Source organism: Sphingomonas qomolangmaensis (assembly GCF_024496245.1).
In the GTDB taxonomy this organism is placed as follows: Bacteria; Pseudomonadota; Alphaproteobacteria; order Sphingomonadales; family Sphingomonadaceae; genus Sphingomonas; species Sphingomonas qomolangmaensis.
Genome location: NZ_CP101740.1, coordinates 1,688,919 through 1,746,589, shown reverse-complemented (window position 1 = coordinate 1,746,589; position 57,671 = coordinate 1,688,919). Strand labels below are relative to the sequence as shown.

Below are 57,671 nucleotides of genomic sequence, written 5' to 3'. Positions count from 1 at the left end.
TTCACCAGCAGCGGCAGGTCGTAGCCGACCATCCAGTCCTCGGGCGTGATGTCGACGCCGGCATGGCGCGCCATCGCCATGATGTGCGGCTGCGCGTTCGACGATCCACCGATCGCGGTGGTCAGCGCGATCGCGTTGAGGAACGCCTGGCGGGTGAGGATCGACGAGGGGCGGATGTCTTCATACGCCATCTCGACCGCGCGGACGCCGGTTTCATAGGCGATCTGCCCGCGCTCGCGATAGGGGGCGGGAATCGCCGCGCAGCCGGGGAGCGACAGCCCCAGCCCTTCGGCGATCGCGTTCATCGTCGATGCGGTGCCCATCGTGTTGCAATGCCCAGCCGACGGGGCCGATGCGGTGGCGGCATCGAGGAATTCGTCCTCGGTGATCTCGCCCGCGCCCAGCTTGCGGCGGCTGCGCCAGATGACCGTACCCGAACCCACCAGCTCGCCGTCATGCCACCCATCGAGCATCGGCCCGCCCGACAGCACGATCGCGGGAATGTCGACCGTCGAGGCCGCCATCACCTGCGCCGGCGTCGTCTTGTCGCACCCGGTGGTGAGCACCACCGCGTCGATCGGATAGCCGTTGAGAATCTCGACCAGCCCGAGATAGGCCAGGTTGCGATCGAGCGCCGCGGTGGGGCGGCGGCAGTTTTCGAAGATCGGATGGAGCGGAAACTCCATCGCGATCCCGCCGGCATCGCGGATCCCGTCGCGCACGCGCTTGGCGAGCTCGACATGGATCCGGTTGCACGGCGCGAGGTCCGACCCCGATTGCGCGATGCCGATGATCGGCCGGCCCGAGCGCAGCTCCTGCGGCGTGATGCCGTAGTTCATGAAGCGCTCGAGATAGAGCGCCGCCATGTCGCTGCGCCCGGGGGCGGCAAACCATTCGCGCGATCGGAAAGGACGGACCGGAGTGCGCATCAGCCTTCCATATTCTCGAGCTCGACGCCGCGCGTTTCGTGCACCGCACGCATCACGAAGAAGTACGAGATCGCCGCGCTGATCGCGAAGAAGCTGTAGGTGACGACCAGGCCGATATTGGCGGCTGCCCAGGGGAAGCTGACCGAGATCGCGAAGTTGGCGAGCCACTGCGCAAGCCCGGCGAAGGCCAGCGCCGAACCGCGGATCTGGTTCGGGAACATCTCGCCCAGCATCACCCACATCACCGGGCCCCAGCTGACGTTGAAGAAGATGACGTACAGATTGGCGGCGATGAGCGCGATGATGCCCCAATTGCCCGGCAGGCCGACGCTGCCGTCAGCGGCGGTCACCGAGTTCGAGAAGGCGAAGGCGACGGTGCCGAGCGTAACGGTCATGCCCGCCGAACCGATCAACAGCAGCGGCTTGCGCCCCACCTTGTCGATCACCAGCACGGTGACGAGGCAGGCGAGGATCGAGAGCGTTCCCGACACGATGTTGATCAGCAGCGCGTCGCTTTCCGAGAAGCCGACCGACTGCCACAGGACCGCGCCATAATAGAACACGACGTTGATGCCGACGAGCTGCTGGAAGATCGCGAGGCCGATGCCGACATAGACGATCGGACGCACCTTGCCGGTGGTCTTGCTGATCAGGTCCGACAGGCGCGGACGATGCTGGTCCGAGCTCAGCGAATCGCGAATCTCGACGACCTTGCGCGACCCTTCGTCGCGGCCGAGCAGCTTGACCAGCACCGCTTCGGCCTCGGCCTCGCGGCCCTTGGCCATCAGGTAGCGCGGGCTTTCGGGGATCGTCAGCAGCGCGAGGAAATATACCAGCGCGGGGATCGCCTGCAGCCAGAACATCCAGCGCCATGCTTCATAGCCATACCAGAATTCGGCGGTCGATCCGCCGGCGACCGACGCCAGCGCCCAGTTGGCGACGAACGCGCCGGTGAGGCCGGTGATGATCATGATCTGCTGGATCGAGGCCAGCCGGCCGCGGATCGCGGCGGGGGTGACTTCGGAGATATAGGCAGGCGACAGCACCGATGCCGCGCCGACGCCGAGGCCGCCGATGATGCGCGCCAGGATGAACCAGCCCGACGAACCCGCGGCGCCCGCGAGCAGCGCGCTGACGAGGAACAGCACCGCCGAGATCATCATGACCTTGCGGCGACCCATGACGTCGGCCAGCCGGCCGGCGCCGAAGGCACCCGCGGCGCAGCCGATCAGGATCGCGCCGACGTTGAACCCGGTACCGAGCGCCGACAGGTCGAACGCTGCCTCGAGCCCGTCCTGCGTGCCGTTGATGACGCCGCTGTCATAGCCGAACATGAAGCCACCGATCGTCGCCACCGCAACGATGGCGCCGATGAACCCTATATTCGCGCGATTGCCTGCTGCCCCGTCCATGCCTGCTCCTGAAATCGTGCGCTCGCTGCGCCTCGTGTGTTAGCGGTAACCAAAGAGCGCAAATGCCCGCCGATTGCAAGCGACTGTTAGCCGCGCCAATTCCCCGCGCCAAGCCTTTCCGCAAGCGACCCCGCGGGGCGGGCGTTCAGCGCTTGGCCGGCGGCGGCGCGGTCGATTCGCGCAGGACCAGCTCGTGCGGCAGGATGTGTTCGAGCGTGTCGTCGCCCGCTACCCCGCCGCGGGTGCGCAAGCGGTTCAGCAGCATCGTCACCGCCATTTCGGCCATCCGCGCGATCGGCTGGCGGACGGTGGTCAGCTCGGGCCAGATGTTGGTGGCGAGCGCGGTATCGTCGAATCCGGCGATGCTGAGGTCGCGCGGCACCTGCAGCCCCAAGCGGTGCGCGACGCCCACCGCGGCGGCGGCCATGTCGTCGTTGCTTGCGAAGATCGCGGTCGGGCGTGGCTGGCGCGCCAGGATCGATTCGGCGGCGGTCATCCCCGATCGGAAGGTGAAGAAGCCCTGTTCGACCTGCATCGCCGCGGGATCGAGGCCCGCGCGTTCGAGCGCCCAGGCGAAGCCGCGATAGCGCTCGGCGCTGGCGACCTGGTTGGGATGGCCGCGGATGAAGGCGATGTCGGTGTGGCCAAGGTCGAGCAGATGCTGCGTCACCGCGACCGCGCCGTCGAAATCGTTGATCCGAACACTCAAGCTGCCCGAACTGGGGCGTCCCATCGCGACCGAGACCGCGGGAATGCCCGCGGCCTCGAGCTCGGCACGGACCGCCGCCGATTCGGACAGCGGCGGCGGCAGGATCACGCCCTGCACCTGGGTACTGGCGAAGATGCGGGTCGCTTCGGCCTGTTCCTCGGCGCTGTCGCCCTCGCACGGTTCGAGCACCAGATGGCAGCCCGCGCGGCGCGCGCCCGCCAATGCACCGATCAGGAACTGGCTGAGATAGGCCGCCGAAGGGTTCGAATAAAGCAGCCCGATCTGCGTCGCATCGCCCGCCGCCAGCGTCCGCGCCGCGGCGTTAGGTCTATATTGCAGCTTGTCGATCGTCTCGAGCACCGCGACGCGCGTGCTCTCGCGGACATTGGTGCCGCCATTGACGACGCGCGAGACCGTCATCGCCGAAACCCCGGCCTCCCGCGCCACGTCCTGAACCGTGATTCCGCCTTGCCCCCGCCGTGTCGATCGCATCGTCTCTCCCCAGTCGCAGGGTTATTGCGCCTTTCGCGACTTGGCAAATCGCCGCCGGCATTGACGCCAAACTTGCGCTTCGCCTATCCGTGATAGCGCTATCACAAACGACAGGATCGCCTTCTACGCGATCGGCGGTGTAAATGGGAGAGTTGCGTCATGGATAATCGAGCGACGAAGCGCGCGGGTCGCCGGCTGGCGATCGCCACGCTGGTGCTGGGCACCGCCACCGCCGCGATCCAGGCACCGCAGCTCGCCGCGCAAACGCGGGCCCCCGCCGATGCGCCGCTGTACAAGGACGCGCGCCAGCCGATCCCTGCGCGGGTCGAGGACCTGCTCAAGCGGATGACGCTCGAGGAAAAGGTCGCGCAGATGGTGACGATCTGGGAGGGCAAGGCCAAGATCCAGACCGCGACCGGGGTGTTTTCGCCCGAGATCGCGGCGAAGTCCTTCCCCAACGGCATCGGCCAGATCGCGCGTCCCTATGACCGGCGCGGCGTGAAGGTCGCGGCGCAGGGCGGCGCGGGTGCCGCCGGTGCCGCCGCGGGGGCCAGCAACCGCAGCCCCGCCGAAACCGCGGCCTATGTGAATGCTGCGCAGCGTTGGGCGGTCGAACAGACCCGGCTGGGAATCCCGATGATCTTCCACGAAGAGGCGTTGCATGGCTATGTCGCGCCGGGCGCCACCAGCTTCCCGCAGTCGATCGGGCTAGCCAGCAGCTTCGACCCCGCCTTGGTCGAGCGCATCTTCGGCGTCGCGGCGCGCGAGATGCGCGCGGTCGGCGCGCAGCTGGCGCTGGCACCCGTGGTCGATGTCGCGCGCGATCCGCGCTGGGGGCGGATCGAGGAAACCTATGGCGAGGACCCGCATCTGGTGAGCGAGATGGGGCTCGCGGCGATCCGCGGATTCCAGGGGACGACGCTGCCGCTGGCGCCCAGCAAGGTGTTCGTGACGCTCAAGCACATGACCGGGCACGGCCAGCCCGAGGGCGGCACCAACATCGCGCCTGCCAATATTTCCGAGCGCACGCTGCGCGAGAATTTCTTCCCGCCGTTCGAGCGCGCGGTGAAGGAATTGCCGGTGATGTCGGTGATGGCGTCGTATAACGAGATCGACGGCATCCCCAGCCACGGCAACAAATGGCTGCTGGGCGACGTGCTGCGCAAGGAATGGGGGTTCCAGGGGCTGGTGGTCAGCGACTATTTCGCGATCCGCGAGATGGTGACCCGGCACAAGATGTTCAGCGACATCGGCGATGCCGCGGCACGCGCGCTCGATGCCGGGGTCGATATCGAAACCCCCGATGGCGAAGGCTTCACCAAGCTTCCCGAATTGCTCAAGGCGGGCAAGGTCACGCAGGAGCAGATCGACACCGCGGTCCGCCGTATCCTGACGATGAAGTTCCAGGCGGGGCTGTTCGAGAATCCCTATGTCGACGCCAATGCGGCGGCGGCGAAGGTCAACACCCCCGACGCGGTGGCGCTGGCGCGCGAGGCGGCGCAGCGCGCGATGGTGCTGCTGAAGAACGACAAGGGCGTGCTGCCGCTCGACGCGACCAAGATCAAGCGGATGGCGGTGATCGGCACCCATGCCAACGACACGCCGCTGGGCGGCTATTCGGAGGTGCCGGCCAAGGTGGTGAGCGTCCTCGACGGGATGCGCGCCGAAGGGCAGGGCAAGTTCGCGGTCGATTATGCCGAGGGGGTTCGGCTGACCAAGAGCCGCTCCTGGTCGGCCGATGCGGTCGATCTGGTCGAGCCCGAAGTGAACGCCAAGCTCGCCGACGAGGCGGTCGCGACCGCGCGCAATGCCGACGTGATCGTCATGGTGCTCGGCGACAACGAGCAATTGAGCCGCGAGGCCTGGGCCGACGCCCATCTCGGCGACCGGACCTCGCTCGACCTGATCGGGCCGCAGAACGAGCTCGCGCGGCGGATCTTCGCGCTCGGCAAGCCGGTGGTGGTGTTGCTGCTCAACGGGCGGCCGCTGTCGACCAACTATCTGTCCGAGGCCGCGCCCGCGCTGATCGAGGGCTGGTATATGGGCGAGCAGACCGGTGCCGCCGCCGCCGACGTGATCTTCGGGCGGGTCAATCCGGGCGGCAAGCTGCCGGTGTCGATAGCGCGCAATGTCGGCCAGCTGCCCAATTTCTACAACTACAAGCCATCGGCGCGGCGCGGCTATCTGTTGGACACCACCAAGCCGCTATACCCGTTCGGCTATGGCCTCAGCTATACCAGCTTCACCGTCGGCGCGCCCAGGATCGTGACGCCGCGGATCGGCGCCGGCGACACCGCGCGGGTCGAGGTCGAGGTGCAGAATACCGGGCGCCGGACCGGCGACGAGGTCGTCCAGCTCTATGTCCGCGACGACGAGGCGAGCGTTACCCGGCCGGTGCAGGAGCTCAAGGGCTTTCAGCGGGTAACGTTGAAAGCCGGAGAGCGGAGGACGGTGCGGTTCGAGCTAAAGCCCGCCGACCTCGCAATCTGGAACCAGCAGATGGAGCGCGAAGTAGAGCCGGGGACCTTCACGATCTCGGCGGGGCCGAACTCGGTCGATCTGAAGAGCGCGAAGCTTACGGTGCGGTAGTCGCGACCCACACCAACGGCGCGTTCCAGTTGATCGCGACTTCGTTCATCGTGAACGCGCCGATATCGTCGACCCAGCAGCGCTGCGGCGCGCATTTGCCCTTGAGCTTTTCGGCAACCGGATCGCCCATATTGCTGTTGTTGGGGCCACCCGACAGCGCGCCCGGCGGCGGGCCGGGATAGGCGGGGTCGGCCTGGCGCGCCCAGAAGCGGTGGTGCGGGTTCTGGAGCGCGCGCTCGCCATGGCCGCTGACATAGGACGTCCCCATCGGGTTGCGCCCGAGGATGTAATCGAGCGCATCGCCCGCCGCCGCGCCGAAGCGCGCCTCGCCGGCCCAGCGCTGCGCCATCCGCAGCAGCATCGCGCGGCTGAGCAAATTGCTGGTCGATCCCCAGACATAGCGTTCGCTGGCGAAGGGGATGCGATAGGCGACGTCGCGGCGTTCGCGTTCGAACCGGTCGGCGGCCTCGACGATCAGCGCGCGCGAACGGTCGCGCCGCTGCCAATCGCTGCCGATCGCGAGGGTCGCATGGCCGAGTGCCGCGACCGACGCCCAGCTCGGCTCGCCGCCGAGCCGGCCGGCGTGCGGCGATGCATCGACCGCGGCGGCGAAGCGCGGATCGCCGGTGGTCGCGTAGAGTTCGGCGGCGGCCCAAAAGGATTCGTCGGACACGTCGCGATCGCCATAGCCGCCCGAACCGGTGAAATCGCCGACCGCGAACAGCTGTGGATTACGCTGCGCGGCCGCCCAGGCGGCGGTCGCGGCGTCGAGGCATTTTTTGGCGAACGCCGGGTCGATCGTTCGCCAGATCCGCGCCGCCTGCGCCGCGACCGCGGCAAGGTTGAGCGTCGCTGCGGTGCTCGGCGGGTAGAGGCGGCGGGTTACGGGATCGCGATCGGGGCGCATCGGGATGCTGGTCCAGCGCTCGTCGGCGACCTTGTGATGCGCCATCCCGCCGGCATCGACCGCGGTAAAGGTCAGCGGCTTTGCAGGGTCGTTCTGGCCGACGGGCAATTGCATCGTCTTGCCCCGCGGCACCTGCATCGCCAGCAGGAACCCGACTTCGTAGCGCGCTTCGTCGAGCAGGTCGGAAACGCGGTTGCCCGCTTCGGGCATCGACTGCGCGCCATCGGGGAAGGCGGCGCCGCCGGTCCATTCGTGCAGGTTGAGCAGCGTCCAGGTCGCGATGCCGCCATTGACGACATATTTTCCGTGATCGCCCGCGTCATACCAGCCGCCGGTGACGTCGAGCGTGTGTTCGCAGCCGGGCCAGACATTCCCGCGCTGGTCCTTGCCCGCGAAGCAGGTGACCCGCTCGCCGACATGCGCGGCGGGGCGTGCCCATTGCGCGCCGCCGGCATGGCGCGCGAGGATCGGCGTGCCCGCACGCTGGTGGTAGAAGAAGGCGAGCGCATCGCTGGCGAGTACGCGATAGGGCTGCGGCGCGACCGAGAAAGCCGCGCTGGCGGCCTCACCGATGCGGATGCGGTAGCCCTTGCCGGGATCGGTCAGCGCCGACAGGTCGATCGCCTGCTGGTGCCCGCCGGCGCGCGGGTCGGCGGGCAAGGGCGTGGTCTTGCCCGACAACATGGTCTTGCCCGCGGCGTCCTCGATCCGCCAGTCGCGCGGCGCCGCATCGGGCGTCCGCGCGATCGCCAGCTTGGGCGCGTCGGGGGCGAAGCCGACCTGGTTGACGTCGATCGCGAGCTCGCCCTGCGCTGCGAGCAGCAGCAGGGCGGCCTTCACCGCTTGGCTCCGGTGGTGGCATAGGGGCCGAACACCGCGCCGACGAAGCCGCCCGCGGTCTTGGTGCTCAGCATCTTACCGTCGCGGCCCTCGGCGAGAATCTGCCATTCGCCGGGCTTGGCGGCGTAGGCGAAGTCGTAGCGGTCGCCGCGCGCGGTGATCTTGAGTTCGACCGGGTGGCCGGGGGTGCCGGTGAAGGGAACGCTGGCGATCGTCTTGCCCGCTTTGGGATCGGCGTCGCCCGCGCGCTGGTCGAGCCGCAGCACCTGCTTGCCCCCCTCGCGCGCGACCACCAGCGCGTACCAATAATCATCGCTCTGCAGCGCGACGAGCCCGGCCGCTTCGCCGTCACGCGTCGGCGCGAAGCGGACGACGGTGGTCGCGGTGGCGTCGCGATGCTGCTGGCGCCGCGCCAGGAACGAGGGGTTGGCGTTGTCGCCCAGCGTCTCGGGCCGCGCGCGCAGGTGAAGCGCGCCGCCTTCCAGCCGGTGCCATTGTTCGCGCGGGTTGCGCATCATCATCCATTGCGGCCCGAGCTTGGCGGCATCGAACTGTTCGAGCACGCCGAACGCGCCGTTGGTCGGCAATGCTGGCTTGGGCTGCGGCGGCAGCGCGGGGCGGGCGTGGGTGTAGGGCAGGACTTCGCCGGGCTTGGTGATGCTCGGCCAGCCGTTTTCCCAGGTCACCGGCATCAGGAAGGTTTCGCGCCCGGTATTGTAGAAATCGCCCTCATAGGGACGCACCGCCAGAAAGGTCGCCCACCAGTCGCCGTTGGGCAGCTGGACCAGATCGGCATGGCCCGCCGAGGTGATCGGGTTGGCGCGATCGGCGGGAAGCCCGCGCTGAGTCAGGAACGGGTTGGCGGGGTTGGGGGTGAAGGGGCCATCGGGGCTGCGGCTGCGCAGCACGACCTGGCTATGCGCCTCCGCGGTGCCGCCCTCGGCGCAGGTGAGGTAATACCAGCCGTCCTTCTGGATCAGATGCGGCCCTTCGATCCAGATCGGGTTCTTCGACGGGTCGACGCCGCCATCGACCAGCATCTTGCGCGGGCCGAAGGTCTTGTTGGTCTTGGCATCGAAGCGCTGGATCCAGATCGCGCGATGCCCCTGATAGCGGGGTTCGCCGATCGGCGGGCCGTTGTTGAGGATCCACGCGGTGCCGTCGTCCTCGAAGAACAACGACGGATCGATCGCGCCTTCGAGGTCGGGCAGCCAGACCGGATCGCTCCACGGCCCCTTGGGGTCGGTCGCGGTCACCAGGAAGTTGCCGCCGCAATCGACGCAGGTGTTCAGGATGTAGAAAATCCCGTCGCGATGCTCGATCGCGGGGGCGAAGACGCCGCGCGACAGGCCGAGCTGCTTGAAATCGAGCTGATCGGGGCGGTCGATCGCGTTGCCGATTTGCGTCCAGTTGACCAGATCGCGGCTGTGCCAGATCGGAATCCCGGGGAAATAGCTGAAGGTCGAGGTGACCAGATAATAATCTTCGCCGACGCGGGTGATGCTGGGATCGGGGTAGAAGCCCTGCAGGATCGGGTTGCGATAGTCGCCGGGACCGGGGCGGACGACGCTGTCGATCGGATCGCTGCCGCGATAGTCGAACCAGTCGAAGCTGGCGGTGCCGGGCGCCTGCTGCGCAACGCCGGGTGCGGTGGTGGCCAGCAGCATTGCCGCGAACATGGGGGCAATCGATCGCATCAGTCTCTCCCTGTCGGCTCTTGGTGGCCGTTGATAGCGCTACCGTGTCGAAGGGGGGCGGCGCTAGGGGGAAAAGGAAAAATCGACGGCTGCCGTTCGGGATTGCGGACCGTTGCGCCGGCTCGCGCCGTATCATGCTGCGCAACAAAGTTGCCTGGGCGCCCCGTGGCTCCTTGATTGACAATGGGCGCAGGCGGGGCATGATATCGCTATCAACCCGGCGGAAATCGGCCTTCCCACCCGCCGGTGCGAGCGCAGCATAAGGATCGCAGCATCCAGACCGATCCCGCGCGATCCCGCCACCGACCTTTACGCCCTGCCAGAGCGAGGACCCCATGAAAACCAACGTACCGATCGACCGCCGCACCTTGCTTGGGGGCGGCCTCGCCGCCGCGGGTACCGCCTTGCTGCCCCCCGTCGCGTTCGCGCAGGCCGAGGGCGAGGGGCTGCACGCGATCGCCAAGGCGCGGAACCTTCGCTTCGGTTCGGCCTTTGCGTGGAGCCGGCCGGGTGCCGACGCCGGATCGTTCGCCAACCCCGCTTTTGCCGCGCTGCTGCAGCGCGATTGCGGCGTGCTGGTGCCCGAAAACGAGCTGAAGTGGCAGCGCACGCGCCCCTCCGCCACCGCGTTCGACTTTGACCGGCTCGATCCGATGATCGCCTATGCCAAGGCGGCGGGCATGCCGGTGCGCGGGCATACGCTGTTGTGGCATTACAGCCGCTGGTTCCCGAAATGGCTCAACGACTATGACTTCGGCAGCAAGCCCGCCGCGGAGGCGGAGCGGCTGCTGGCGGCGCACATCGATACCGTCGCCGCGCGCTACGGCACCGCGATCTACAGCTATGACGTGGTCAACGAAGCGGTCGATCCCGATACCGGCGGTATGCGCGAGACATCGCTGTCGAAGGCGATGGGCGGAGCAGACCATGTGCTTGACCATGCCTTCCGCACCGCGCGCGCCGCGGCGCCGCACGCCGAGCTGGTGTATAACGACTATATGAGCTGGGAGGCGGGCAACGAGAAGCACCGCAGCGGCGTGCTGCGGATGCTCGAAGGGCTGCGCAAGCGCGGCACCCCGGTCGATACGCTGGGGGTGCAGTCGCATATCGGCATTTCCAAGCCGACGTCGTCGATCGCGGCGCTGGTGGGGCAGCTGACCCCGGCGTGGCGCACGTTCCTGAACGAGGTCACCGGCATGGGCTATCGGCTGAGCATCACCGAGTTCGACGTGCGCGACCGCGGGCTGCCTGCCGACATCGCGACGCGCGACCGCGCGGTTGCTGATTTCGCGGGCGCCTATCTCGACCTGATGCTGTCCTATCCGCAGCTCACCGACATTCTCGCCTGGGGAATGAGCGACAAATATAGCTGGCTGCGCAGCTTCGAGCCGCGCCCCGACAAGGAGATCACGCGCGGCCTGCCCTATGATGTCGCGTTCGAGCCCAAGCCGCTGCGCGCGGCGATCGCACGATCGCTCCGCAACGCGCCGATGCGCCCCGCTGCGCCGGAGCGCGCGGCATGATGCGCGGTTGGCTGATCGCGCTGTGCCTGGTCTTCGCGGTGCCGCAAGCGCAGGCGGGCGACCGCGACTGGGTGTCGAGCTGGGCGACCGCGGTGATGCCGATGGAAGGCGACAATGCGCTGCCGCCGGGCGAGGCGGGGCCGGTGACGATCCGCCAGACGATGCGGCTGTCGGTCGGCGGCACGCGGATCAGGCTGCGGGTATCGAACCGGCATGGCCGCCAGCCGCTGCGCGTCGACGGCGTCCGCGTGGCGCTGGCCAGCGCGGCGGGGGCGGCGAGCGGTACCCCGGGCACCGAGCGGGTCGCGACCTTCGCGGGCGAGCGCGCTTTCACCGTTCCCGCGGGGGCCGACTATTGGTCCGACCCGGTCGCGCTAGCGGTCAAGCCGCTGGCGCATGTAGCGGTTGCGATCGACCTCGCCGAACGGCCCGAACTGGCGACCGGGCATCCCGGTGCGCGCACGACGACGCATATCGGCAAAGCTGCCGATGCCGTGAAGGTCGTGCGCTGGTATCATCTGTCGGGAATCGACGTCGATTCCCCCGGCTCCTCGGCGATCGCGCTGCTCGGCGATTCGATCACCGACGGCTATGGCGTGGTGCCCGACAGCGACGGGCGCTGGACCGATTATCTTGCGCAGCGGCTCGCGGCGGATCCGGCGACGCGCGACCTGGCAATCGCCAATTTCGGGATCGGCGGCAATCGGCTGCTGCTCGACGGGCTTGGCCCCAATGCGATGGCGCGGCTCGACCGCGACGTGCTGCTGCTGCCGGGGGTGGAGCAAGTGGTGGTGATGATCGGGGTCAACGACCTCGGCACGCTGACGCGCGAACAGCCGGTGTCGGAAGCCGAGCACCGCCAGTTGGTCGCGCGGATGATCGCGGGCTATCGCCAGATCGCGACGCGCGCGCGGGCGGCGGGGGTGCGGGTGATCGGCGCGACGATCATGCCCTATGGCGGCTCGGAATATTACCACCCCGACCGGCTGAACGAAGCCGATCGCCAGGCGCTCAACGCCTTCATTCGCGCGCCTGGCAATTTCGACGCGGTAATCGATATGGACGCGGCGATGCGCGACCCCGCCAAGCCGACGCATCTGCGCAAGGCTTTGGATTCGGGGGACGGGCTGCATCCGTCAAACGCCGGCTATCGCGCGATGGCGGCGGCGGTGCCGCTGGCGGTGTTCGAAGACGCCGCCCGCTGAAACGGAGCGGGGCGGGGGCAGGTGCCGCCGCTCCGCATGACGCGCGCGATACGCGGCGCTTGCCACTTCTACCCGACCCGACATGCTGAACTTGTCGAAGCGCCGTTCTTTCTCCCGCAAGCGTTTCGCCTGCGGTGCGAAGTGCGGTGCTTCGACAGGTCCGGCACGAACGGGGAAGGGATTCGGTTCTTGCTCGCCCCCTCCGTCCCAAACGCACAAAAAAAGTGGCCGCCACGAACGTGACGACCACCAAGGGGGAGGAAACAAATCGGGTCGAGGCGCTTAGAAGCGGCCGCGAATACCCACGAGCACGGTGCGGCCCGGGTTATATTCGTTGAAGGTCGCATTCTCGTACTGGAAGTACGAACCCTGCGCCTGCTTCGTGATGTTGATCACGTTGACGACCAGCGTCGGCAGATAGTCGTTACCCAGGATCTTGCCGAGATCGACATTGCCCGAGAAATCGAGCTGCCCATAGTCGCGACCGATGATCGCGGCGGCAGGGAGGCCGTTCTGGTTCAGACCCGAGTTCACCGACCCTTCATTGTAGGTGTAGGTCAGCCGCGTCGAGAGGCCGTTGCCCTCGTAATAGCCGGTCGCGGTATAGGTGGTCGGGGCGACGCCGAGCGCCACTGCGGGCACCTGGCCTTCGCCGCGCTGGTCGATCAGCGTCAGGTTGCCCTGGAAGCCGAAGCCGCGGACGCCGATATACTGCGTCAGGAAGTCGAGCGGCTGGGTGAGCTGGAACTCGAGCCCGTTGACCTTGAGCTTGCCGTCGGCGTTGACCTGCTGCTGGAGCTGGATCGGCACCTGCTCGGGCGCGATGCCCGATGGGCGTGCGCGATCGAGCAGCGCTTGCTGCTGCGCCTGCGTCAGCGAAGCAAAGGTGATACCGAACGGTGCCAACGTCGAGAACGGCACGGTGTTGATGCCGTTGACCGTGAAACCAGTGATCGACTTGCGGAACGCTGCGAACGCGATGACGCCTTCACCGCCGGTATAATATTCGAACCCGAGGTCGATATTGTCCGAGATGTAGGGGTTGAGCGCGTTGTTGCCGAGCGTGCCGACGTCGGCCGAAGGCTGGACGAACGAAGCGCCGGGCAGCAGCTGGTTGGGGTCGGGCCGCGTCATCGTGCGCGAGATCGAGCCGCGAGCGACCGCCTGGCGGCCGAAGTTGAACGCCACGCTCGCCGACGGCAGGAAGTTCGAATACAGCCGGTCGGTCTGCGCGAAGTTGACGATCGTCGGATAGCACGAACCGTCGAGCGCGAAGGTCGGGCTGACCCCAGGGCAAGTGACGCCACTACGCACGTTGAGCGGGTTCGGCAAGGTCGTGCGACCGCCGACCAGCTGTTCGGTGCGTACGTAGCGCATGCCACCGTTCAGCCGGAGCGTATTCTCGGTCCCGACATCGAAGATGCCGTTCATCTCGATGAAGGTGCCCGTCACCTTTTCACGGATCAGGCCGCCATTCGCGCCGCTGCTGCCCGAGCCGGTCTCGGTCGCGCCGGCCAGCAGTTCATCATAGCCGGTATCCTGCTTGAACTTGTCCCAGTCGACGGTGATGAACCCGTTGCTGCCCGGCAGCAGATAGCTGGGGACCCCCGCGGTGGGGATGAGCGACCCGCCGTAATTGAGTGGCGCGCCGCCCGCGGTGGCGCCGGTGCCGTAGCCCGGATAGGTCGGATAGCCTGCCGGCGCGGTGGTGCCGGGCTGATTGGCGCCGTCGCACGGCGGCTGACGGTTTGGCCCCGGCAGCACGACGCTGGGGTTGTTGCCGCAAATCGCCGCCTGCCACGGATTGGTGTTGTCGAACGGCGTGATCCGGCGGCTGATGTCGTCATACGCCGCGCCGACGCGGACGCTGAAGCGCTGTTCGTCGCCGAACAACAGGCTACCGCGGATACCCTTGGTCTCGGTCTCGCGCTCTTCGCCGTTCAGATTGACGCGACCGCCACCGTTCCAGCCGAAGCTGTTCGGGTTGTTGAGGTCGATATTGCTCTGGATATCGGGGATGCCGCCATTGTTGGTGTAGTTCACCGTCAGGCCGCTGCTCGGCGGGGTGATGACCAGCACCGTCGGGCTCTCGCGGCGGAAGTCGCTCCGCGTGTAATTGGCCTGCAGATCACCCTTGATGTAATCGTTGATGATGAAATCGATGCCGGGGTTGACGCCCCAATAGTCCTGCGTGTCCTTGTACGGACGATATTCCAGGAAGAATTGCGAATTCGCGTAGGTGCCGCCGGTCACGGTGCAGCCGACGCTGCAATCGCTGTTGTCGTAGGTGGTGTTGAGCGGAATGGCCGCACCGTTGCGAACCACCCAGTTCATCGACGTCCGCGTCATGTCGGTTTCCCGCTGCGCATACATGCCGTCGACATAGAAATGCAGCGCGTCGCTGGGGCGCCATTCGAGCGACACCAGGCCGTTGTAGCGCGTGCGCTCGCCGATCTCGGTCCGCGGGCGGCCCAGGCGCGGCAGGAGGCCGTTGTCGATCTGCTGGATCGTCGCGCCAGGGTTGTTGGCCAGCAGGAACGCCTGATCGATCGTCGTGCCGGGGGTGAGGCCGTTGCCTGCGTTCAGCGGCACCGTGCCCGGGATCGTGAAGTTGCCGCCGCCGGTGTTGTTGCGCGTCGAGCTGGTATTCTGGGTGGCGGTCAAGTTGGGGTTGGTGAAGCCGATCGTTTCATAGCCATCGACCTGGAAGCGGTTCTTCACCGCCGCGCCGCCGACCAGGATACCGAAATCGCCGAAGGTGGCGCTGGCCAGCGCATAGCCGCGATAGCCCCATTTGTCGGTCGTGCTGACTTGCGAACCTTGCAGGCCATAGCTGAAATAGGGCTTGGGGTTGTCGAACGGGCGGGCCGAACGCAGGTTCACGGTGCCCGCGGCGCCGCCTTCGAGCTGGCTGGCGACGGGCGACTTGCTGACGGTCAGCTGGGTGAACAGCTCGGTCGGGATCAGGTCGAGATCGACTTCGCGGTTGGTGCTCTGCGCATCGAAACGAACCGAGGCGATCGCGATCGGCGCGCCGTTGAGCAGCACGCGGGTGAAGTTGGTGCCGAGGCCGCGGATCGCGACGTTCGAGCCTTCACCGGTCACTTCGCGGCTGATCGTCACGCCGGGGATGCGGTTGACCGATTCGGCGATGTTGGTGTCGGGGAACTTACCGATATCCTCGGCGAAGATCGTGTCGGTGAAGCCGATAGAGTTGCGCTTGGCGTTGGTCTGGCTTTCGAGCGAAGCGCGATAGCCGGTCACGACGATATCGTTATTGCCCGTCGCCGAAGGATCGGCGCCTTGCTGGTCGGTCGAATCGATCGCGGTCGGCTGGGTCTGGCCGGCGCCATCCTGCGCAGCGATGCTGGGCGCTTCGTTGGCGCTGCTGCTCGACGATGCGGTCGGCGCGGGCGGGGTGGTTTCGGTGGTCTGCGCAAAGGCCGGCCAGGCGGCGGTGGTCAGCAGCATCGCCGACATCGTCGCGACGCGACGCGACATTCCAATGGTGTCCATTTCTTTCCCTCTCCCGTGTCGACGCCCCGAGCTTCGGGGTCGCAAAGGACCGCTCCAAACGGATCGGCTGTTGCGCTGATACCGCTGTCAGGACAACGGTGTCAATTGGTGGCGACCGGTATTAAAGACGGCGCGGCGGGTTGACCCGACGGGCAGCCATCGTGATGGTAACGCTAACCTAAAACAGGCCGCGGACAGCGGTCGCGGGGGGAGAGACGATGCGACTCGATCGGACCATTAGCGCGCGGGGAGGGCTGTCTGTCGCATTGGTGCTAGCCGTGCTTTGGGCGCTGCTCGCAACCGCGGCGATGGCGCAAACTCCGATCGACCGTGAGCGCATTCGCATCGAGGACAATTGGCGCTTCACCCGCGGCGATCCCGCCGGCATGACCACCGATCTACGCTACGACGTTCGCCCCGTCGTCGAACGCAGCGCCGATGGCCGCGTCGCGGATGCCGAGCCCGAGGATGCGGTTGCGGTGCGCGCCGGCGACAGCCGCGTGCTCAAGCCGTGGATACTGCCCACCGCCAACGCCTTCATCGCCGATCCGGCCAAGCGCCATGTCCGCCCCGCGGGCGATCCCGGCAGCGACGTCGCCTATGTCCAGCCGGGGTTCGACGACAGCGCCTGGACCAACGTAACGCTGCCGCACGACTGGGCGATCGCCGGCCCGTTCATCAAGGATGGCCCTTATGGCGGGATGGGACGGCTCAAGAGCTGGGGGATCGGCTGGTATCGAAAGACGCTCGATATTCCGGCGCGCGATGCCGGACGCTCGATCTTCCTCGATGTCGATGGGGCGATGTCCTATGCGACGGTGTGGCTCAACGGTCGGCTCGTCGGCGGCTGGCCCTATGGCTATAATGGCTGGCGGCTCGACCTGACGCCGCATGTCGTGCCCGGCGGGCGCAACCAGCTGGCGATCCGGCTCGACAATCCGCCCGAATCGGCGCGCTGGTATCCCGGCGGGGGGCTGTATCGCGACGTGTGGCTGGTGAAGGCCGCGCCGGTGCATGTCGGCCATTGGGGCAGCATCGTGCGCACCCCCAAGGTAAGCAAGGCAGCCGCGGAGGTCACGCTGGCGCTGACGGTCGACAATGATTCGGATGCGGCGGCAACGGTCGAGGTCGCCAGCGACCTCTATGTGCTGGGTGCCGAGGGCGGCCGCACCGGACGCCCGGTCGCGCGCATCGCGGCGGTGCGGCAGCAGGTAGCCGCCAAGGGCTCGGCGCGGTTCGATGGCGCGACGGTGATCGCCAATCCGCGGCTTTGGGGACCGCCGCCGACGCAGCAGCCCAATCGCTACGTCGCGGTGTCGAGCGTTCGCGTCGGCGGGCGTGTGGTCGACAGCTATGAAACGCCGTTCGGGGTGCGCGACATCGAATTCGCCGGGCCGCGCGGGGTAATCGTCAATGGCGAGCCGGTGCGGCTCAACGGGGTGAACAATCATCACGATCTCGGCGCGCTGGGAGCGGCGTTCAACGTCCGCGCCGCCGAACGCCAGCTCGAAATCCTGCGCGAAATGGGGGTCAATGCGATCCGCATGAGCCATAACCCGCCCGCACCCGAACTGCTCGATCTCACCGACCGCATGGGGTTCCTGGTGATCGACGAGGTATTTGATTCGTGGGAGCGCAAGAAGACCCCGCTCGATTTCCACCTGATCTTCCCCGATTGGCACGAGGCTGATCTGCGATCGATGCTGCGGCGCGACCGCAACCACCCCTCGATCATGTTGTGGAGCGTCGGCAACGAGGTGGGCGAGCAATATACCGCCAAAGAAGGCGCGGCGATCGCGCGCAAGCTGGTCGGCATCGTCCGCGAGGAGGATACCCGGCCTGCCACCAGCGCGATGAACTATGCCAAGCCCGACATGCCGATGCCCGCCGAAATGGACGTCATCAACATCAACTATCAGGGCTCGGGCATCCGCACCTTACCCGGCCAATATCCGGCGTTCCGCGCGAAATTCCCCGACAAGGTGATCTTCGAAAGCGAAAGCGCGTCGGCGCTGAGCAGCCGCGGCGAATATCTGTTCCCGGTGTCGGGCAGCGTCAGCGGGCCGGTGCGCCCAGGATCGGGGGGCGATCCGGTGACGCATCACGTCACTGCCTATGAGCTCCACGCATCCGATTTCGGATCGTCGGCCGATCGCGAATTTTCGGCGATCGACCAGAACCCCGATGTCGCGGGCGAGTTCGTCTGGACCGGCTTCGACTATCTCGGCGAGCCGACGCCTTATTATACCTCGCGCAGCTCCTATTCGGGGATCGTCGACCTTGCGGGGTTCCGCAAGGATCGCTTCTATCTCTACCAGGCGCGCTGGCGGCCCGACCTCAAATTCGCGCATATCCTGCCGCACTGGACCTGGCCGGGGCGCGAGGGCGAGGTCACGCCGGTGCATGTGTTCAGCTCGGCCGACGAAGCCGAATTGTTCGTCAATGGCGTCTCGCAGGGGCGGATCAAGCGCGCGCCCTTCGCCTATCGCTTCCGCTGGGACTTCGTGACCTATCAGCCCGGCGCGCTGAAGGTGGTGACGTGGAAGGACGGCAAGCCCTGGGCCGACGCCAGTGTCGAGACGGTGGGGGAGGCGAGCGCTTTGGCCGCCACCGCCGATCGGTCGCGGATTGCGGGCGATGGCCGCGACCTTGCCTTCGTCACCGTCGATGTCGTCGATTCGCAGCGCCGGATCGCGCCGCGCGCCAAGCTGCCGATCCGCTTCCGCATCGAGGGGCCGGGCGAACTGGTCGCCACCGACAATGGCGACCCGACCGACCTGACGGCCTTCCCCTCCGCCACCCGCGCCGCCTTCAACGGCAAGGCGCTCGCGATCGTGCGCGCCCGCCCCGGCGGCAAGGGGCCGATCACCCTGGTCGCCGAAGCCGATGGGCTGGCACCGACCCGTGTCGTCGTGACGGCGACCGGCAAATGAACAGGAACCAGACCATGCGCACCGCCTACCTGATCGCCACCGCGATCGTGTCGCTTGCCGCTACCCCCGCTTTTGCCTGCACCGATGCGGTGAGCATGTGCGACCGCAATACCACCGGCGCGCTGTCGCTGATCGAGCGCGGCGTTGCGGCGCGGGTGGTGGTCGAGGGCGGTACCGATGCCGGGGTGCGTGACGCGGCGCAGGACCTGACGCGCGATCTGGCGGCGGTCGCGGGGCGCGCCGATGTTGCGCCTGATCGCGCGGTGCTGATCGGCGTGGTGGGGGCAAGCCCACTGGTCGACCGGCTGATCGCCGAGGGCAAGCTCGATGTGTCGACGCTCGCCGGACGTTGGGAGGGCTTTGTCCAGCAGGTGGTCGAAGCGCCGATGCCCGGCGTCACGCGCGCGCTGGTGATCGCGGGGAGCGATCGGCGCGGGGCGATCTTTGGCACCTATGACCTGTCGCGCCGCGCCGGGGTGTCGCCGTGGAACTGGTGGGCCGACGTGCCGGTCGCGACCAAGGCGAGCCTGTTCGTCACCGCTGGGCGGCGGATCGACGCGCCGGCGGTGCGCTATCGCGGCATCTTCCTCAATGACGAGGAGCCGGCGCTCGGCGAATGGGCGCGGACCAGCTTCGGCGGGATCAACGCCAAATTCTACGAGCGCGTGTTCGAGCTGACGCTGCGGCTGAAGGGCAATTATCTGTGGCCCGCGATGTGGGGCAAGTCGCTGTGGCAGGACGATCCCAATAGCGCGGCGCTGGCGCAGCGGATGGGAATCGTGCTTGGCACGTCGCATCACGAACCGATGCAGCGCGCGCATATCGAATGGGAGCGCGGCAAGGGTGGCGCCTGGGACTATGCCGCCAACCCTGCCGAGCTGCAGCGTTTCTGGGCCGATGGGATCAAGCGCAACGAGGGGCGCGAGACGGTGATCACCGTCGGGATGCGCGGCGACGGCGACGAGCCGATGACCAGCGGCACCGCGACCAAATTGCTCGAGACGATCGTCGCCGACCAGCGCAAGATCCTCGCCGACGTCACCGGCAAGCCCGCCGAGCAGACGCCGCAGGTCTGGGCGCTCTACAAGGAAGTGCAGGATTATTACGACCAGGGAATGCGCGTTCCCGACGACGTGACCCTGCTGTTCGCCGACGACAATTGGGGCAATATCCGCCGCCTGCCCAAGCCCGGCGTTGCCCGCCCCGGCGGCTATGGCGTCTATTATCACTTCGATTATGTCGGCGGGCCGCGCAACTACAAGTGGCTCAACACCAACCAGATTTCGCGCACCTGGGAGCAGATGTCGCTGGCGGCGGCGCATGGCGTCGATCGGATGTGGATCGTCAATGTCGGCGACCTCAAGCCGATGGAGTTGCCGACCAGCTTCTTCCTCGACATGGCGTGGGACCCCGCGGCGATGACGGTCGACAAGATGGCCGGCTATCACCAGGCCTGGGCGACCGAACAGTTCGGTGCCGCGCCGGCGGCGGCGATCGCGTCGATCCTCGATCGGACCACGCGCTATCTCGCGCGGCAGAAGCCCGAACTCTGGTCGCCCGATAGCTGGAGCCTGACCGACGGCACCGCCGATCGCGTGCTCGCCGAATGGGCGGCGCTCGATCGCGACGTCGCGGCGGTGCGCCCCAAGGTCGCGCCGGGGGCGAGCGATGCCTTCTACCAACTGGTCGAACATCCGGTGCAGGCGGCGGGCAATCTCGCGCGGCTGTACGTCACCGTCGCGCGCAACCGCGCCGCTGCCGCAGCCAATGACCCGCGCGCCAATGCGCTGGCCGCCGAGGCCGAGCGATTGTTCGCGCAGGACCGCGTGATCCGTGACCGCTATGAGACGCTGGGCGGCGGCAAGTGGAAGCACATGATGGCGCAGACGCATATCGGTTACACCAGCTGGCAGCAGCCCGATCAGGACATCATGCCCGAAGTGCGGCGCGTGCCGGCAGGCAGCCGTGCGACCGCCGCGGCAAGGCCCGCCGCGACCGCGCGGCCGATCGAGATCGATGCCACCGCTTTCGCTGCCGTCACTGCGGGCAAGGATGCGACCCGCTGGCTGACGGTACCCGGGCTCGGCATCACCGGTGCTGCGGTAACGCCCTGGCCGCAGACCGCGCCGATCCAGACGCCGGGGCAGGGGCCGATGCTCGAATATGCGGTGACGCTGCCGCGTGCGGGCGATGTCCGTATCGACGTGCTCGCCGCCCCTTCGCTAGACGTCGTGGGAACCGGACGCCGCTATGCGATCGCGATCGACGACGCAGCGCCGCAGGTGATCGACCTGTGGAAGGGCACCGGCGAAAAGGAATGGGAGCAGGCCGTGGCAAATGGCGCGCGCACGACAAGTTCGACGCATCGCGTGGGTAGCGCGGGGAGGCACCGCATCCGCATCTGGATGATCGATCCCGGCGTGGTGATCGAACAGCTGCGGGTGGCATCGTGAAGGCGGGCGGGGTGAAGGCCGGCCGCCGCCCGATCAAGAATCTGCGCTGGTGGCTGATCGGCGTGGTGATGATCGGCACCAGCCTCAACTATCTGACGCGCAGCACGCTCGGCGTCGCCGCGCCGACGGTGCTCGCCGATCTGGGAATCGGCGAGCGCGAATATGGCTGGATCACCGGCGCCTTCCAGCTGGGCATCATGCTCCAGCCGGTCGCGGGCTATCTGCTCGACACGATCGGGCTGCGGATGGGGCTTGCGATCTTCGCCAGCGCCTGGGCGGTCATCACGATGGCGCATGGCCTGGCGACCGGCTGGATGTCGCTGATGGGCCTTCGCGCCGCGTTGGGCTTTGCCGAGGGCACCGCGCATCCCGGCGGGCTCAAGGTGGTCGCCGAATGGTTTCCCGCGCGCGAACGCGGCTTTGCCAGCGGTATCTACAATGTCGGCGCGTCGTTCGGGTCGATGCTCGCGCCACCCTTGGTCGCGGGCGCGATCCTGTGGTGGAACTGGCGCGCAGCGTTCGTGGTGGTCGGGATCCTGGCAGGGCTATGGGTGGTGCTGTGGCTGTTCACCTATCGATCGGTCGAAACGCACCAGCGGCTGAGCGAGGAAGAGCGCGCGCTGATCGCGACCGGGCGCGAGGCGCATCTGGCGGTCGGCCCGCGGCGGTCGATCCCCACCTTGCTGCGCCAGCGCAATCTGTGGGGCATCGTGCTGCCGCGCTTCCTGGCCGATCCGACCTGGGGGACGCTCACCTTCTGGCTGCCGCTCTACCTGGTCACCGCGCGCGGGTTCGACCTGGCGCAGATCGCGATGTTCGCGTGGCTGCCCTTCGTCGCCGCCGATTTCGGTTGCATGGCCGGCCCCGCGATGGCGGCCTGGCTGCGGCGGCGCGGCGTCGGGCTGATCAACGCGCGGCGCGGGGCATTCACGATCGGCGCGCTGCTGATGACGTGCATGATCTTCGTCGGCAGCGTGGAGAGTCCCTATGCCGCCATCGCGCTGCTGAGCCTGGGCGGCTTCGCGCACCAGATGCTGTCGGTGACCTGCATCACGCTCGCCACCGATCTGTTCCCGCAGAACGAGATCGGCACCGTCGCCGGGATCGGCGGCACCTTTGCCAATCTGGGGGTGCTGCTGTTCTCGGTCGCGATCGGCACATTGGTGACGACGATCGGCTACGAGCCCTTCTTCGTCGCGCTGTCGATGCTCGACCTGCTTGCCGCCGTGGTGCTGTGGACGGTGGTCAAGCCGCCCGCGGTCGCCCCCGAACCCCAAGGACAGGATGTCGCCGCATGATCCGCAACCCGATCCTGCCGGGGTTCAACCCCGACCCGTCGATCGTCCGCGTCGGCGACGATTATTACATCGCGACCTCGACCTTCGAATGGTTTCCGGGGGTGCAGATCCACCATTCGACCGACCTGGCGAACTGGACGCTGGTCGCGCGCCCGCTCGCGCGTGCCGATTTGCTCGACATGCGGGGCGATCCCGACAGCTGCGGCGTGTGGGCACCGTGCCTGACCTATGCCAACGGGCTGTTCCACCTCGTCTATACCGACGTCAAACGCTATGGCCGCACCACCACCGGCGGCGCATCGGGGGCGTCGCTTCGCGACTTCCACAATTATCTCGTGACCGCGCCGTCGATCGACGGGCCTTGGTCCGATCGCGTGTATCTCAACAGCAGCGGCTTCGATCCGTCGCTGTTCACCGATGATGACGGACGCCAATATGTTGCGAACATGCTGTGGGACCACCGCCCCGGCCGCAACCGTTTCGCCGGCATCGTGCTGCAGGAATATGATGCCGCAGCGCGGGCGCTGGTGGGCGAGCGCCACCTTATCTTCAAAGGCACCGAACTGGGGCTCACCGAAGCGCCGCATATCTACCGGCGCGACGGCTGGTATTATCTGCTGACCGCCGAGGGCGGGACGGGGTGGAACCACGCGGTGACGATGGCGCGGTCGCGCACGCTTACCGGGCCGTACGAGCTCCACCCCGATCGCTACATCCTTACCGCGCGCAACCGCCCCGACGCGCCGCTCCAGCGCGCGGGCCATGCCGATCTGGTCGAAGCGCCCGACGGAACGCCGTGGCTGGCCTATCTGTGCGGCCGTCCGCTCCCCAATCGCGGGCGCTGCGTGATGGGGCGCGAGACCGCGATCCAGCCGATGCGCTGGGGCGACGATGGCTGGCTCTACACGCTCGCGGGCGATGCGATGCCGGTGCTCGAGGTCGAGCATGATGCCGCACCGCCCGAACCGCGGCAGGAGCGCACCCGCTTCGACACGCCCGAGCTGCCGATCGATTTCCAGTGGCTGCGCACCCCCGAACCCGATCGCATCTTCTCGCTCACCGCGCGTTCGGGGCATCTGCGGCTCTATGGCCGCGAGACGATCGGCAGCGTCTTCGAACAAGCGCTGGTCGCGCGGCGGCAACAGGCCTTCTGCTATACCGCGCAGGCGCGGATCGAGGTCGTCCCTGCGCACTTCCAGCAGATGGCGGGGCTGGTCTGCTATTATAACAGCACCAAGTTCCATTACCTGTACGTCAGCCACGACGACGCGATCGGGCGGCATTTGGCGGTGATGTCGGCGCTGCCCGACAGCCCGCAGGCCGATGCCTTCACCGTGCCGATCGCGATCCCCGATGGCGCGATCGAGCTCGGCGTCGAGGTCGATTTCGAACGGCTGCGCTTTCGCTATCGCTGCGAGGGCGACGCCGATTGGACGTGGCTACCGCAATTGTTCGACGCGAGCATCCTGTCGGACGAAGCAAGTGCGCCGGGGATGGCCAACTTCACCGGCGCGTTCGTCGGGGTGGCGGCGCAGGACATGGCGGGCACCGCGATGCCCGCCGATATCGCCTGGTTCGACTATCGCGAACGCGAATATTCAGCTTGAGCGAAATGAAAGATATGGCCGGTTCTGTACCCTTGTGCCGCCACGATCGCGGCCATAGAAGCATGGGCATGTATCCGCAGTCGGACATCGTTGCCGCATGACCGACGCCGATAGTGCACGTGCCCTGCTGTGCGACGACCTCGCGCGCGTCGCCGCAGGCGATCGCGCCGCACTGAAGGCGGTATACGACCGCACCTCGGCCAAGCTGTTCGGCGTGTGCTTCCGTATCGTGAAGGACCGCGAATCGGCCGAGGACGTGCTGCAGGAAGTGTATCTGAAGGTCTGGCACCGCGCCGCGCGCTTCGATCGCGAGCGGGCGAGCCCGATCACATGGCTGTGCGCGATCGCGCGCAACAGCGCGATCGATTGGCGGCGCACCAGCGAGCGCCGGCTCGAAGATCCCGACGAACTCATCCAGACCGCGTTCGCCGACGTAGCTTCCACCGATGAGAACATGGTCGATCACGAAGGGCGGATGCTGCTGGCACAATGCCTCGACACGCTCGAGGAGCATCAGCATCACTCGATCCGCGCGGCCTTCTTCGATGGCTACACCTATGCCGAGCTCGCCGAGCGCGCTTCGGTGCCGTTGGGCACGATGAAGAGCTGGGTCCGGCGCGGCCTCGAACGGCTCAAACGGTGCATCGATCATGGCTGAGCCGATGACCCCCGAGGAACGCGCGTTGCTGGCGGGCGAATTGTCGCTGGGGCTGCTGAGCGGCGCCGAGCGGCTGGCGGCCGAGCAGCTACGCGCCGAGGATCCGGTGTTCGCCGCCGAAGTCGATGCCTGGGACCAGCGCTTTGCCGGCCTCTATGCCGAGATCACGCCGATCGCGCCGACGCAGCGTGTGTGGAGCGCGGTCGAGCAGCGCTTGCCGCCGATCGCCGCGAACGATCCCGGCCCGGCGCTGACCGGTGGGGCAGGCGGCTGGAAATGGGCGACCGCCGGTTTTGCCGCGATCGCTGCGACGCTGGCGCTGATGCTGGTCACCCAGCCCGAGCCGATCGCGCCGCCGCCGGTGGTCGTCGCCGAAGCACCCGAACCGCTGCCGCCCGAACCTTTGCCGACCGAGACGCTGGTCGCGCAACTTAACGACGGCGAAGGCGCGTCGATGCTGGCGATGCGCCTCGATCCGCAGGGTGGCGTGCTGCGTGTCCGCGCGACCGCGATCCCGGCGGGGGCCGGCGAGCCCGAATTGTGGGTCATTCCTGAAGGCGGCGCGCCGACGTCGCTCGGCCTGATCGCGCGCGACGGCGAGAGCGAAGTGCGGCTTGCGGCCGATACCGGGCGGCTGCTCGCCGATGGCGCGACGTTGGCACTCACGCTCGAACCCGCCGATGGCGCGCCGCATGCCGCGCCGACCGGCGATATCCTGGGTACCGCGCGGATTACGCTGCTGTAGGGGCAAAGGGGCATCCTTTTCCCGTTCGTGCGGCGGTCGGTCGGCGGACGCTTACCGCTCGAACAGCGCAGCATAGGCAGCCTCGGCCGGGCCATAGGCCGGTCCCGCCGCGGCTTCGAGCGCGCTGCGATCGCGAACGAAGATCTTGCCGCGGGTGCAGCGGACGATCCGTTCGCCCTCGAGCACGTGGAGCGAATCGGTGATGCTAGCGCGCCGCGCGTTGAGGAACGCCGCGAGGCGCAGATGGGTGATGTCGAGCGTGTCGCCCTCGACGCGGTCGTGCAGCATGCACAGCCAGCGCGCCAGCCGGCGGTCGGGGCCGTTCTGCAGCCGCGCGGCGATCGTCCAGCGCATCTGGATCAACAGCGTCTCGCGATAGCGCAGCAGATGCGCGACGATTGCAGGCCGCCGTTCGCCGATCTGCGCCAGCCTGTCGCAGCTAATCGCAACGATGGTGCCGCCGATCAGCGCGGCCAGCCGCTGGCCCGATCGCGGAAGGCCGATCAGCGGCTCCCAGCCGATTGCACCTTCCATCCCCACGATGCCGCACTCGATGTTGCGTTCGGTCAGGGTCTCGCCGAACGATAGTACCGCTGTTGCGGGTAGCCACAGCATGGCGGCACCATCGCGCGATGCGATCGGGTCGCCTGCGCGCACAGTGACGTTGTCACCTAAAGCGATAATTGCGGCGGCGTCTTCACGCTGCAACCCTGCTAACAGCTTGTTCTGCATGATCGGCATGGCGGCTGCGGGACCGTATCCGATACGTTCGGATTGTGAAAATTGCAGAACACGTACCTTCCATCGGACGATTTTGTTCCGGAGGTTCGTTGGTTGCGACCAAAAAGATGCACGACGCAGATATTTGTCGCGCCAGCGTACGCCACCGTACGCGTGCATCCGATCGGCGGAACGGCGGCGTAGCTGCGACGTCAAACCCGATACAGATAACAATGGGAGGTTGCCGGTGACTGACAGTAGCGAAATGGTCGAAATGTTCGACAAGCGGGCGCTGCGGCGGGAGGATCGTCGTGATTTCTTCCGTAGCTTTGGCGTTGCCGCGGCGGTGGCGGGCGGCGCGATGATCGCGACGAAATCGTCGCCGTTGATCGCGCAAACCGCGCCGGCGATCACCGATGCCGATATTCTGAACTTCGCGCTCAACCTCGAATATCTCGAGGCGCAATTCTATCTCTATGCCGCGACCGGTTCGGGTCTGCCCAATGATCTGTTGACCGGCACCGGCACGCAGGGCGCGGTCAGCGGTGGCCGGCAAGTCATCTTCACCGATCCGGTGGTGGCTGCCTACGCGCAGGAAATCGCCGCCGATGAAGTCGAGCATGTCCGGTTCCTGCGGACTGCGCTGGGCAGTTCTACCGTCGCCCAGCCGGCGATCGACATCGGATCGACGCCGACCGGCGCGTTTTCGACCGCGGCGCGTGCGGCTGGCCTGATCGGCCCCGGCGCTACCAGCTTCGATCCCTATGCCAACGACGAGAATTTCCTGCTCGGCGCGTTCATCTTCGAGGATGTCGGCGTCACCGCGTACAAGGGCGCATCGCCGCTGATCACCAGCAAGGTGTTCCTCGAAGCTGCGGCCGGGCTGCTTGCGGTCGAGGCGTATCATGCCGCATTGGTGCGCACCGTGCTGTACGCCAAGGGGATCGAGACCCCGAGCGCGATGCTGATCCAGGCGACCGAAGCGATTTCGGGCGCGCGCGACAGCCTCGATGGAACCACCGATCTTGACCAGGGCGTCGCCAATATCGGCAACGCTTCGAACATCGTCCCGCTCGACGAAAACGGCCTCGCCTACAGCCGCAGCGCGGGCCAGGTGCTCAACATCGTGTACCTCAACAACATGATGACCGACCGCGGCGGGTTCTATCCCGCAGGCATGAACGGCACCATCCGCACCAGCGCCGCGAACTGAGAAGAAGGGAGGATACGACATGAACGATCAGAACCTGCTCCTCGACGTATTGGCGGCGGGCGAAGCCCGGCGCGAGAGCCGTCGGGCGATGCTCAAGATGGCGGGCACCGCCGGGCTCGCGGTTGCCGGGGCATCGATGCTCGCGGCCTGCGACGACAGCGGCGACTTTCCGGGCAATCCGCCGCCGGCCCCCGCGCCGACGCCTACCCCGACCCCGACACCCGCCGCGATCACCGACGGCGATGTGCTCAACTTCGCGCTGAACCTCGAATATCTCGAAGCGCAATTTTACCTGTTCGCGGCGACTGGCGCTGGGCTCCCCAACGACGCGTTGACGGGTGCGGGAACGCAAGGCGCGGTTACCGGTGGGCGTCAGGTGAATTTCACCGACCCGCTGGTGGCGGCCTATGCGCGCGAAATCGCCAATGACGAGCGTCAGCATGTGCTGTTCCTGCGCAGCGCGCTCGGCGCGGCGCGGGTGGCGCAGCCCGCTATCGACATCGGATCGGCTGCGAACGGCGCGTTTTCCAACGCCGCGCGCGCTGCCGGGTTGGTGGGTGCGGGGGTCGCGTTCGACCCTTATGCGAACGACGAGAACTTCCTGCTCGCCGCCTATATCTTCGAGGATGTCGGGGTCACCGCGTACAAGGGCGCATCGCCCTTGCTGACCAACAAGACCTTCCTCGAGGCAGCGGCAGGGTTGCTCGCGGCCGAGGCCTATCATGCCGGTCTCGTTCGCACCGTGCTCTATCGCAAGGGCATCGCCACCCCGGCGTTGATCGAGGCGACCGAATCGATCTCGACCGCGCGCGACAGCCTCGACGGGGCGACCGATCTCGATCAGGGCGTCCGCGCGACCACCAGCAACGGCGTCACGCGATCGAACATCGTCCCCACCGACGCCAGCGGCCTGGCCTATAGCCGCTCGGCAGGGCAGGTGCTCAACATCGTCTACCTCAACCGCATGGCGGTAACCGCGGGCGGGTTCTTCCCCGCGGGCGTCAACGGCACGATCCGGAGCAGCGCTGCAAGCTGACCCGATCGCCGCCGCGCGGCCTCCCCCCTTGCAGCGCGGCGCCCTATGGCCGCTCGACCCGCGAAAGTCGGTCGGGCGGCCATTTTCTTGTCGCGCCGGGTGCGTTAGGGGGTGCGCACACGACCTGCGGAACCCACGCAGGCAGAACGATCGCTTCGCTCCTGAACCGAGCGCGCGATCGCGACAGACAGACGTCAGGAGATGAGATGCGGATCATTGATCATGTGATCGCGGGCGGTGCCGGCGGCACCTCGGCGCGTACCGGCGACGTGTTCGACCCCAATACCGGCCAGGTGCAGGCGCGGGTGAACCTCGGCACCCAGGCGACGCTCGACGCGGCGATCGCGGCGGCACAAGCGGCGCAACCCGGCTGGGCGGCAACCAACCCCCAGCGCCGCGCGCGCGTGATGTTCCAGTTCAAGGCGCTGGTCGAGGCGCATATCGACGAGCTGGCGCACCTGCTGTCGTCCGAACACGGCAAGGTGATCGCCGATTCGAAGGGCGACATCCAGCGCGGGCTCGAGGTGATCGAATTCGCCTGCGGCATCCCGCACGTGCTCAAGGGCGAATATACCCAAGGCGCGGGGCCGGGGATCGACGTCTATTCGATGCGCCAGCCATTGGGCATCGGCGCGGGCATCACCCCGTTCAACTTTCCCGCGATGATCCCGCTGTGGATGAGCGGCGTCGCGATCGCGTGCGGCAATGCGTTCCTGCTCAAGCCCAGCGAGCGCGATCCATCGGTGCCGGTGCGGCTGGCCGAACTGATGCTCGAGGCCGGCCTGCCCGAGGGCATCCTGCAGGTGGTGCATGGCGACAAGGAGATGGTCGACGCGATCCTCGACCACCCGGCGATCAGCGCGGTGAGCTTCGTGGGCTCATCCGACATCGCGCATTATGTCTATCGGCGCGGCGTCGATGCGGGCAAGCGGGTCCAGGCGATGGGCGGCGCCAAGAACCACGGCATCGTCATGCCCGATGCCGATCTCGACCAGGTGGTGAACGACTTGTCGGGCGCGGCCTTCGGCTCGGCGGGCGAGCGCTGCATGGCGCTGCCGGTGGTGGTGCCGGTGGGCGAGAAGACCGCCGATGCCTTGCGCGAAAAGCTGCTGCCCGCGATCGCCGCGTTGCGCATCGGTGTCTCGACCGACAACGACGCGCATTACGGTCCGGTCGTGAACGCAGCGCACCAGCAGCGCGTCGAAAACTGGATCCAGACCGGCGTCGACGAAGGCGCCGAACTAGTCGTCGACGGGCGCGGCTTCAAATTGCAGGGGCATGAACAGGGCTTCTTCATCGGCCCCAGCCTGTTCGACCATGTCACCCCCGACATGCAGGCGTATAAGGAGGAAATCTTCGGCCCGGTGCTCCAGATCGTCCGCGCCCCCGATTTCGAGACCGCGCTTCGGCTGCCGAGCGAGCATCAATACGGCAACGGTGTCGCGATCTTCACCCGCAACGGTCACGCCGCACGCGAATTCGCCGCGCGGGTGAATGTCGGGATGGTCGGCATCAACGTGCCGATCCCGGTGCCGGTGGCCTATCACAGCTTCGGCGGCTGGAAACGCAGCGCGTTCGGCGACACCAACCAGCACGGCATGGAAGGCGTCCGCTTCTGGACCAAGGTGAAGACGATCACCCAGCGCTGGCCCGATGGCGGGGTGGGCGATGCGGCCAATGCGTTCGTCATCCCGACGATGGGGTGAGCAATGGCGGTGCTTAAGTCCGTCATCCCGGACCTGATCCGGGATCCAGGGTCCCGGGCGGCGTCGCCTGCGGCCCTGGGTCCTGACTTTCCTCAGGATGACGGTGGAGTGGCCGATTCGCTGCCGTTTACCGTCGTCATCCCGGACTTGATCCGGGATCTGCTGATGGATGCGCCCGAGCAGGTTCGACGTGACGCCGGTGTAGATCGTGCCGTTGCGCTGGCTGGCGACGATGTAGACCGCGGGGATTTTCGCCATCTCCGATCCCCCATCGTCATCCCGGACCTGATCCGGGATCCAGAGCCTCGGGCGATATCCTGCGTGGCCCTGGGTGTCGGATCAAGTCCGGCATGACGAATACATGATGAAGACCGAAGCGACCATTCACCCGGTCGCGGCAAAGGAATCGTAATGAACCAGTTCGACCTTACCGACGACCAGCGCGAGATCCAGGAGCTCGCGCGGAAATTCACCGCCGACCGGATCACGCCGTTCGCCGCCGAATGGGACGAAAAACACATCTTCCCGCGCGAGACGATCAAGGCCGCAGCCGAATTGGGCTTCGCGGCGATCTACGTCAGCGAGGAAGGCGGCGGCATCGGGCTCGGGCGGCTCGAGGCGGCGTTGATCATGGAGGCGATGGCCTATGGCTGCCCCTCGACCAGCGCGTTCATCAGCATCCACAACATGGCCGCCTGGATGCTCGATCGCTTCGGTAGCCAGGATCTCAAGGATCGCTACCTCTCGAAGCTGACGACGATGGACTGGATCGCGTCTTATGCGCTGACCGAACCGTCTTCGGGCTCCGACGCTGCGGCGCTGAAGACGCGGGCGGTGAAGGATGGCGACCACTACGTCGTCAACGGCAGCAAGCAGTTCATCTCGGGCGCGGGCGAGAACGAGCTGTATCTGGTGATGGTCCGCACCGGCGAAGATGGGCCGAAGGGCATTTCCTGCCTGGCGATCGAAAAGGACATGGCCGGCGTCAGCTTCGGTGCGAACGAGAAGAAGCTCGGCTGGCATTCGCAGCCGACGCGGCAGCTGATCCTCGAGGATGTGCGCGTGCCGTTGGCCAATCTGGTCGGCGGCGAGGGCGAGGGCTTCCGCATCGCGATGATGGGGCTCGACGGCGGGCGGCTGAACATCGGCGCGTGCTCGCTCGGCGGAGCGCAGCGATGCCTCGACGAGAGCATCGCCTATACCAAGGATCGCCAGCAATTCGGCCAGCCGATCGCCGAGTTCCAGAACACCCAGTTCATGCTCGCCGACATGGCGACCGATCTCGAAGCGGCAAGGGCGCTGTTGTACGTCGCGGCGGCCAAGGTGACCGCCAATGCCCCCGACAAGACACGCTTCGCCGCGATGGCGAAACGGCTCGCCACCGACAATGGATCGAAGATCGTCAACGATGCGCTGCAACTGCATGGCGGCTATGGCTATCTGCAGGACTACCCGATCGAGCGCTTCTGGCGTGACCTGCGCGTGCATTCGATCCTCGAGGGGACCAACCAGGTGATGCGGATGATCGTCGGCCGCGATCTGGTGCGGCAGGGCTAAATTCCCTCTCCCGCAGGCGGGAGAGGGTTGCGAAGACCTGGTCGTGCTACTTCAGCACGGCCTAGTCGAAGCTGGGTGAGGGTGGTGCGGTCGCGCTTGCGACCGCGCGGCGCAAGTGCGCCGCTCGACCCCTCACCAACCTGCGCTAGCCAGCAAGCTGGCAAGCTGCGGTATCCTCTCCCCTATCCAGGGGAGAGGGAAATTAAGGAGCAGGCGTGGAAGACGTTCTCATCACCACCGAAGGCCGAATCGGTCGCATCCGGCTCAACCGGCCCAAGGCGATCCACGCGCTGACGCACCCGATGTGCGATGCGATCATCGCCGCGCTCGACGCCTGGGTCGAGGAGCCCGCGGTCGAAGCGATCCTGATCGACCACGCCGAGGGCCGCGGCTTTTGCGCCGGCGGCGACATCCGCATGATCGCCGACAGCGGCGCCAAGGACGGCGTCGACGCGCGCGCCTTCTTCCGCGCCGAATATACCATGAACCACCGGCTGTTCACCTACGCCAAGCCGATCGTCGCGTTCATGGACGGGGTCACGATGGGCGGCGGCGTCGGCCTGTCGCAGCCTGCGAAGTTCCGCGTCGCGACGCAGAACACCAAGCTGGCGATGCCCGAGACCGGGATCGGGCTGTTCCCCGATGTCGGCGGCGGCTGGTATCTGTCGCGGCTGCCGGGGCGGATCGGCCAGTATCTGGCGCTCACCGGCGCGCGGATCGACGGCGGCGAATGCCTCGCGCTGGGGCTGGTGACGCATTTCGTGGCGGCAGAGGCGCTCGAAGGCGTTAAGCAGCGGATCGCGCAGGACCCGCAGGCGATCGAGGCGATCCTGGACGAGGCATCGACCCCCGCGCCCGAAGCGCGTATCTTGGAACAGCGCGACGCGATCGACCGGCTGTTCGCCAGCGATCGGCTCGAGGACATCTATGCCGCGCTGCGCGAGGATGGCGGCGAATGGGCGATGCAGACGCTCGCCACGCTCGATACCAAATCGCCGCAGACGATGAAGGTCAGCCTCAAGCTGCTGCTCGATGGCCGCACGATGCCGACCTTCGAGGACGAAATGCGGCAGGAATTCGCGGTGGCGAGCCATGTCGTCCAGCGCCACGACTTCATCGAAGGCGTGCGCGCGGTGATCATCGACAAGGACAACGCCCCGCGCTGGCAACCCGCCACGCCCGAGGAGGTCACCGGTCACCTAATCGACCAGATTTTTGCGCCGCTGCCCGCCGATGACGAATGGAATCCGGCCTGAATATCGTCATGCCGGACTCGATCCGGCATCCATGCGACCCATCAGCCGCACCCCCGACGCCGAGGTCCCGCATGGACCCCGGATCAAGTCCGGGATGACGAAGGAGAAGAGTGCGATGAACTACGAAACCATCCTGGTCGAACAGCGCGGCGCGGTGACGCTGGTCACGCTCAACCGGCCCAAGGCGCTCAACGCGCTCAACGGCCGGGTGCTGAGCGAATTGCTCCACGCGATGGCCGCGTTCGATGCCGATCCCTCGCAGGGCTGCGCGGTGCTCACCGGCAGCGAAAAGGCGTTCGCCGCGGGGGCCGACATCAAGGAGATGCAGGCGCAGGGCTTTGCCGACATGTACGGCCATGACTTCTTCGCCGGCTGGGATGCCTTCACCCGCACGCGCAAGCCGGTGATCGCCGCGGTCGCGGGTTATGCGCTGGGCGGCGGCTGCGAGGTGGCGATGATGTGCGACTTCATCCTCGCCGCCGACACCGCCAGGTTCGGCCAGCCCGAGATCAAGCTGGCGGTCTCCCCCGGCATGGGTGGATCGCAGCGGCTCGCGCGCGCGGTGGGCAAGGCCAAGGCGATGGAAATGTGCCTGACCGGGCGAATGATCGATGCCGAGGAGGCCGAGCGCGCCGGGCTGGTCAGCCGGATCGTCCCCGCCGCCGATCTGGTCGAGGAAGCGATAAAGACCGCCGCGACGATCGCGGGCATGGCGCCGCTGGCGGTAAAGGCGAACAAGGAAATGGTGAACGCCGCGTTCGACATGGGGCTGAGCCAAGGGGTGCAGTTCGAACGGCGGCTGTTCCACGGGCTGTTCGGGACGCAGGATCAGAAGGAAGGCATGGCAGCGTTCGTCGAGAAGCGCGCCGGGGTATGGACTGGGAAGTGACGCAGCCTCCCTCGCCCCTGCTTGCAGGGGAGAGGGTTGCGCAGACTTGGTTCGCGTCCTTCACGCGGACCTAGTCGAAGCTGGGTGAGGGGTGGGCGCTTGCCTTCGCAAGCGCGCGAGCCAACGGCTCGCCCGACCCCTCACCAACCTGCGCTAGCCAGCAAGCTGGCAAGCTGCGGTATCCTCTCCCCTGTCCAGGGGAGAGGGGAGATAGAGTAGGAGAGCAACATGGCACGCATCGCATTCATCGGCCTGGGCAACATGGGCGGCGGCATGGCCGCGAACCTGGCCAAGGCCGGCCACGACGTCCGCGCGTTCGACCTGTCGGCCGACGCACTCGCGCGCGCCAAGGACGCCGGCTGCCTGCCCGCCGACTCCGCCGCGATCGCCTGTGCCGAGGCCGAGGCGGTGATCACGATGCTGCCCGCGGGCAGCCATGTCGAGGCGGTCTATACCACCGACGTATTCGCCGCCGCACCGCCCAGCGCGATCCTGATCGACTGTTCGACGATCGACGTCGAAACCGCGCGCCGCGTTGCCGAGGCGGCGGCGGTGAAGGGGCTGACGATGGTCGATGCGCCGGTGTCGGGCGGGATCGCCGCCGCCAATGCGGGCACGCTCACCTTCATGGCGGGCGGCAGCGAGGAAGCGTTCCGCCGCGCCGAACCGTTCCTGGCGGATATGGGCAAGACGGTGATCCATGCCGGGCCGGTGGGTGCCGGACAGGCGGCGAAGATCTGCAACAACATGCTGCTCGGCGCGACGATGGTCGCGACCGGCGAGGCGTTCGTGCTGGCGCAGAGACTCGGGCTCGACCTCCAGACCTTCTACGACATCGCCAGCGTGTCGTCGGGGCAGAGCTGGTCGATGACGAGCTATTGCCCGGTTCCCGGTGTAGGCCCCGAAACCCCTGCCGATCGCGACTGGCAGGGCGGGTTCGCCGCAGCGCTTCAGCTCAAGGACCTCCGGTTGGCGATGCAGGCCGCGGCGAGCGTCTCGGCCGACACCCCGATGGGCGCGCGCGCGGCGGAGATGTACCAGCGCTTCGTCGACGAAGGCGGCGCGGCGACCGATTTTTCGGGGATCATCAAGATGCTGGGGTTGGCGGTCCCACCCAAGCAGTGACCTCTCGATTCCGTTCGCCCTGAGCTTGTCGAAGGGCGCACCCGCCTGCCGGGCGGTGCGCGGTCGGAAGCGTGGGCCGGACTTCGACAGGCTCAGCCCGAACGGAGGGAGGTATGTGAATCGCACATCGGCGCGCTATGGTGTTCGCACACGTCCACCCCGAAAGCCGCCGATGCCCCTGTTGCGTATCCTTGCCGCCCTGTTGATGCTCGCGCTCGCGATGCCGGCGTTCGCGCAAATTCCGGGCACTGCGCCGCACATCGCGATCGAATTGGTGCCCGAAACCGCCACCCCTGCGCCCGGCGGCGAGGTGACGCTGGCGTTCGTCTCGACCCCCGAGCCCGGCTGGCACGGCTATTGGCGCAACCCGGGCGATGCCGGCATCGAGACCAAGCTTGATTGGACGCTGCCCGCCGGCGTCACCGCGGGGCCGCTGCAATATCCGGTGCCGCAGCGGCTGCTGATCGCGGGGCTGATGAACTATGTCTATGAAGGCCGCTTCACCCAGTTCGTCACGCTGAAGCTCCCCGCCGATGCCGCGCCGGGCACGGCGATGCCGGTGCGGGTCAAGGCCGATTATCTGGTCTGCACCAACGAGATTTGCGTGCCCGAAAGCCAGACGCTCGAAACCACGCTCACCGTCGGCGATGGCGCGATCGCCCCCGAGATGCGCGCGCGGTTCGACGAATGGCGCGCGGGCCTGCCCAAGCCACTCGGGTCGCAGGCGACCTTCGCGGTGGCCGACGGCATGTTCCGCCTCGCGGTGCCGTTCCCCGCCGAAGCCGCCGCGACCGACCCCTATTTCTTCCCGCTGACCGCCAATGCGCTCAACTACGCCGCGCCGCAGACGGTGCGCCGCGACGGCGACCTCCTGATCATCGAAACCACAGCGCCGGGCGCGGGTCCGCAGGCGGTCGAGGGGGTGTTGTCGATCGGCGAGGGCAAGGGCTTCGCGGTTTCTGGGGTGCCGGGTGCAGTCGCGGCGGGGCAGGCGGCGGCGACGCTCGATGTCGCCACCGCGCTGCTGGCGTTCGCGGGGGCACTGCTCGGCGGGCTGATCCTCAACATCATGCCCTGCGTCTTCCCGATCCTCAGCCTCAAGGCACTCAGCCTCGCGCGCGCCGGCGGCGATGAGCGCAGCGCGCGTGGCGAGGCGCTCGCCTATACCGCCGGCGTAGTGCTGGTGTGTCTGGCGCTCGGCGGCATCCTCCTCGGCCTGCGCGCGGCGGGGGCTAGCGTCGGCTGGGCGTTCCAGTTGCAGGATCCGCGCGTCATTCTGTTCCTGTTGCTGCTGGTCACCGCGATTGCGCTGAACCTGGCGGGGCTGTTCGAGGTCGGCGCGCCCGGCATCGCCAACCGGATGAGCGCGAAGGGGACGGGCAGCGCCTTCCTCACCGGCGCGCTCGCCGCCTTCGTCGCGACGCCGTGTACCGGGCCGTTCATGGGCGCGGCGCTGGGAGCTGCGCTGGTGCTGCCGTGGTGGATGGGAATGCTGGTGTTCGCCGGGCTGGGACTTGGCCTAGCGCTGCCCTTCTTGCTGCTGGGCTTCGTCCCCGCGCTTCGCCGGCGTCTGCCCAAGCCCGGCGCGTGGATGGCGACCTTCCGCCACATCCTGTCGGTGCCGATGTTCCTTACCGCGCTCGCGCTCGCCTGGGTGCTGGGGCGGCAAGCCGGGGTCGATGGCATGACGCTCGGCCTCGCGGCGGCGCTGGTGCTGGCGCTGGCATTGTGGTGGACCGGGCGGCGGCAGCTTGGCGGCAAGGCGCTGCAATGGGCACCCGCCGGGGTCGCGCTCGCGATCGGGCTGGTCGCGGTCGCCAGCGTTGAACGCAGCGCCGCCCAAACGCCGCGGGTCGCCGCGCTGGGGGCCGAACCCTTCAGCGAAGCGACGCTCGACCGGCTGCGAGCCGAGGGGCGGCCGGTCTTCGCCTATTTCACCGCCGACTGGTGCGTGACGTGCAAGGTCAACGAAAAGGCGGCGATCGAGACCGCGGGTGTCGCCAAGGCGTTCGGCGACGGCAAGGTCAGCGTGCTGGTGGGCGACTGGACCGATGGCGATCCGGCGCTGGGGCGCTTCATCGAACGGCATAACCGCGCGGGGGTGCCGCTGTACCTCTGGTACGCGCCGGGCGCCGCTTCGCCGGTCGTGCTGCCGCAGCTGCTGACCCCGGCGATGTTGACCGAGTTGCCGGTAAACCCGGCCTAATTCCTCCCCGGTACGGGGAGGGGGACCGTGCGAAGCATGGTGGAGGGGGGCCAACCCCGGGCGACACCGTTCTTGGCGGCCCCCTCCACCGCTTCGCGGTCCCCCTCCCCCTGAAGGGGGAGGATTATGGAGGCCCAACGGCCTTGTGCGGCGCAGCGTTCGCGGGCAGCATGCAACCAATCGTCGGCACGATGCTTTTGAGGTCGAATGGAAGATAACCGCGCGTTCGACGAAATCTGGGGGAAGGGCGGGCCGCAGGCGCCGCGGCCCGAATTCGCGGCCCTGGCCGCCTGGATCAACGAAACCCCGCGCGAAGAGCTTCAGCGCCGCACCGAAGCCGCGGAGAACACCTTCCGCCAGCTCGGCATCACCTTCGCGGTCTATGGCGATCGCGACGCCAGCGAACGCATCATCCCCTTCGACATCGTGCCGCGCGTCTTCCTCGCCGACGAATGGGCGCGGCTCAGCCAGGGGCTGATCCAGCGCGTCGAGGCGATCAACGCCTTTCTCGACGACATTTACGGCGAGCGCCGCATCCTCGCCGAGGGCGTGCTCCCCGCCGAGCTGGTGCTGGGCAACGCGCAGTTCCGCCACGAAGTCGTCGGCATCCGCCCGCCGCACGGCGTCTTCGCGCATATCTGCGGGATCGATCTCGTCCGCACCGGCCCCGACGAATTCTACGTGCTTGAGGACAATGCCCGCACCCCTTCGGGCGTGTCGTACATGCTCGAAAACCGCGAGGCCATGATCCGGCTGTGCCCCGAGCTGTTCCGCTCGTTCCGCGTCGCCGCGGTCGACAGCTATCCCGACCGGCTGCACGAAACGATGCGATCGGTTGCGCCCGAGGGCAGCGGTCTGCGCCCGGTGTGCGTCGTGCTGACCCCAGGTCACTTCAACAGCGCCTATTACGAACACAGCTTCCTTGCCGACAGCATGGGGATCGAGCTGGTCGAGCCCGCCGATCTGGTGGTCGATGACGATGTCGTCTGGATGCAGACCATCGCCGGGCGAGTGAAGGTCGATGTGATCTATCGCCGGATCGACGATGACTATCTCGATCCTTTGGTGTTCCGCCCCGATTCGATGCTCGGCGTGCCTGGGCTGATGGCGGCGTATCGGGCGGGCAACGTCACGCTGATCAACGCGCCGGGCAACGGCATCGCCGATGACAAGGCGATCTACAGCTACATGCCCGAGATCGTGCGCTTCTATTCGGGCGGCGAGGCGAAGCTGCCCAATGTCGAAACCTATCGCTGCCGCGAGCCACAGGCGCTGAAATATGTCCTCGAACGCCTGCCCGAATTGGTGGTGAAGCTGGTCGACGGCTCGGGCGGCTATGGCATGCTTGTCGGCCCGACCGCGACCAAGGCCGAGATCGAGGCCTTCCGCGCCGCACTGATCGCCGAGCCGCACCGCTATATCGCGCAGCCGACGCTGGCGCTGTCGACCGTGCCGACGATGACCGAGGCGGGGCTTGCGCCGCGCCATGTCGATTTTCGCCCCTTCGTGCTGACCGGGCGTGACGGGGTGCAGGTGGTGCCCGGCGGGCTTACCCGCGTGGCGCTGCGCGAAGGTTCGCTGGTGGTCAATTCGTCGCAGGGCGGCGGGACCAAGGACAGCTTCGTGCTGATGCCCGAGGAACGCCGCCAGATGCAGGCGATGGGAGGCATGTTGCAGCGTCAGGAATTGGGATCATGAGCGGCATCCAGATCCTCCCCCGAACGGGGAGGGGGACCGCGAAGCGGTGGAGGGGGCTTTCCCCGAGCGCTTCCTCGGTGGCTACCCCCCTCCACTGCCTTCGGCGGTCCCCCTCCCCGTGCCGGGGAGGAATTTCAGCATGGTGATGCTCTCGCGCACCGCGTCGTCGCTCTACTGGCTCGGCCGCTATGTCGAGCGCGCCGATTTCGTCGCGCGGCTGGTCGAGGCCACCGTCCGGCTCGACGCGCTGTCGCCCACCCCGGCGGGCGAGGCGGCGTGGGAAAGCGCGCTGCGCGTCACCGATAGCGATGCGCTCTATGCCGATACCGGCGCGCCGATCGACCAGGCGAATGTCGCGCGCTTCCTGACGATCGATTCGGAAAATGCCGGCTCGCTCGTCCGCTGCCTCGACATGGCGCGCAACAATGCGCGTGCGGTGCGCACCGCGCTCACGCGCGAGGCCTGGACCGCGATCAACCGCGCCTGGCTGTTGTTCAACAGCCAGCTGCGCCCGGGCAACGCGATGGCGACGCTAAACCTGGTCGAGGCTGTGAAGGCCGAAACGCGCGGGTTCGAGGGCGCGGTGCTGCGGATGATGCGCAACGAAGCGGTGTGGCTGATCCGGCTGGGTGCCGCGATCGAGCGCGCCGACAACACCGCGCGGCTGGTCGACGTCAAATATCATCTGCTGCTGCCCGAGGGCGAGCCGGTCGGCGGCATCGTCGATCGCGACCAGTGGACCACGATCCTGCAGACGGTGTCGGCGGTGACCGCCTATCGCTGGCTCTATGCCGAGGGGCTCAAGCCCAATCTGGTGATCGATCTGCTGCTCACCCGCCCCGAACTGCCGCGCTCGCTCGCCGCCTGCGTCGAGGAGACGGTCGAGGTGCTCAGCCTGGTCGGCAAGCGCACCGGGCTGCAGGGCGAGGCCGATCGGTTGGCGCGCAACCGCATGGCCAAGCTTCACCGCACCCGCACCCACGAGGTGATCGTGCGCGGGCTGCACGAATATCTCGACGAATTCATCGCGGAGAATGCGGCGCTCGATGCCGCGATCGCCCGCCAATTCCGGTTCATCTGATGCGCATCACGATCGATCATCGCACCCGTTATGCCTTTAGCGAGCCGCAATTGCGGCTGGTCCAGGCGCTGCGGCTGTCGCCCGACGACACCAACGACCAGACGATCGTCAGCTGGCGGATCGACGTCGATTGCGACGCGCGGCTGCGCGAGGCGCGCGACGGCTTGGGCAACAAGCTGACGATGCTCTACGCCGACGGTCCGCTCGAAAGCATCGAGATCAGCGTTCAGGGCGAGGTGCTGACCGCGGGCGCCGACGGCTTCGTCCACGGCACCGCCGAGCCGCTGCCACCTGCTTTCTATCTGCGCGAGACCGAGCGCACGCGAGCGGGCGAAGCACTGTCCGCGTTTGTCCTGGCAGCAGTCGGGGAAGGCGGAACTGCGGGGATCGACGCCGCGGTTCGCGCGATGCACGACCGCTTCACGATGGCCGAGGACAGCCATGACCCGCTGCGCGATGCCGAAGCAGCGTTCTCAGACGACCGCGCGACCGGCCGCGAACTCGCACAGATGCTGGTGGCGGGACTGCGTAGCGCGCGGGTGCCCGCGCGCTATGTTAGCGGCTATCGCCAGGCGCAAAGCGAACGCTGCTCACCCCACGGCTGGGTCGAGGCGCATCTGCCGGATCTGGGGTGGATGGGGATCGATCCGTCGGTAGGTGCCCGGATCGATGAGCGCTACGTGCGCGTCGCGGTGGGGCTCGATGCCGGCGACGCGACCCCGGTCGCGGGATCGCGGCTCGGACCGGGCGAGGAAGAGCTCGACGTCGCGCTTCGGGTGGCGGTGGTCGGCGGGAATGCTTGAGCACCGCCTCTACCCACCCCGTTCGTCCTGAGTAGGGGCTGAGCGAAGGCGAAGACCCTTATCGAAGGACATTGCCCCAAGCGGGCCGGTGCTTCGATACGCCTCCCTTCGACTGCCTGCCAAGGCAGGCGCTCCGGACAGGCTTCGACAAGCCTGTCCTGAGCTTGTCGAAGGGCTCAGCAGCTACTCAGCACGAACGGGGTGGGGTAGTCGGTCGCGGTCGCCTCAAACCATCGCCGCCACCCGAGCGCACGCCGGCACCGCCACCGCATCCACCTCGAGCGGCCCCCAGCCGTTGCGGTCGAGCACCTCCATCGGGCGATAGCGCGTCTTATATTCCATCCGCGCCGACCCCTTCACCCAATAGCCGAGATAGACATAGGGCAGCTTGGCGGCGCGCGCGCGCATGATGTGGTCGAGGATGATGTAGTTGCCCAGCCCCTGGCGCGCGTCGGGTGCGGCGTCGAAGAAGCTGTAGATCATCGACAGCCCGTCGGCCTGCTGGTCGCTGATGCACGCCCCCACCAGCTTGCCCGGGCGGCCGCCTGCCGAGGGCTCGCGATATTCGACGACATAGCTGCGCACCGGGCTGTGCTCGACCATGTCGGCATAGTCGCCCTCGTCCATCGCCGCCATGCCACCGCCGGGATGCCGGTTTTCCAGATATTGCGTCAGCAGCTCGAACTGCTCCTCGGTCGCCCAGGGGCGGCAGGCGCTGACTTCGAGATCACCGTTGCGGCGGAGCAATTTGCGCTGCGTCGCATTGGTCTCGAAGCGTTCGGCGACGACGCGGACCGATTGGCACGCGCTGCAACTGGGGCAGCTAGGGCGATAGGCGACGCCCTGGCTGCGGCGAAAGCCGATCCGCCCGAGCGCGTCGTTGAGCTCGCCGGCATGCTGGCCGTTGAGTTCGGTGAACACCTTCCGCTCCTGCCGCCCGGGCAGATAGGGGCAGGGGGTCGGGGTGGTCACGAAGAACCGGGGAAAACGAAACGGCGCGGTCACGCTGCGGAAAAGCCCTTCGAACCAGGCCGCGAACTGCGACCGTGGGCCCACTATGTGGCCGCGCGGCAATGATGAAAAGCTTGTTAACCAAGGAAAGAGCGTTAACGCGCGAAAGAGTTTCGCCGAACCGCGACCGGCCCCGGTGCGGGCGTCAGGCGAGCTCGACGGGGCTCACTTCGTAATGCGCCGCGGTCAGCGCCGCCATCAGCCGGTCGAGATGCGCCTTGTCGCGCGTCTCGCATTCGATGTCGGTGATGAGGCCCTTGGCGGGCAGCGTGGTGAACACCCGCTGGTGATACACCTCGATGATGTTGACGCCCTGTTCGTGGAAGATCCGCGCCACGTTGAACAGCGCGCCGGGGCGGTCCTGCAGCCGCACCCGCAGCCGCGCGAGCCGGCCCGAGCGCGCCAGGTCGCGCAGCAGCACGTTGGCGAGCAGCCGCGTGTCGATATTGCCGCCGCACAGGATCGTGCCGACGGTCTTCCCGCGAAATTTCTCGGGGTGCGCGAGCAGCGCGGCGAGGCCGGCGGCGCCGGCGCCCTCGACCACGGTCTTTTCGATCTGCAGCAACAGGCTGACCGATTCCTCCAGGCTGCGCTCGTTGACCAGCACGATATCGTCGACCAGCTCGCGAACGATCTGCGCGGTCAGCCCGCCGGGCTCCTTCACCGCGATCCCCTCGGCCAGCGTATCGCCGCCGCACGGCAGGTCGGTGCCGTTGATCCGGTTGTACATCGACGGGAACAGCTCGGCCTCGACCCCGATCACCTCGATCGGCCGGTCGCTCGCCTTGGCGACCGTCGCGACGCCCGAGATCAGCCCGCCGCCGCCGATCGGCACCAGGAAGGTGTCGATTTCGGGTACGTCCTCGAGCATCTCGATCGCGATCGTCCCCTGGCCCGCGATGATCCGCGCATCGTCGAACGGATGGACGAAGGTATAGCCGTTGGTCGCCTCCAGCTTGCGCGCATGCGCGTGCGCGGCGTCGAAGGTTTCGCCCTCCAGGATCACCGTCGCGCCATGGCCTTCGGTCTGCGTCACCTTCACCGTCGGCGTGTTCTGCGGCATCACGATCGTCACCGGGATGCCCAGCCGGTTGCCATGATAGGCCAGCCCCTGCGCGTGATTGCCCGCCGACGCCGCGATCACCCCCTTGGCACGTGCCGCCGCGTCGAGCTGGAGGAGCGTGTTGAGCGCGCCGCGCTCCTTGTAGGCGGCGGTGAACTGGAGGTTCTCGAACTTCAGATACACCGTCGCCCCGGTCAGCTGCGACAGCGTCCGGCTGATCAAGGTCGGCGTGCGCACCACCGCATCGGCGATCCGGATATGCGCGGCGCGCACATCGTCGAGGGTCACGAGCGCGGAGGCGGGCGGTGCGACGGGAAGGGTAGCCATGCGACAGCGCCTAGCCGATCGCGCGCGCCGGGGAAACCGGGTTGCGATTTCGCCGCCGAGCCTCGAAACTAGCCGCCATGCATCGCTATTTCTTTTCGCTGCGCGTCGCCGTGCTGGTGGTGCTCGCAGGAATCGCGGTCGCTTCGGTCGACCTGTTCGTCAATGGCTTCGTGGTGGTGAGCGATCCCGATCATGTGCTCGCGTCGGGGGCGCTGGTGAGCGGCGCGGGCGAGCGGCGGCCGCTGCGCGAATTCGCCAGCGGCTATTGGGCGACGCGGCCGCGCCAGGATGCCGCGGTGAAGCTCACCTGTCGCACCGGACGCGAGGTGGCCGCGGGCTATGCGACGCGTGGGGTTCGCACCAGCTATACGGTACGCGCCGACGATTGCGCCGCCGTTGCGGGGCGCGCGGCTCGCGCCTAAGGCAGTGCGCATGGCAGCAATCGCATTCATCGGAACCGGCGTCATGGGCGCGCCCATGGCGGGGCACCTCGTCAAGGTCGGGCACAAGGTCACCGTCTACAACCGCACCCGCGCCAAAGCCGAAGCCTGGGCAGCGGCGCATGGCGGCGCGGTCGCCGCGACCCCGGCGGAGGCGGCGGCTGGCAAGGACGCGGTGATCACCTGCGTCGGCAATGACGACGATCTGGCGGGGGTCACGCTGGGACCGGACGGCGCATTCGCGGCGATGCGCGACAATGCGGTCTTCATCGATCACACCACGGTCTCTGCATCGATCGCGCGGCGGCTGGCGGGTGCGCGCGCGCTGGTGGTCGATGCGCCGGTGTCGGGCGGGCAGGCGGGTGCCGAAAACGGCAAGCTTTCGATCATGTGCGGCGGCTCGGCGGCGGCGCTCGCGGTCGCCGAGCCCTTGATGCAGGCCTACGCCGCGCGGATCGTCCATGTCGGCGATGCCGGTGCCGGCCAGACGACCAAGATGGTCAACCAGATCGCGATCGCCGGGGTGCTCCAGGGCGTGAGCGAAGCGCTGCGCTTCGCGCAGGCCGCCGATCTCGATCTCGAGAAGGTGTTCGAAGCGATTTCGGGCGGCGCGGCGCAGAGTTGGCAGATGGTCAATCGCTGGCAAACGATGGGCGAGGATCGGTTCGATTTCGGCTTCGCGGTCGATTGGATGCGCAAGGATCTCGGGCTGGCGCTCGACGAGGCCAAGCACAACGGCGCATCGCTGCCGGTCGCGGCGCTGGTCGATCAATTTTACGCCGAGGTACAGAAGATGGGCGGCGCTCGGCAGGACACGAGCGCGTTGGTGCGGAGATTGCCGAAGTGATGAACAACATTCTCTCCTCCCTGAAGGGGAAGGGAGCCTTGGCCGCCCTTGCCCTGCTCGCCGCCAGCCCAGCCTTTGCTGACGCGCTGGTCGAGAATGTCGACGGCATGACGCTCGACGAGAACGGCCGCGTCGTGCGCTTCACCGGCGTGCTGGTCGATCGCGACGGCAAGGTGTCCAAGCTGCTCCAGCGCCGCGACAAGCGGCCCGAAAAGCTCGACTGGCGGATCGACATGAAGGGGCGGATCCTGATCCCCGGCATGATCGACGCGCACGGCCATGTCATGGGGCTGGGCTTCCAGGCGCTCGCGCTCGATTTGTCCGAAACGCAGAGCTTCGACGAGGCCAAGGCCAAGATCGTCGCCTATGCCGCGGCCAATCCCGATCGCCCCTGGATCACCGGCGGCGGCTGGAACCAGGAACGCTGGGGGTTGGGGCGCTATCCCAACGCCGCCGAGCTCGACGCGCTGGTGCCGGGCAAGCCGGTATGGCTCGAACGCGTCGATGGCCATGCCGCCTGGGCCAACAGCGCGGCGATGAAGGCTGCGGGCATCACCGCCAAGAGCGAATCGCCGAGCGGCGGCCGGATCGAAAAGGGCGCCAATGGCCAGCCGAGCGGGGTCTTCGTCGATGCCGCGATGGCGCTGGTGGGCAAGGCGGTGCCAGCCCCGTCGCCGCGCGACCGCAACGCCGCCTTCCTCGAAGCGCAGAAGATCCTGCTGCGCAACGGCATCACCGCCACCGCCGACATGGGCACCAGCCTCGACGACTGGATGACCTATCGCCGGATGGCCGATCTCAATTTCCTGCGCGTCCGGCTGATGACCTATGCCGATTCGGTCGATACCGCGGTGCGCGTCGGCGGCAGCGGGCCAACCCCGTGGCTCTATGCCGACAAATTGCGGATGGGCGGGATCAAGCTGTATCTCGACGGCGCGCTCGGCTCGCGCGGCGCCTGGCTCAAGGCGCCCTATGCCGATGCCGCGGGCCAGACCGGGCTGCCCTTCCAAACCGATACCCAATTGCTCAACCAGATGAGCCGCGGCGCGATGGACGGCTTCCAGCTCGCGATCCACGCGATCGGCGACCGTGCGAACGGTCAGGTGCTCGACGCGATCGACGAGATGCAGACGAGCTACAAGGGCGACCGGCGCTGGCGGATCGAGCATTCGCAGATCGTCGATGCTGCCGATCTGCCGCGCTTCGGGCGCAACGGCATCATCGCCTCGATGCAGCCGGTTCACCAGACCAGCGACCGCACGATGGCCGAGACACGCCTCGGCGCCGAGCGGCTCGGCGGCGCCTATGCGTGGCGCTCGATGCTCCGAAACAACGCGCGGATTGCGTTCGGATCGGACTATCCGGTCGAGAACCCCAATCCGTTCGTCGGCTGGGCGGCGGGCTTTACCCGCCAGGGTCCCGATGGCCAGCCCTTTGGCGGCTGGCGCGCCGAGGAAGCGCTGACGCGCGAGGAAACATGGAAGGCGTTCACGATCGACGCCGCCTATGCGGGGTTCGCCGAATCGAAGTTCGGGCGGCTCGCGCCCGGCATGCGCGCCGATTTCGTAATCGTCGATCGCGACCCGAGCGCGGTGTCGCCCGCCGAGCTTCGCCAGACGGTGGTGCTCGAGACCTGGGTCGGCGGCCAGAAGGTGTTCGAGCGCGGTGGCCGCGAGGATGCGGTCCCCGAGGCGCTCACGCGCGATCCGGTGCGCGGCGGGCCGCCGGGGCGCTAACCCTTCGTCACCCCGGCCTGATGCGGGCACTGACCGGCGGGCCCGAACCCCCACCGTCGTCACCGGCCTTGTGCCGGGGTCCACTATGCCGCTTACGACGCCGCCCGAGCCTCTAGCCGATGCGGTCGCGGCACGGTGCGCCCCGGCACCAGGCCGGGGTGACGGGCGGGGGCGGCCCCCACGAAGCTTTTGTTTCCCCCGCAATCGCTCGGCTGCTTTGCGCACTGCAGCATGAGCGCATAGCTTGGGGCCATGCACGCACCCGTATCCAAGCCAACGATCGATCGCACCGGGCTGATCCAGGGCGTCGCCGCCTATTCGATCTGGGGGGTGCTGCCGCTCTATTTTCTGCTGCTCGAGGGCGTCGGATCGAGCGAAGTCGTCGCCAGCCGGGTCATCTGGTCGTTGGTGCTGTTGACCATCGTCGTCCTCGCGATGCGCCGCGGCGACAAGCTGCTGACCGCGCTGCGCGACCGGCGGGTGATGCTCGCGCTCACCGCCAGCGCCGCGCTGATCTCGGTCAACTGGCTGGTCTATATCTGGGCGGTCCAGCATCAGCAGGTGCTTGCGGGCAGCCTCGGCTATTTCCTCAATCCGCTCATCAACGTGCTGCTCGGCGTCGTCGTGCTGCGCGAGCGGCTGACGCGGCTGCAAGGGCTGGCGGTGGGAATCGCCGCGGTCGGCGTCGCGGTGCTCGCGGCGGGGGCGGGCGAGGGGCTGTGGATCAGCCTGACGCTGGCGATGTCGTTCGCGCTCTACGGCCTGGTGCGCAAGATGGTGCGCGTCGAATCGATCGAGGGGCTGGCGCTCGAAACCGCGATCCTCACCCCTTTCGCGCTCGCCTATCTCGCCTGGATGGCGAGCACCCATTCGCTCGCCTTCGGCGACCGCACCGATGTTAGCATCCTGCTGGTGCTCACCGGCATCGTCACCGCGGTGCCGCTGCTGCTGTTCGCTGCTTCGGCGCGGCGGTTGCCTTATGCGATGGTGGGGTTGCTGCAGTACATCGCGCCGACGCTCCAGTTCGCGCTGGCGGTGCTGTGGCTGGGCGAACCGCTCACCACCGCGCACATCATCTGCTTCGTCTGCATCTGGACGGGGCTGGCGCTGTACGTCGGCAGCGGCTTCCTGCCCAAGCGCCGCCCGGTCCCGGCCGGCTGACATTGTTGCCGATCGGCAGATTGCCGCTTAGAGCGCGGGCATGACGCTTTACACCCGCTTTGCCGCCCATCTCAACGCAGCCCTCGACGCGCTGGTCGCCGCTGGCGACCTGCCCGCCGGGCTCGAACGCCGCGCGGTCACCGTCGAGCCGCCGCGCGATTCCAGCCATGGCGACCTGGCGACCAACGCCGCGATGGTGCTCGCCAAGCCCGCGGGCACCAACCCGCGCGCGCTCGCCGAAAAGATCGTCGCCGAGCTCGGGAAGATCGACGAGGTTTCGGCGGTGTCGGTCGCCGGCCCCGGCTTCATCAACCTGACGCTTACCGACGCCACCTGGCGCGACGAGCTGGCGACGATCCATGCCGAGGGCGACCGCTACGGCCGGTCGGAGATGGGCAAGGGCACCACGGTCAACATCGAATATGTCTCGGCCAACCCCACCGGCCCGATGCATATGGGGCATTGCCGCGGCGCGGTGGTGGGCGACGCGCTCGCCGCCCTGCTCGAATTCGTCGGCCACGACGTGATCCGCGAATATTATGTCAACGACGCGGGCGGCCAGGTCGATACGCTCGCGCGCTCGGCGCATCTTCGCTATCGCGAGGCGCTCGGCGAGACGATCGCGATCCCCGAGGGGCTCTACCCCGGCGAATACCTGAAGCCGATCGGCGAGAAGCTGGCCGCCGAACATGGCGTGGCGTTCGTCGACGCCCCCGAAGCCGAATGGCTCGCGCTGTTCCGGCGCGAGGCGGTGGCGGCGATGCTGGTGATGGTCCGCGCCGATCTTGCCTTGCTCGGCATCCACCACGACAAATTCGCCTCCGAGGCCGAGCTCCAGGCGGCGGGCAAGCCCGAGGCGGCGGAAGCGTGGCTGCGCGCGCGCGACCTGGTCTATGACGGCGTGCTGGAAGCTCCCAAGGGCGAAGTCGCCGATGATTGGGAACCGGTCGAGCTGCCGCTGTTCCGCTCGACGAAGTTCGGCGACGATCAGGATCGCCCGATCAAGAAGTCGAACGGGGCTTGGACCTATTTCGGCGCCGACCTCGCCTATCATTTCCAGAAGGCCGAGAGCGCCGACCAGCTGATCGACATCTGGGGCGCCGACCATGCCGGCACGGTCAAGCGCATCGTCGCCGCGGTCAACGCGCTGACCGAGGGCAAGACGCGGTTCGACGTCAAGCTGGTGCAGATGGTGCGGCTGCTGCGCGCGGGCGAGCCGGTGAAGATGTCGAAGCGCTCGGGCAATTTCGTCACGCTCGCCGATGTGGTCGAGGAGGTCGGCAAGGACGTCGTCCGCTTCACGATGCTGACGCGCAAGGCCGATGCGCAGATGGATTTCGATTTCGCCAAGGTCGTCGAGGCGTCGAAGGACAATCCGGTCTTCTACGTCCAATATGCCCATGCGCGGATCGCATCGCTCCACCGCCGTGCGCTCGAAGCGGGAATCGAACCGACCGCTACGCCCGACCTGTCCCGCCTTGATACGGAGGAGCTGGCGCTGGTGAAGCTGGCGGCGCAGTTCCCGCGCATCGCCGAAAGCGCCGCGCTGGCGCGCGAGCCGCACCGAATCGCGTTTTATCTCTACGACTTGGCTGCCGAATTTCACGCCGCGTGGAATGTCGGCAACGAACGCGCCGACCGCCGCTACCTGATCGCCGACGATGCCGGGCTTACGCAGGCACGGCTTTATCTGGCGGGCGCGATCGGGCAGATCATCCGCAGCGGTCTCGGCGTCATGGGCGTCGTGGCGGTCGAGGAGATGCACTGATGACGACTCTCGAAATGACCGGCGACTCGATCGAACGCGACGAGGATCGGCTGCCCTGGCTCGAAACCGTCGACGACGGCTATGATGACCGGCCGTCGATGCTGCGGCTGGTCCTGCTGATCGGCGTCGGGCTGGCGGTGATCGCCGCCGCGGTCGCGGGTCTCTATTGGTATCAGGATCGCCGCGTAACCGGCGGATCGGGCGAGCTTATCGCCGCGCCCGAGGGGGATTATAAGGTCAAGCCCGACCAGCCCGGCGGCATGCGCGTCGCGGGCGAGGGCGATGCGGTGTTCAAGACCAGCGAAGGCAGCGCGACCAAGGCGCGCGTCGACCTTTCGGCGGTGCCCGAAGCGCCCGTCGCCGGCCGTGCGCAGCCGCAGGCGGTGCCCGTCGCCCCGCCCAGCGGTCGCCGCGTCGAGGCCGATGTGCCACCCCCCTCGGGTCGGCTGAGCGCGGCTGCGCCCGCCACCGCCACCCCGCCGCCTGCGGCGACCGGCGGCGGCGGTGCGGTGGTCCAGCTCGGATCGTTCCCCAGCGACGCGGTCGCGCAAGCGTCGTGGAAGCAGCTCTCGAGCCGCTTCGGCTATCTCGCCGGGCTCGGCCAGTCGATCCAGGCCGCCGAGGTCAATGGCCGCACCGTCCACCGGCTGCGCGTCAACGCCGGCAGCAACGCGCAGGCGCGCGAGATCTGCGGCAAGCTGAAGATCGCGGGCGAGGCGTGCTTCGTGGTGTCTTGAGCCTTCCCCGTTCGCGCTGAGCTGGTCGAAGCGTCGGCCTGCACCGTCCACCGCCACGCGCGCTGAGAGGACGGGCCGCCCCTTCGACAGGCTTAGGGCGAACGGGGGTTCATAATATCCGCGCGGTTCGCTACCCCCCGCCGATGCAACCCGTGATCTATGGCCTCTCCGGCCTGACGCTGACCGCCGACGAGCGTGCCTTCTTCGCCGATGCCGATCCGCTCGGCTACATCCTCTTCGGCCGCAACGTGCGCGATCGCGCGCAGCTCCGCGCGCTGACCGACGAGCTTCGCGCGCTCTCTGGCCGCGACGAATTGCCGATCCTGATCGACCAGGAAGGTGGCCCGGTCGCGCGGATGCGCGCCCCCGAATGGTCCGCCTTTCCCGCCGGCCCCGCCTTCGCCGCACTGTGGCAGGTCGCACCGATCTCGGCGATCGAGGCGGCGCGCTGCAACGCGCACGCGATCGCGCTGACGCTCGCCGAGGTCGGCATCACCGTCGATTGCATGCCGCTGCTCGACGTCCCGGTCGCCGGCGCCGCCACTGTCATCACCAGCCGCGCTTATGGCGACGAACCGATGCAGGTCGCCGCGATCGGTCGCGCGGTGCTCGACGGGCTCGCGCGCGGCGGGGTGGTGGGGGTGGTCAAGCACATGCCCGGCCATGGCCGCGCCGGAGTCGACAGCCATCTCGAACTGCCGCGCGTGACCGCATCGGACGCCGAGCTGGCGATCGACCTCGAACCCTTCGCCTCGCTCGCCGATGCACCGATGGGCATGACCTGCCATTGCGTGTTCGAGGCCTGGGATGCCGAGCGCCCGGCAACGCTGTCGCCGATCGTGATCGAGGAAGTGATCCGCGGGCGGATCGGCTTCGACGGGCTGTTGATGAGCGACGATATCGACATGAAGGCGTTGTCGGGCAGCGCGGGCGACAAGGCCGCCGGCGTGCTGGCGGCGGGGTGCGACGTCGTGCTCGATTGCTGGGGGCGGATGGACGAGATGGTCGATATCGCGGGCAGGGTGGGGGAGATCACCCCGCGGGCACGTGAACGGCTCGACCGCGCGATGGCGTCGCGGACCGCAGGGGTAATCGAGGGTGACATCGCCGAACTCACCGCCAAGCGCGATTCGCTGCTCGCCCTGGTGTGATGCCGAAAGCCTTGGTGCGGCGGCATTGTCTGGCATATCCTGCGGCGATGCGTCGTGCTCCCACCGGCCTTTGCCCTCTCGCGCCTCGCCGCGATGGCTGACCCCGAACCGACGCTCACCGTCGCGCTCGACGGGTGGGAGGGGCCGCTCGACCTGCTGCTCGGCCTCGCGCGCGCGCAGAAGGTCGATCTCAAGGCGATCTCGATCCTCGACCTGGTCGAGCAATATCTCGCCTTCATCGAAGGCGCGCGCGCGCTCCAGCTCGAAGTCGCCGCCGATTATCTCGTGATGGCGGCGTGGCTCGCCTATCTCAAATCGGCACTGCTGCTGCCGCGCGACCCGCAGGAGACGCCGAGCCCCGAGGAACTCGCGCTTCGCCTCACGCTCCGGCTCGAACGGCTGAACGCGATGCGCGAGGCAGGCGCGCGGCTGATGGCGCGCGACCGGATGGGCCGCGACGTGTTTCCGCGCGGCGCGCCCGAAGGGCTGCGCACCGATCGGCGGACGCGCTGGGAGGCCGAGATCTACGACCTGATCGCGGCTTATGGCCAGATCAGCGCGCGCTCGCGCCCGGTGATGCACGTCGTCGCGCGCCGCGCGGTGATGACGCTCGACGAAGCGATCGCGCGGGTGTCGCGGATGGTGGGCGAGGCGATCGACTGGGCAGTGTTGGCAAGCTTCCTGCCGCTCACCCCCGACGAAGCGTATCGCCGCTCGGCGCTGGCATCGAGCTTCGTCGCCGCGCTCGAACTCGCGCGGCAGGGCAGGCTCGAATTGCGCCAGGCATCGCCCTTCGCGCCGCTGTACGTGCGCGAACTCGCATGACGCCCCCCGACGATCTGGTCCGCGCGGTCGAGGCGGTGTTGTTCGCCTCGCCGACGCCGCTCACGCCTTCGCAGATCGCCGAGCATCTGGGCGAGGGCGCCGACGTTCGCCGCGCGCTGGGTACGCTGGCGGACCACTATGCCGGGCGCGGCATCGCGCTGGTCCGGCGCGGCGAGCATTGGCATTTCGAGACCGCGGGCGACCTGGCGCATTTGCTGCGCCGCGACCGCGAGGACAGCCGCAAGCTCAGCCGCGCCGGGATCGAGACCTTGGCGATCATCGCCTATCACGAGCCCGTCACCCGCGCCGAGATCGAGGCGATTCGCGGCGTGCAGGTCGCCAAGGGGACGATCGACGTGCTGATGGCGGCGGGCTGGGTGCGTCCCGCCGGGCGCCGCGAAGTCCCCGGCCGGCCGCTAACGTACGCCACGACGGCGGGGTTTCTCGACCATTTCGGGCTGGCGAGCCGGCGCGACCTGCCCGGCATCGACGATCTGCGCGCCGCGGGGCTGCTCGATCCGGTCGATCTGTCGATCGAGGTGGTATCTGCCGACGACTCGGACTAGATAGGGCCCGACACGAGGAGAATTGTCATGGGTGGTTTCAGCCTGATGCATTGGCTGGTGTTCGGCGTGATCGCGATCCTGTTGCTGGGTGGTGGTCGCTTCTCGAACCTGATGGGTGACGTTGCCAAGGGCATCAAGAACTTCAAGAAGGGCATGATCGAGGACGACGACGACAAGGTCGAGCCGAGCCGGATCGAAGCCCAGCGCGCCGCCGAGCCCGCGTTCAAGACCGACGCCGATCGCACGCGCGACGATCGCTGAGGCGACGCCTTTTTGACTTTCGGCGCGCCCGGGTGGCGCGCCGCTAACGGCGGAGCACGATGCTCGACTTCAATCTGAGCGAGATGATCGTGGTCGCGGTCGTCGCGCTTCTGGTCATCGGTCCCAAGGACCTGCCAAAAGCGATGCGCTTCGTCGGCCAATGGGTCGGCAAGGCGCGTGGCGTCGCGCGCCAGTTCCGCAGCGGCTTCGATGCGATGGTGCGCGAAGCCGAGCTGGCCGAGATGGAAAAGAAATGGGCCGATGAAAACGCGCGGATCATGCGCGAGCATCCGCCCGAGCCTGCGCAGTCGCCCGAGCCCGCGCAGGCGATGCTGCCGGCACCCGAAGGCGACGTGGCGCACGCCTATGACGGCGACCAGCCGCCGGTGACCGTCGCCAAGCCCGATATCCGGCCCGAGATCGGGTCGGTCGACACACCGCACCTCGCGCCCGCCGATTCGCCCGATCTCCCGGCTGCCGACGGCAAGGCGCCATCGTGAGGGACGATATCGACCAGAGCCAGGCGCCGCTGCTCGATCACCTGATCGAACTGCGTAAGCGCGCGCTGTATTGCGTGCTCACCGTCGTGATCGCGTTCGCGGTCTGCTACGCCTTTGCCGAGGAAATCTTCGCGTTCCTGGTCCAGCCGCTGGTCGCTGCCGGACAAAAGCGCGTCATCTTCACCCAATTGTTCGAAGCCTTCTTCGTCCGGGTGAAGGTCGCGTTGTTCGCGGCGCTGATGATCTCGTTCCCGGTGCTGTCCAACCAGCTCTGGCAGTTCGTCGCACCCGGCCTGTATCGCGCCGAGAAGCGCGCGCTGTTCCCGTTCCTGCTGGCGACGCCGGTGCTGTTCACCGCGGGCGCGTCGCTCGCCTATTTCGTCACCATTCCGGTGGCGCTGACCTTCCTGCTGAGCTTCCAGGGCAATTTCGGCGGGATCGAGCAGGAGGCCTTACCTTCGGTCGGCAATTATCTGTCGTTCGTGATGCAGTTCCTGTTCGCGTTCGGCATCTCGTTCCTGCTGCCGGTGCTGCTGATGCTGCTCGAGCGCGCCGGCATCGTCACCCGCAAGCAGTTGGTGAGCGCGCGCCGCTACGCGATCGTCGCGGCGTTCGGCATCGCCGCGGTGCTGACCCCGCCCGATATCGGGTCGCAGTTCCTGCTCGCGGTTCCGCTGATCCTTTTGTACGAGCTGGCGCTGATCGGCATCTGGTTCACCGAGCGCAAGCGAGCCAAGAACGCCGACGCGACCGCGACCGACGCGGTGGAAAAGCCCGCCGAATAGAAAAGGGGCCGCGGTTTCCCGCAGCCCCCGATCGATACGCTCGAAAGGATCCGGTCAGTCGACCGCGTCTTCGACCGCCGCACCTGCCGACTGAACGTCGCGCCCAACGCCCTGGACCGTGTTGCATGCGCTTACCAACAATGCGCTGGCGACGATGGCCAGACCGAAAAACTTGCGCATCTTCATTCTCCTTGGCGGATACAAACTCCGGCAATTGAATGATCGCCAAGCGATTTCGTTCCGCATCACGAACCAACTGCTTCGGCGCAATCGGCGGGCTAGGACGAGCCAGGGCTGGAATGAATTAGGCCCGGAAGCGCCTCCGGGGGGGGGAGGGTGGCGCTTCCGGGCCCATGTCGTGGATAGCGAGAGCGGGGGGGCAAATAGTCGCTATCCGAAGAGTAAAACGGCGCGGTCGGACAGGGGTTCCAGCCGATTGCAAGATTATTTTAGGCGCGCATCACCGCGATCGATATCTCATACGCGCCGACCAGCGGGTCATGGTGCAACGGTGCGCGCAGCTGGCGCGCCAGGCCGGTGATGACGCGGCCATAGCGGGTCGCCAGCAGGTGATCGAGCGTCGGTCCGCCAACCAGCGACGGCGAACTCACGCGCAGCGTGGCGGTGCCGTCATGCTCGCCAGCGCGCATCGTCAGGCGTATTTGCGTTTGCGGCTGGACGTTCATCGCCAGCTCGATCAGCTCGGTTAGCAGAAATGCCACCGCCACCGCGACGTCCTGCGACGCCTGCAATGGTTCGATCTCGAGCGCGATTCCCAGCCGCGACCCGGGGTCGGGCGCGGTCGCGCGGATGTTCGACGCGAGCTCACCGATCACCGATCGCAGCTCGAGCCCGCGATTATCCTCCATCTCGGCGAAGTGATAGCGATGGACCACCGCGAGTGCGTCGACGCGCCGCTGGATCGAGGCATAAGCGGCGGCGGCGTCGGGCGAGGGTGCGCCGCGCGCGTGAAAGTTGATCAGGCTGGCGATCACCTGCAGATTATTCTTCACGCGGTGATGGACTTCGCGGGTCAATTTGGTCTGGCGGACCAGCCCTTCGGCCAGATCGGCTTCGTGCAGCCGTACCGTGCGCGTGATCCCTTCGAACGTATCGCCCAGTTCGCGGATTTCCTGCGCCGGCATTGCGCCATATTCGATCGGCTGGAGCACTTCGCCCGGCTGGTAGGTGCCGACATTGGCACGCAGCCGGCGAAGCGGGCGGATCAGCAACCGGTCGACGACGAACCAGCCGATCCCCGCAGCCGCCGCCCACATCAGCAGCGGCAGGATCATCGCGATCAGCAAGGGCGAAGTGATCGGCAGGGCGCTGACCGTCATCGCCACCGCGAGTTCGGGGATGCCGATCGGCGCAATGTGCGTATCGCGCCGGCTGAGGGTAGACTGGTTGGCAAGTTCGGTAAGCGGCAGCGCGTCGCCATTGCGCGTCAGCCTGCTGCCGTAGCCCGGAGCGAGCCCGGTAGGACGCGCCACCACTGCGAGGAACTCGGTCGGGAAATAGGCGGTGGCTGCGACGGTACCGCCGCGCGCGCCGATCGCCAGGATCAGGCCGTCATCGGCCATCGTCACCCCGATTCGGCCATCGCCGCCGACGCGCTGCGTCGCCTTGATCGGCTCGCCGCACAGCAGACGACCGCTGGCATCGGTGATCGCGAACCTTGTACCGGTCGAAAACTGTTGCCCGAACACGCCGCGCGCGCGCGCGCACGCCGGGCTGTTGGCGGGATCGCGTTCCAGCGCGTTGGCGGCATCGCGTAGCGCGGTCATATCGCCGACCAATTCGATCGTCAGCGCGCGTGCGCCCTGTTCGGCGGCGACGCGTAGCTGCGCGCGCGCCTCCATGTCCGATGCTCGGTTGGTTTGCAGCGAAGCGAAAAAGGCGATCAGCGCCAGCGGCAACAGCGCACAACTGAGGATCAGGAATACCTTGGCGCCGGTCGGAATGCGCGCCAGTCTGTCCCCGGCGCGGGTCGGCTCCGGGGTGTCCTGATCGGTAATGCTCATGCTGTCGGCTAATCTAGCTTTTTGAGGAGGTCCAGCAACTCGTCGGGAATGCTTTCGTCGATTGCCTGGCGGTACACTGCACGCAACGCGTCCCCCACGGACTTTTCGCTGTGGCGCGATTCCGACGCACTTTTCGCCGTCACCGCTTCGTTTGTGGGTTTATTCCCAGGACGCACCAATTTCCCCCTTCATCCCGCAACGCGCGGCACGATGATATGATCGACCTTCTGTGCAACTTCTGCAGCAAGTTGGCCAGCGACTATGACTTTTTCGGGTTGCACACCATCCGACCGCAGCATTTTGTACCGCGCTAGCAAGTGCGCTTCCGGGGTGAAACCAAAAACAATCTCGTTGGTTCCAGACGCGAAGCAAAAACGGGGGATGCGTCCCCCGCCATTGCGCTCGCATCAAAAAACGCCTTTGAGCGTTGTCATATATCGCGCTCAACTGGATGGAGACCACCCCGATCATGTCGCTTGGCCAACAGCTTGCTCCCCATCTTCCTTTCCTGCGCCGCTACGGCCGCGCGCTGACGGGGAGCCAGACCGAAGGCGACCGCTATGTGCGCGCCACGCTCGAAGCCATCGTCTCGGCGCCCGAGGAGTTTCCCAAGGACGTCGATCCGCGGCTCGGGCTGTACCGCACGTTCCAGGCGATCTGGTCGTCGGCGCACATCGACGATGACCGCTTTCCCGGCGAAGCGTCCAGCGATCCCGAAGCAATCGCACGCGCCCGGCTCTCGCGCATCGCGCCGCTGTCGCGCCAGGCATTGCTGCTGACCGCGATGGAAGGCTTCACCGTCGAGGATGCGGCGTATCTGATCGACGTGTCCGACGACGAGATCGACACCCTGGTGTCCGATGCGCTGTCCGAAATCGAGCAGCAGACCCGCGCGCGGGTGCTGGTGATCGAGGATGAGCCGATCATCGCGATGGACATCGAAACGATCGTCCGCGATCTCGGTCATGAGGTCACCGGCGTTGCGGTGACGCGCGACGAAGCAGTCGCATTGGCGATGGAAGATCGTCCCGGCCTCGTCTTGGCGGACATCCAGTTGGCCGATGACAGCTCGGGCATCGATGCGGTCAAGGACATCCTTGCGCAGTTCAACGTCCCCGTGATCTTCATCACCGCCTTCCCCGAACGGTTGCTGACGGGGGAACGCCCCGAGCCGACCTTCCTGATCACCAAGCCGTTCCAGCGATCGACGGTGAAGGCGGCGATCAGCCAAGCATTGTTCTTCGATCAGTCATCGGTACCCGCCGGCTGATCGCACCGAAGCCAGATTTCAGTCTATTCAAGGGGGCGCTTACATGGCCGACCAGAACGAACCACATATCGATACCGACCGCGCCCGCGCCGGCGCCACCCCGCATATGACGCGGTATATCCTGCCGATCTCGCTGGTGCTGGTGGTGATTATTTTCGCCGTATTGCTGCTGAGCTGAACGCGGCAACCCCGGCGCAAGGCCGGGGAGGGGGGTGGCCAACCCCCCCGCTACCCCCTATCTTCGCGGTTCCGGTGTGGATCGACCGCACCCTGTTGAACGGATACGAATGTCGCAGCACGACGAGCATGACGAAGCGCCCGAAGTCGAGGTAGTAGTCGAACATGTCTCGCTTTCGGATAGCGAGTTCAAGGTTCAGTTGACCCAGGTAATCCCGC

The 57,671-nt window shown here is 67.3% G+C and carries 48 protein-coding genes (2 of these 48 cut by a window edge); 36 read left to right on the top strand and 12 right to left on the bottom strand.

What is annotated here, in order from left to right:
• From NMP03_RS08195 to NMP03_RS08185, 3 genes are all read right to left on the bottom strand, one after another.
• Positions 1-929 carry the 5' portion of an IlvD/Edd family dehydratase gene (locus NMP03_RS08195; protein ID WP_256504866.1) on the bottom strand. 844 nt of this gene lie to the left of the window's left edge, so only the first 929 of its 1,773 coding nucleotides appear in the window; the start codon lies at positions 927-929; its stop codon lies beyond the left edge, outside the window.
• Positions 929-2,341 carry a sugar porter family MFS transporter gene (locus NMP03_RS08190; RefSeq protein ID WP_256504865.1) on the bottom strand — a complete coding sequence of 471 codons (1,413 nt, stop codon included), beginning with the start codon at positions 2,339-2,341 and terminating at the stop codon, positions 929-931. The genes NMP03_RS08195 and NMP03_RS08190 overlap by 1 nt, the downstream gene beginning before the upstream one ends.
• A gap of 145 nt (positions 2,342-2,486) precedes the next feature.
• Entirely contained in the window at positions 2,487-3,542 is a 1,056-nt protein-coding gene (locus NMP03_RS08185) for a LacI family DNA-binding transcriptional regulator (RefSeq protein ID WP_256504864.1), read from the bottom strand.
• Positions 3,543-3,701: 159 nt separating this feature from the next.
• Here NMP03_RS08185 and NMP03_RS08180 point away from each other — a divergent pair, with 159 nt between their 5' ends.
• Positions 3,702-6,131 carry a glycoside hydrolase family 3 N-terminal domain-containing protein gene (locus tag NMP03_RS08180; protein ID WP_256504863.1) on the top strand — a complete coding sequence of 810 codons (2,430 nt, stop codon included), beginning with the start codon at positions 3,702-3,704 and terminating at the stop codon, positions 6,129-6,131.
• Here NMP03_RS08180 and NMP03_RS08175 read toward each other — a convergent pair.
• Both NMP03_RS08175 and NMP03_RS08170 read right to left on the bottom strand, forming a co-directional pair.
• Positions 6,118-7,878, bottom strand: a complete 1,761-nt coding sequence (locus tag NMP03_RS08175) for a glycoside hydrolase family 9 protein (protein WP_256504862.1) — start codon at positions 7,876-7,878, stop codon at positions 6,118-6,120. The two genes, NMP03_RS08180 and NMP03_RS08175, sit on opposite strands and share 14 nt — an antisense overlap.
• Entirely contained in the window at positions 7,875-9,575 is a 1,701-nt protein-coding gene (locus NMP03_RS08170; protein WP_256504861.1) for a glycoside hydrolase family 43 protein, read from the bottom strand. The genes NMP03_RS08175 and NMP03_RS08170 overlap by 4 nt, the downstream gene beginning before the upstream one ends.
• A gap of 335 nt (positions 9,576-9,910) precedes the next feature.
• On the opposite strand from NMP03_RS08170, the gene NMP03_RS08165 reads away from it, so the two are divergent.
• On the top strand, positions 9,911-11,098 hold the full coding sequence (locus NMP03_RS08165) for an endo-1,4-beta-xylanase (RefSeq protein ID WP_256504860.1): 1,188 nt from the start codon (positions 9,911-9,913) through the stop codon (positions 11,096-11,098).
• Positions 11,095-12,303: an SGNH/GDSL hydrolase family protein gene (locus NMP03_RS08160; protein ID WP_256504859.1), complete on the top strand. Its 1,209-nt coding sequence runs from the start codon at positions 11,095-11,097 to the stop codon at positions 12,301-12,303. Before NMP03_RS08165 ends, NMP03_RS08160 begins: the two co-directional genes overlap by 4 nt.
• Before the next feature lie 282 nt (positions 12,304-12,585).
• On the opposite strand, the gene NMP03_RS08155 is transcribed toward NMP03_RS08160, so the two are convergent.
• Complete coding sequence (locus NMP03_RS08155) at positions 12,586-15,804, bottom strand: TonB-dependent receptor (protein WP_256504858.1); 3,219 nt, start codon at positions 15,802-15,804, stop codon at positions 12,586-12,588.
• Between the two features lie 233 nt (positions 15,805-16,037).
• Between NMP03_RS08155 and galB the strand changes: the two genes are divergently transcribed.
• From galB to NMP03_RS08125, 6 genes are all read left to right on the top strand, one after another.
• Positions 16,038-18,752 carry a beta-galactosidase GalB gene (gene galB, locus NMP03_RS08150; RefSeq protein WP_256504857.1) on the top strand — a complete coding sequence of 905 codons (2,715 nt, stop codon included), beginning with the start codon at positions 16,038-16,040 and terminating at the stop codon, positions 18,750-18,752.
• Between the two features lie 14 nt (positions 18,753-18,766).
• Positions 18,767-21,205, top strand: a complete 2,439-nt coding sequence (locus NMP03_RS08145) for a glycosyl hydrolase 115 family protein (protein WP_256504856.1) — start codon at positions 18,767-18,769, stop codon at positions 21,203-21,205.
• 11 nt (positions 21,206-21,216) lie between these two features.
• Positions 21,217-22,503, top strand: a complete 1,287-nt coding sequence (locus NMP03_RS08140; RefSeq protein ID WP_256504855.1) for an MFS transporter — start codon at positions 21,217-21,219, stop codon at positions 22,501-22,503.
• Complete coding sequence (locus NMP03_RS08135) at positions 22,500-24,110, top strand: glycoside hydrolase family 43 protein (RefSeq protein WP_256504854.1); 1,611 nt, start codon at positions 22,500-22,502, stop codon at positions 24,108-24,110. Before NMP03_RS08140 ends, NMP03_RS08135 begins: the two co-directional genes overlap by 4 nt.
• Positions 24,111-24,207: 97 nt before the next feature.
• Positions 24,208-24,768, top strand: a complete 561-nt coding sequence (locus NMP03_RS08130; protein WP_256504853.1) for a sigma-70 family RNA polymerase sigma factor — start codon at positions 24,208-24,210, stop codon at positions 24,766-24,768.
• Positions 24,761-25,513, top strand: a complete 753-nt coding sequence (locus tag NMP03_RS08125; RefSeq protein ID WP_256504852.1) for an anti-sigma factor — start codon at positions 24,761-24,763, stop codon at positions 25,511-25,513. Before NMP03_RS08130 ends, NMP03_RS08125 begins: the two co-directional genes overlap by 8 nt.
• Before the next feature lie 51 nt (positions 25,514-25,564).
• Here the strand turns inward: NMP03_RS08125 and NMP03_RS08120 are convergent, their stop codons facing one another.
• Positions 25,565-26,128, bottom strand: coding sequence for a Crp/Fnr family transcriptional regulator (locus tag NMP03_RS08120; protein ID WP_256504851.1), 564 nt, complete (start codon positions 26,126-26,128; stop codon positions 25,565-25,567).
• A 352-nt stretch (positions 26,129-26,480) separates the two neighbouring features.
• Between NMP03_RS08120 and NMP03_RS08115 the strand changes: the two genes are divergently transcribed.
• From NMP03_RS08115 to NMP03_RS08060, 12 genes are all read left to right on the top strand, one after another.
• Positions 26,481-27,446 carry a ferritin-like domain-containing protein gene (locus tag NMP03_RS08115; RefSeq protein WP_256504850.1) on the top strand — a complete coding sequence of 322 codons (966 nt, stop codon included), beginning with the start codon at positions 26,481-26,483 and terminating at the stop codon, positions 27,444-27,446.
• 19 nt (positions 27,447-27,465) lie between these two features.
• Positions 27,466-28,482, top strand: coding sequence for a ferritin-like domain-containing protein (locus NMP03_RS08110; RefSeq protein WP_256504849.1), 1,017 nt, complete (start codon positions 27,466-27,468; stop codon positions 28,480-28,482).
• Between the two features lie 206 nt (positions 28,483-28,688).
• Complete coding sequence (locus tag NMP03_RS08105) at positions 28,689-30,188, top strand: CoA-acylating methylmalonate-semialdehyde dehydrogenase (protein ID WP_256504848.1); 1,500 nt, start codon at positions 28,689-28,691, stop codon at positions 30,186-30,188.
• Positions 30,189-30,296: 108 nt separating this feature from the next.
• A complete protein-coding gene (locus NMP03_RS16205) occupies positions 30,297-30,542 on the top strand; it encodes a hypothetical protein (protein WP_406697471.1) in 246 nt (81 codons plus the stop codon).
• 57 nt (positions 30,543-30,599) lie between these two features.
• The gene (locus NMP03_RS08095) at positions 30,600-31,745 is read left to right on the top strand and encodes an acyl-CoA dehydrogenase family protein (RefSeq protein WP_256504847.1); all 1,146 of its coding nucleotides are present in this window, start codon (positions 30,600-30,602) and stop codon (positions 31,743-31,745) included.
• A 215-nt stretch (positions 31,746-31,960) separates the two neighbouring features.
• Positions 31,961-33,001: an enoyl-CoA hydratase/isomerase family protein gene (locus tag NMP03_RS08090; RefSeq protein ID WP_256507962.1), complete on the top strand. Its 1,041-nt coding sequence runs from the start codon at positions 31,961-31,963 to the stop codon at positions 32,999-33,001.
• Positions 33,002-33,116: 115 nt separating this feature from the next.
• A complete protein-coding gene (locus NMP03_RS08085) occupies positions 33,117-33,890 on the top strand; it encodes an enoyl-CoA hydratase (RefSeq protein ID WP_256507961.1) in 774 nt (257 codons plus the stop codon).
• 228 nt (positions 33,891-34,118) lie between these two features.
• Entirely contained in the window at positions 34,119-35,015 is an 897-nt protein-coding gene (mmsB, locus tag NMP03_RS08080) for a 3-hydroxyisobutyrate dehydrogenase (protein WP_256507960.1), read from the top strand.
• Positions 35,016-35,187: 172 nt separating this feature from the next.
• Positions 35,188-37,221 (top strand): protein-disulfide reductase DsbD family protein, encoded by a 2,034-nt coding sequence (locus NMP03_RS08075; protein WP_256507959.1) that lies wholly within the window; start codon positions 35,188-35,190, stop codon positions 37,219-37,221.
• 207 nt (positions 37,222-37,428) lie between these two features.
• Positions 37,429-38,919 (top strand): circularly permuted type 2 ATP-grasp protein, encoded by a 1,491-nt coding sequence (locus tag NMP03_RS08070; RefSeq protein ID WP_256507958.1) that lies wholly within the window; start codon positions 37,429-37,431, stop codon positions 38,917-38,919.
• A gap of 145 nt (positions 38,920-39,064) precedes the next feature.
• Positions 39,065-40,000 carry an alpha-E domain-containing protein gene (locus NMP03_RS08065; protein WP_256508061.1) on the top strand — a complete coding sequence of 312 codons (936 nt, stop codon included), beginning with the start codon at positions 39,065-39,067 and terminating at the stop codon, positions 39,998-40,000.
• Positions 40,000-40,803, top strand: a complete 804-nt coding sequence (locus tag NMP03_RS08060; RefSeq protein WP_256507957.1) for a transglutaminase family protein — start codon at positions 40,000-40,002, stop codon at positions 40,801-40,803. Before NMP03_RS08065 ends, NMP03_RS08060 begins: the two co-directional genes overlap by 1 nt.
• 225 nt (positions 40,804-41,028) lie before the next feature.
• Here the strand turns inward: NMP03_RS08060 and NMP03_RS08055 are convergent, their stop codons facing one another.
• Positions 41,029-41,808, bottom strand: a complete 780-nt coding sequence (locus tag NMP03_RS08055; RefSeq protein WP_256507956.1) for an arginyltransferase — start codon at positions 41,806-41,808, stop codon at positions 41,029-41,031.
• A 151-nt stretch (positions 41,809-41,959) separates the two neighbouring features.
• Entirely contained in the window at positions 41,960-43,204 is a 1,245-nt protein-coding gene (locus NMP03_RS08050) for a threonine ammonia-lyase (protein WP_256507955.1), read from the bottom strand.
• A 77-nt stretch (positions 43,205-43,281) separates the two neighbouring features.
• On the opposite strand from NMP03_RS08050, the gene NMP03_RS08045 reads away from it, so the two are divergent.
• The 12 genes from NMP03_RS08045 (at position 43,282) to tatC (ending at position 53,981) form a co-directional block, all read left to right on the top strand.
• Positions 43,282-43,626, top strand: a complete 345-nt coding sequence (locus tag NMP03_RS08045) for a hypothetical protein (protein ID WP_256507954.1) — start codon at positions 43,282-43,284, stop codon at positions 43,624-43,626.
• A gap of 10 nt (positions 43,627-43,636) precedes the next feature.
• Positions 43,637-44,491 (top strand): NAD(P)-dependent oxidoreductase, encoded by an 855-nt coding sequence (locus NMP03_RS08040; protein WP_256507953.1) that lies wholly within the window; start codon positions 43,637-43,639, stop codon positions 44,489-44,491.
• Positions 44,491-46,227 carry an amidohydrolase gene (locus tag NMP03_RS08035; RefSeq protein ID WP_256507952.1) on the top strand — a complete coding sequence of 579 codons (1,737 nt, stop codon included), beginning with the start codon at positions 44,491-44,493 and terminating at the stop codon, positions 46,225-46,227. The genes NMP03_RS08040 and NMP03_RS08035 overlap by 1 nt, the downstream gene beginning before the upstream one ends.
• 252 nt (positions 46,228-46,479) lie before the next feature.
• Positions 46,480-47,388 carry an EamA family transporter RarD gene (gene rarD, locus NMP03_RS08030; RefSeq protein ID WP_256507951.1) on the top strand — a complete coding sequence of 303 codons (909 nt, stop codon included), beginning with the start codon at positions 46,480-46,482 and terminating at the stop codon, positions 47,386-47,388.
• Positions 47,389-47,428: 40 nt separating this feature from the next.
• Positions 47,429-49,156 (top strand): arginine--tRNA ligase, encoded by a 1,728-nt coding sequence (gene argS, locus NMP03_RS08025; RefSeq protein WP_256507950.1) that lies wholly within the window; start codon positions 47,429-47,431, stop codon positions 49,154-49,156.
• On the top strand, positions 49,156-49,893 hold the full coding sequence (locus NMP03_RS08020) for an SPOR domain-containing protein (RefSeq protein WP_256507949.1): 738 nt from the start codon (positions 49,156-49,158) through the stop codon (positions 49,891-49,893). The genes argS and NMP03_RS08020 overlap by 1 nt, the downstream gene beginning before the upstream one ends.
• 143 nt (positions 49,894-50,036) lie before the next feature.
• A complete protein-coding gene (locus NMP03_RS08015) occupies positions 50,037-51,044 on the top strand; it encodes a glycoside hydrolase family 3 N-terminal domain-containing protein (RefSeq protein WP_256507948.1) in 1,008 nt (335 codons plus the stop codon).
• Positions 51,045-51,137: 93 nt separating this feature from the next.
• Positions 51,138-51,869 carry a segregation and condensation protein A gene (locus tag NMP03_RS08010; protein ID WP_256507947.1) on the top strand — a complete coding sequence of 244 codons (732 nt, stop codon included), beginning with the start codon at positions 51,138-51,140 and terminating at the stop codon, positions 51,867-51,869.
• Entirely contained in the window at positions 51,866-52,435 is a 570-nt protein-coding gene (scpB, locus tag NMP03_RS08005) for an SMC-Scp complex subunit ScpB (protein ID WP_256507946.1), read from the top strand. The genes NMP03_RS08010 and scpB overlap by 4 nt, the downstream gene beginning before the upstream one ends.
• A gap of 27 nt (positions 52,436-52,462) precedes the next feature.
• A complete protein-coding gene (locus NMP03_RS08000) occupies positions 52,463-52,696 on the top strand; it encodes a twin-arginine translocase TatA/TatE family subunit (protein WP_256507945.1) in 234 nt (77 codons plus the stop codon).
• 59 nt (positions 52,697-52,755) lie between these two features.
• Complete coding sequence (gene tatB, locus NMP03_RS07995; protein WP_256507944.1) at positions 52,756-53,196, top strand: Sec-independent protein translocase protein TatB; 441 nt, start codon at positions 52,756-52,758, stop codon at positions 53,194-53,196.
• A complete protein-coding gene (tatC, locus tag NMP03_RS07990) occupies positions 53,193-53,981 on the top strand; it encodes a twin-arginine translocase subunit TatC (RefSeq protein ID WP_256507943.1) in 789 nt (262 codons plus the stop codon). Before tatB ends, tatC begins: the two co-directional genes overlap by 4 nt.
• 54 nt (positions 53,982-54,035) lie before the next feature.
• On the opposite strand, the gene NMP03_RS07985 is transcribed toward tatC, so the two are convergent.
• The 3 genes from NMP03_RS07985 to NMP03_RS07975 form a co-directional block, all read right to left on the bottom strand.
• A complete protein-coding gene (locus NMP03_RS07985; RefSeq protein WP_256507942.1) occupies positions 54,036-54,161 on the bottom strand; it encodes an entericidin A/B family lipoprotein in 126 nt (41 codons plus the stop codon).
• A 269-nt stretch (positions 54,162-54,430) separates the two neighbouring features.
• Positions 54,431-56,005, bottom strand: coding sequence for a sensor histidine kinase (locus tag NMP03_RS07980; protein WP_256507941.1), 1,575 nt, complete (start codon positions 56,003-56,005; stop codon positions 54,431-54,433).
• 8 nt (positions 56,006-56,013) lie between these two features.
• On the bottom strand, positions 56,014-56,082 hold the full coding sequence (locus NMP03_RS07975) for a NepR family anti-sigma factor (RefSeq protein ID WP_256508060.1): 69 nt from the start codon (positions 56,080-56,082) through the stop codon (positions 56,014-56,016).
• Positions 56,083-56,474: 392 nt separating this feature from the next.
• Here NMP03_RS07975 and NMP03_RS07970 point away from each other — a divergent pair, with 392 nt between their 5' ends.
• From NMP03_RS07970 to NMP03_RS07960, 3 genes are all read left to right on the top strand, one after another.
• Positions 56,475-57,275: a response regulator gene (locus tag NMP03_RS07970; protein ID WP_256508059.1), complete on the top strand. Its 801-nt coding sequence runs from the start codon at positions 56,475-56,477 to the stop codon at positions 57,273-57,275.
• A 43-nt stretch (positions 57,276-57,318) separates the two neighbouring features.
• Positions 57,319-57,453, top strand: coding sequence for a hypothetical protein (locus NMP03_RS07965; RefSeq protein ID WP_256507940.1), 135 nt, complete (start codon positions 57,319-57,321; stop codon positions 57,451-57,453).
• A gap of 109 nt (positions 57,454-57,562) precedes the next feature.
• Positions 57,563-57,671, top strand: the 5' portion of a protein-coding gene (locus NMP03_RS07960) for a sigma-70 family RNA polymerase sigma factor (RefSeq protein ID WP_256507939.1). It continues 530 nt past the right edge of the window; only the first 109 of its 639 coding nucleotides appear in the window; its start codon is at positions 57,563-57,565; the stop codon falls past the right edge of the window.

Bases quoted from the DNA above. Each gene is read 5' to 3' on its own strand.
- NMP03_RS08190 (WP_256504865.1), bottom strand. From the start codon at position 2,341: ATGGACGGGGCAGCAGGCAATCGCGCGAATATAGGGTTCATCGGCGCC.
- NMP03_RS08185 (WP_256504864.1), bottom strand. From the start codon at position 3,542: ATGCGATCGACACGGCGGGGGCAAGGCGGAATCACGGTTCAGGACGTG.
- NMP03_RS08180 (WP_256504863.1), top strand. From the start codon at position 3,702: ATGGATAATCGAGCGACGAAGCGCGCGGGTCGCCGGCTGGCGATCGCC.
- NMP03_RS08170 (WP_256504861.1), bottom strand. From the start codon at position 9,575: ATGCGATCGATTGCCCCCATGTTCGCGGCAATGCTGCTGGCCACCACC.
- NMP03_RS08165 (WP_256504860.1), top strand. From the start codon at position 9,911: ATGAAAACCAACGTACCGATCGACCGCCGCACCTTGCTTGGGGGCGGC.
- NMP03_RS08160 (WP_256504859.1), top strand. From the start codon at position 11,095: ATGATGCGCGGTTGGCTGATCGCGCTGTGCCTGGTCTTCGCGGTGCCG.
- NMP03_RS08155 (WP_256504858.1), bottom strand. From the start codon at position 15,804: ATGTCGCGTCGCGTCGCGACGATGTCGGCGATGCTGCTGACCACCGCC.
- galB (WP_256504857.1), top strand. From the start codon at position 16,038: ATGCGACTCGATCGGACCATTAGCGCGCGGGGAGGGCTGTCTGTCGCA.
- NMP03_RS08145 (WP_256504856.1), top strand. From the start codon at position 18,767: ATGCGCACCGCCTACCTGATCGCCACCGCGATCGTGTCGCTTGCCGCT.
- NMP03_RS08135 (WP_256504854.1), top strand. From the start codon at position 22,500: ATGATCCGCAACCCGATCCTGCCGGGGTTCAACCCCGACCCGTCGATC.
- NMP03_RS08130 (WP_256504853.1), top strand. From the start codon at position 24,208: ATGACCGACGCCGATAGTGCACGTGCCCTGCTGTGCGACGACCTCGCG.
- NMP03_RS08125 (WP_256504852.1), top strand. From the start codon at position 24,761: ATGGCTGAGCCGATGACCCCCGAGGAACGCGCGTTGCTGGCGGGCGAA.
- NMP03_RS08120 (WP_256504851.1), bottom strand. From the start codon at position 26,128: ATGCTGTGGCTACCCGCAACAGCGGTACTATCGTTCGGCGAGACCCTG.
- NMP03_RS08110 (WP_256504849.1), top strand. From the start codon at position 27,466: ATGAACGATCAGAACCTGCTCCTCGACGTATTGGCGGCGGGCGAAGCC.
- NMP03_RS08105 (WP_256504848.1), top strand. From the start codon at position 28,689: ATGCGGATCATTGATCATGTGATCGCGGGCGGTGCCGGCGGCACCTCG.
- NMP03_RS08095 (WP_256504847.1), top strand. From the start codon at position 30,600: ATGAACCAGTTCGACCTTACCGACGACCAGCGCGAGATCCAGGAGCTC.
- NMP03_RS08085 (WP_256507961.1), top strand. From the start codon at position 33,117: ATGAACTACGAAACCATCCTGGTCGAACAGCGCGGCGCGGTGACGCTG.
- mmsB (WP_256507960.1), top strand. From the start codon at position 34,119: ATGGCACGCATCGCATTCATCGGCCTGGGCAACATGGGCGGCGGCATG.
- NMP03_RS08075 (WP_256507959.1), top strand. From the start codon at position 35,188: ATGCCCCTGTTGCGTATCCTTGCCGCCCTGTTGATGCTCGCGCTCGCG.
- NMP03_RS08070 (WP_256507958.1), top strand. From the start codon at position 37,429: ATGGAAGATAACCGCGCGTTCGACGAAATCTGGGGGAAGGGCGGGCCG.
- NMP03_RS08065 (WP_256508061.1), top strand. From the start codon at position 39,065: ATGCTCTCGCGCACCGCGTCGTCGCTCTACTGGCTCGGCCGCTATGTC.
- NMP03_RS08060 (WP_256507957.1), top strand. From the start codon at position 40,000: ATGCGCATCACGATCGATCATCGCACCCGTTATGCCTTTAGCGAGCCG.
- NMP03_RS08050 (WP_256507955.1), bottom strand. From the start codon at position 43,204: ATGGCTACCCTTCCCGTCGCACCGCCCGCCTCCGCGCTCGTGACCCTC.
- NMP03_RS08045 (WP_256507954.1), top strand. From the start codon at position 43,282: ATGCATCGCTATTTCTTTTCGCTGCGCGTCGCCGTGCTGGTGGTGCTC.
- NMP03_RS08040 (WP_256507953.1), top strand. From the start codon at position 43,637: ATGGCAGCAATCGCATTCATCGGAACCGGCGTCATGGGCGCGCCCATG.
- NMP03_RS08035 (WP_256507952.1), top strand. From the start codon at position 44,491: ATGAACAACATTCTCTCCTCCCTGAAGGGGAAGGGAGCCTTGGCCGCC.
- rarD (WP_256507951.1), top strand. From the start codon at position 46,480: ATGCACGCACCCGTATCCAAGCCAACGATCGATCGCACCGGGCTGATC.
- argS (WP_256507950.1), top strand. From the start codon at position 47,429: ATGACGCTTTACACCCGCTTTGCCGCCCATCTCAACGCAGCCCTCGAC.
- NMP03_RS08020 (WP_256507949.1), top strand. From the start codon at position 49,156: ATGACGACTCTCGAAATGACCGGCGACTCGATCGAACGCGACGAGGAT.
- NMP03_RS08015 (WP_256507948.1), top strand. From the start codon at position 50,037: ATGCAACCCGTGATCTATGGCCTCTCCGGCCTGACGCTGACCGCCGAC.
- NMP03_RS08010 (WP_256507947.1), top strand. From the start codon at position 51,138: ATGGCTGACCCCGAACCGACGCTCACCGTCGCGCTCGACGGGTGGGAG.
- scpB (WP_256507946.1), top strand. From the start codon at position 51,866: ATGACGCCCCCCGACGATCTGGTCCGCGCGGTCGAGGCGGTGTTGTTC.
- NMP03_RS08000 (WP_256507945.1), top strand. From the start codon at position 52,463: ATGGGTGGTTTCAGCCTGATGCATTGGCTGGTGTTCGGCGTGATCGCG.
- tatB (WP_256507944.1), top strand. From the start codon at position 52,756: ATGCTCGACTTCAATCTGAGCGAGATGATCGTGGTCGCGGTCGTCGCG.
- NMP03_RS07985 (WP_256507942.1), bottom strand. From the start codon at position 54,161: ATGCGCAAGTTTTTCGGTCTGGCCATCGTCGCCAGCGCATTGTTGGTA.
- NMP03_RS07980 (WP_256507941.1), bottom strand. From the start codon at position 56,005: ATGAGCATTACCGATCAGGACACCCCGGAGCCGACCCGCGCCGGGGAC.
- NMP03_RS07970 (WP_256508059.1), top strand. From the start codon at position 56,475: ATGTCGCTTGGCCAACAGCTTGCTCCCCATCTTCCTTTCCTGCGCCGC.
- NMP03_RS07965 (WP_256507940.1), top strand. From the start codon at position 57,319: ATGGCCGACCAGAACGAACCACATATCGATACCGACCGCGCCCGCGCC.